This window comes from Kitasatospora sp. NPDC059160, assembly GCF_042755465.1.
GTDB lineage: Bacteria > Actinomycetota > Actinomycetes > Streptomycetales > Streptomycetaceae > Kitasatospora.
The window spans coordinates 1-42867 of the sequence record NZ_JBHZCN010000042.1; the positions used below are offsets into that span (position 1 = coordinate 1).

Here is a 42867-nt window from a genome sequence, read left to right on the forward strand (position 1 = left end):
AAGTACGTCCAGTACGAGGCCGACTCGGGCGCACGCCCAGCCGGGCGCCCAACGCCGCGCGCTGATCTGCCAAGATCCGCCGGACAGGCCCTAGGAGACCCCGAAGGGCAGTTCCAGCTCGGCCCAGACCACCTTGCCGTCCCGGGTCAGCCGGCTGCCCCAGCGCTGGGCGAGTTCGCTGACCAGGAACATCCCGCGCCCGCCCTCGTCCTGCTCCGCGAAGGGGCGCAGCTGCGGGGCCGCGCCGCCGGCGTCGGAGACCTCGACGGTGAGCACCCGGTCGCGGAACAGCCGCAGCCGGCGCGGCGCCTCGGCGTGCAGCAGGGCGTTCGTGACCAGTTCGCTGACCAGCAGTTCGGCGTAGTCGGAGAGCGCGTTCAGGCCCCAGGCGTCCAGGGCGGCCCGGGTGAAGCGGCGGGCCTTGCCGGGGAGCTTTCCGCCGCCGGTCAGCGGGAGGGTGGCGACCCGGTCGGCCGGCACCGGCAGCGCCCGGGCCATGATCATCGCGATGTCGTCCTCGGTGCCGTCGGTGACCAGGGCGCCGATCACCGCGTCGCAGCTCTCCTCCAGCGTCCGGCCGGGCCCGGACAGGGTGCGGGCCAGCCGGTCGATGCCGTGGTCCAGGTCCTGGCCGCGCCGCTCCACCAGTCCGTCGGTGTAGAGGGCGAGCAGGGCGCCCTCGGGGAGGGTGAAGCCGATGGACTCGAAGGCGACCCCGCCGACGCCGAGCGGGACGCCGGGCGGCACCTCGATCCTGCGGGCGGTGCCGTCGGTGCCGACCCAGACCGGCGGCAGGTGCCCGGCCGAGGCGACCTGGACGGTGCGCTCCAGCGGGTCGTAGACGGCGCAGATGCAGGTGGCGAACTGGCCCTCGCCGATCCCCGAGGCGGTCTCGTCCAGTCGGGTGAGCACCTGCTCGGGCGGCATGTCCAGGGTGGCCAGGGTGCGGGCGACGGTGCGCAGTTGTCCCATGGTGGCGGCGGCCCGGATGCCGTGGCCCATCACGTCGCCGACCACCAGGGCGACCCGCCCGCAGGACAGCGGCACCACGTCGAACCAGTCGCCGCCGACCTCGCTCACCACGCTGCTGGGCAGGTAGCGGTAGGCGATCTCCAGCCCGAGGGTGCGGTGGATCTCCTGCGGCAGCAGGCTGCGCTGGAGGGTGAGGGCGGTCTCCCGCTCCCGGCGGTAGAGCCGGGCGTTGTCCAGGGCCAGGGCGGTGCGGGCGACGAGTTCCTCGGCGAGCGCGACGTCGGCGTCGTTGAACGGCTCGGGGTTGCGCATCCGGATGAACTCGGAGCCGCCGAGGACCATGCCCCGGGCGGTGATCGGCACCATCAGGTACGAGTGGATGCCGGCGGCCATCCCGGGGGCGACCCGGTCCTCGCTGGACACCAGGCCGCGCAGCACCTCCTCGTCCACGTGGGCGCGCAGCAGCGGCCGCCCGCTGCGCAGGCACTGGGTGTAGCTGCGGTCGGGGGCGTACTCGGAGGTCTCGCCGACGACGTCCACGGCGTGCGCCAGGCCGGTGTCGTAGTTCTCGCCGACCGCGACGGCGCGCAGGGTGACGGAGCGGTCGGAGGGGATCGGGGTGGGCTCGGACCCGCGCAGCACCGGTTCCAGCAGGTCGACGGTGGCGAAGTCGGCGAACCGGGGGACGACGGCCTCGATGAGTTCCTCGGCGGTGCGCTGGAGGTCGAGGGTGGTGCCGATCCGGGCGGTGGCCTCGGCGATGGTGGCCAGCCGCTCCTGGGCCCGGGCGGCCCGGGCCTCGGCCTGGAAGCGTTCGGTGACGTCGATGATGGAGGAGCAGACGCCGAAGACCCGGCCGGTGGAGTCCTCCAGCCGGAAGTAGGAGGCGGACCACGCGCGGTCCCGCTTGGGGTCGCCCGGGACGCGGCCGTGCGAGCGGGCGTCCACCACGGGCTTGCCGGTCTTGAGGACCTGTCGCATGGTCTGTTCGATCTCGCCGCTGTTGATGCCGGGCAGGACGGCGGATATCCGGCGGCCGAGGTGGGCGGAGACCGGCACGCCGTTCATCCGGGCCAGCGCCTCGTTGATCCGGACGTAGCGCAGGTCGCTGTCGTAGACGGCCATGCCGATCGGGGAGCGGCCGAAGACGCCGTCCAGCACCGCGAGGTCGGCCTCGACGGCGTGCAGGGCCCGGGTGTCGGAGGCGGTGGCGAGCAGCAGCAGGGTGCCGGCCGGTCCGGCGATCGGGTAGGTGCGGAACTCCAGCTCGACCCGGTGGCCGTCGCGGTGACGGACCGGGAAGACGAAGGAGGCGCCGCTGCCGGACATGATCCGCTGGAACAGGCCGAGCACCGCGGGCCGGTCGGTCTCGTCGGTGAGCAGCCGGGCGGCGTAGCTGCCGACGGCCTCCTCGGCGGAGTAGCCGAGCAGCGCCTCGGCGTCCTCGCTCCAGTGCAGGATCAGACCGTCGCTCTGCAGCAGGGCCGTGGCGAGCGGGACGAGGCGGTGGCCGTCCGGACGTACGGGATCGCCGCTCGGCGCGGGGCCGGCGGCGGCGGTCGCGTCCCACTCGTGTCCGTGCATTCAGGCAGCACCCCGGTTCGGCTCGTGCCCGGCCGGGTGGGCCTCGCGGTCGGTGCCGGCCGGGGTTCTTCTCCAGACTGCACGGACATCGGCCGCCCGGCGACCCCTTGGTCAGGGGCCGTCCGGTCGCTCGGTTGTACGGGCGTCATGGGCGTACCGGCCGCAGCGTACTCTCCAGAACGCCCGCCCACTGCCGGATCACTCCGGAACGTCGAAGGCTGTCGTCGGTGAGCAGGTTGGCCAGGCCGAGTCCGCGGGCGAGGTCCAGGGTGGCCTGCACCGATTCGCGCACGCCCGGGCGGGTCTCGTCGGCGTCCAGGAACTCCACGGCGGCCCGGTGGGCCTCCCGGCCGACGTGGCCCTCCAGGGCGACGATCCGCTCGCGCAGGCCGTCCTCGGTGGCGGCGGCGGTCCACAGGTGCAGGGCGGCCCGGAACAGCGGGCCGGTGTAGAGGCGGACGATCATGTCGACCACGGCCCGGGTCCGGTCGGGGCCGGCGGCCGGCAGCTCGTCCGCGTGGGCGCGGACGGCTGCCAGCCGCTCGGCGGTGACGTGCTCGACGGCCGCGGTGAAGAGGTCCTCGCGGGTCGGGAAGTGGTGCTGGGCGGCGCCCCGGGAGACGCCGGCCCGTTCCGCGACCACGGTGACGGTGGAGCCCTGCCAGCCGAGCTCGGCCAGGCAGTCCACGGCGGCCGCGAGCAACCGGGCCCGGGTCGCTCGGCTGCGGTCCTGCTGGGGGGTGCGGACGGCGGGTTGGCTGGTCATGGCGGGTGGCGGTTCCTGTGTCGATGGGGTCTGCTCCGGTCGGGGCGCGGCGGGTCGGGGCGCCGCGGGTCGATCCTCACAGACGGGCCGCGTCCTCCGGCCGCCCGGGTCCCGGGCTGCGGGGTCCTGGGCGCCCTGGACCTGGCCGCCCTGGCGCCGGCCGACGGGGTCCCGGCCGACGGGTCTCAGCGGGCGGCCTCGCGGGCGCGCAGTTCGCGGCGGAGGATCTTGCCGGCCGCCGACTTGGGGACGGCGTCCACGAACTCCACCGCGCGCACCTTCTTGTAGGGGGCGACCTGCCCGGCGACGTACCCGGTGACCTCCTCCGCGGTGAGCCCGCTGCCGGGGGCGCGGACCACGAAGGCCTTGGGGCACTCCGTCCCGTCGGCGTCCCGGACGCCGATGACGGCGGCGTCGGCGATCTGCGGGTGGCCGAGCAGGACGGCCTCCAGTTCGGCGGGGGCGACCTGGTACCCCTTGTACTTGATCAGCTCCTTGACCCGGTCGACGACGAACAGGTAGCCGCGCCCGTCCACGTGGCCGATGTCGCCGGTGTGCAGCCAGCCCTCGGCGTCGACCATGGCGGCGGTGTCGGAGGGGCGGCCGAAGTAGCCCTTCATCACCTGGGGGCCGCGGATCAGCAGCTCGCCCGGCTCCCCCGGCCCGAGGTCCCGGCCGGAGCCGTCCAGGGCGATGACCCGCAGCTCGGTGGAGGGGACCATCCGGCCGACCGAGCCGGGCACCGGGTCGCTCTCCGTCGGGGAGACGACGTGGGTGACCGGGGACAGCTCGGTCATCCCGTAGCCCTGGAGCAGGTGCGGCAGGCCCAGCCGGCGGGCGCAGGCCTCGGCGAGCTCCTGGTCCAGCGGGGCGGCCGCGCACAGCAGGTACTCGACCGAGGAGAGGTCGAAGTCGGCCACGACCGGGTGCTTGGCCAGCGCGAGCACGATCGGCGGGGCGACCACCAGGCCCTGCACCCGGTGCCGCTCGACCGCACCGCAGAACTGCTCCAGGTCGAAGCGGGGCAGCACCACCACGGTGGCGCCGCACCGCAGCGGCTGGTTGAGCAGCGCCGTCAGGCCGTAGATGTGGAAGAAGGGGAGCACCGCGAGCACCCGTTCGCCGACGGAGGGGCGGTAGAGGGCGTCGGTCTGGGCCAGGTTGGTGGCGATCGAGCGATGGGTGAGCATCACCCCCTTGGGCAGTCCGGTGGTGCCGCTGGAGTACGGCAGCACGGCGACGTCCTCGCCCGGGTCGATCGCGGGCTCCGGGGCGGGGCCGGTGGCGGCCAGCAGGTCGGCGAGCGAGCGGTGGCCCTCGGCGCCGTCCAGCACGATCACCTCGACCGGCGGGCGGCCGTCGGCGGCCAGCAGCTCGGCGGCGGCGCGGGCGGTCGCCAGGAACGGGGAGACGGTGATCAGGCAGCGGGCGGCGCTGTCCGCGAGCTGGCCGGCCAGCTCGCGGGCGGTGCTGAGGGAGGACACCGTGGTCACGGTGGCACCGGCCCGGCTGGCACCGTAGTAGGCCATCGGATAGGTGACCGAGTTGGGGCTGAACAGGGCCACCACGTCGCCCTTGCCCACCCCGCTCTCCGCCAGTGCGGCGGCGACCCGCTCGACGGAGGCGGCCAGCCGCGCGTAGCTGACCTCCTCCCCGGTGAGGCCGTCGATCAGCGCCGGCCGCTCGCCGTACCCGGCGGCGGCGGCGAGCACCGCGTCATGGATCGGCAGGTCGATGACGGGGACGTCCGGGAACTCGCTACGGAACACCAAGGCATGCCTCCAGTAAGGAAGTTGACGCAGCAACCAAATCGGCGAGCGGATGGCACGGGGCGTGTTCAGGAGCATACGGACAGTCCGGGTGGGGCTGGGCCATTGTGGGAAACCGGGGGCGGGGCAGGCGTGGCGCAGCTGCTCCGAAGGGCGTTCGGACGACCCGACCGGCGTGCGGTGACGACCTGCGCGCTGCGGTGGCGGCCGCGCGCCCCTCGGTGCCGGGGGCTCAGTAGGACTTGGGCAGGCCCAGGGTGTGCTGGGCGACGAAGTTGAGGATCATCTCCCGGCTGACCGGGGCGACCCGGCCGACCCGGGTGGCGGCGAGCAGGGCGCCCAGGCCGTACTCCTGGGTGAGGCCGTTGCCGCCCAGGGTCTGCACCGCCTGGTCGACCGTCCGGGCGGCGGCCTCCCCGGCGGCGTACTTGGCCATGTTGGCGGCCTCCCCGGCCGCCATGTCCTCGCCCGCGTCGTAGAGCAGCCCGGCCTTCTGGGTCATCAGCCGGGCCAGCTCGACCTCCACCGCGCACTGGGCCAGCGGGTGCGCCAGGCCCTGGTGGGCGCCGATCGGGGTGGACCAGACCGTGCGGGTCTTCGCGTACTCCACGGCCTTGCCGAGCGCCTGCCGGGCCAGCCCGAGGGAGAAGGCGGCGGTCAGGATGCGCTCCGGGTTGAGGCCCGCGAACAGTTGGAGCAGGCCGGCGTTCTCGTCGCCCACCAGGGCGTCGGCGGGCAGCCGGACGTCATCCAGGAAGACCTGGAACTGCTTCTCGGGGGCGACCAGCTCCATCGGGATCGCCCGGTACTCGAAGCCGGGGGTGTCCCGGGGGACGACGAACAGGCAGGGCTTGAGCTTGCCGGTGCGGGCGTCCTCGGTGCGGGCCACGAACAGCACGGCGTCGGAGTGGTCGATGCCGGAGACGAAGACCTTGCGGCCGGTCAGCAGCCAGTCCTCGCCGTCCCGGCGGGCGACGGTGGAGATCCGGTGCGAGTTGCTGCCCGCGTCCGGCTCGGTGATGCCGAAGGCCATCCTGCGGCTGCCGTCGGCCAGTCCGGGCAGCCAGCGGCGCTTCTGCTCCTCGGTGCCGTACCGGGCTATCACCGTGCCGCAGATCGCCGGGGAGACGATCAGCAGCAGCAACGGGCAGCCCGCGGTGCCGAGTTCCTCCAGGACGATGGCGAGGTCGCTGATGCCGCCGCCCCCGCCGCCGTACTCGGCGGGCAGGTTGACGCCCAGGTAGCCGGCCTTGCCCGCGTCCGCCCACAGCTCCTCGGCGGGCTCGCCGGCCCGGGCCTTGGCCAGGTAGTAGGCGGAGCCGTAGCGGCGGCCGAGGTCGCCGACGGCCTGGCGCAGGGCGGTGCGTTCGGGGGTTTCGAGGAGCTGACTGCCGATGGACGACATGCGTGGTCCTTCCGCTGGGCGGGTGGTCGGGCGGTGCTCAGGACTCTTCGGGGGATCAGGACTCTTCGGGCGACTTGACGACGGCGAGCAGGGCGCCGAGCCGGACCTGCTGCCCCGGGGTCACGCGCAGGTCCACCAGGGTGCCGTCGGCCGGGGCGGTGACCCGGTGCTCCATCTTCATCGCCTCCAGCACCAGCAGCGGCTGCCCGGTGGTGACGGTGTCGCCGACGGCGGCGGTGGTGCGCAGGACGGTGCCGGGCATCGGGGCGAGCAGGGCGCCGGGGTCGCGCTGGGCGGTGGGGTCGGGGAAGCGCGGCAGCGCGGTGAGCGCGGTGCTGGCGGTCGGGGAGTCGACGTACACCCGGTCGCCGTAGCGGGCCACGTCGTAGCGCCGCTGCACCTCGCCCTCGCGCAGCAGGACGAACCCGGCCTCGGCCTCGACGAGTTCGACGTCCGGGTGGTCGACGGCCTCCAGGCCGCCCCTGGTCCGGCGGTAGCGGACCTCCCACTCGACGCCGTCGGGGGCCCCGTAGCGCTTGGACTGGGGCTGGGAGGGCAGGTTGCGCCAGCCGGACGGCAGCGCGGTGCCGCGCGCGGCCGCGTCGGCGAGGGCGGCGGCCAGGGCGGCCCGCCCGGTGCTCCTGGTGTCGGGGGCGAGCAGTTCGGCCGAATGCTCGGCCAGGAAGCCGGTGTGCAGCCGCCCGGCCAGGAAGGCCGGGTGCCGCAGTGCGCGGACCAGCAACTCCCGGTTGGTGGAGGGCCCGTGGATCCGGGCGCGGGCCAGCGCGTCGGCCAGCTTCCGGGCGGCGGCGGCGCGGGTCGGCGCCCGGACGATCACCTTGGCGAGCATCGCGTCGTAGTGCGGGCTGATCTCGCTGCCGGCCGCCACCCCGGAGTCCAGCCGCAGCCAGGAGTCCGTTCCCACCCCGGGCCCGCTGAACTCCTTGTGCTCCGAGGTCAGTTCGAGGCGGTGCAGGGTGCCGGTCGCGGGCTGCCAGTCCTTCGCCGGGTCCTCGGCGTACAGCCGGGCCTCGATCGCGTGGCCGGTGCTCGGCGGCGGCCCGCCCGCGGGCAGCTCCTCGCCCTCCGCGACGGCGAGTTGGAGCGCGACCAGGTCCAGGCCGGTGACCGCCTCGGTGACCGGGTGCTCGACCTGGAGCCGGGTGTTCATCTCCAGGAAGTAGAACCGGCCGTCCCCGGTGAGCAGGAACTCGGCGGTGCCGGCGCCGACGTAGCCGATCGCCCGGGCGGCGTCCGCGGCCGCGGCGTGCAACGCGGCCCGCACCTGCGGCGCCAGGCCGGGGGCCGGGGCCTCCTCGATCACCTTCTGGTGCCGCCGCTGCAAGGAGCAGTCGCGGTCGCCCACCGCCCACACCGTGCCGTGGGCGTCGGCCAGCAGCTGCACCTCCACGTGTCGGCCGCTGGGAAGGTAGCGCTCGCAGAACACCTCGTCGGAGCCGAAGGCCTTGGCCGCCTCGGCCCGGGCCGCCGCCAGTGCGCCGGGCAGGTCCGCCAGCCGTTCGACCACCCGCATGCCGCGGCCGCCGCCGCCCGCCGCGGCCTTCACCAGCACCGGCAGGTCGGCCTCGGTCGGCTCGGCGAGCGCGCCCAGCACCGGCACCCCGGCCTCGGCCATCAGCCGCTTGGCGGCCGTCTTGGAGCCCATCGCGGCGATCGCGGTCGGCGGCGGACCGACCCAGAGCAGGCCGGCGTCCAGCACGGCCCGGGCGAACTCCGCGTTCTCGGAGAGGAATCCGTACCCCGGGTGGACGGCGTCCGCCCCCGCCCGCAGAGCGGCCCGGACGATCAGCTCTCCGCGCAGGTAGGTGTCGGCGGGCGCGGCGCCGGGCAGCCGTACCGCCGCGTCGGCCTCCCGGACGTGCGGGGCGCCGGTGTCCGGGTCCGAGTGGACGGCGGTGGTCGCGATGCCGAGCTCCCGGCAGGTGCGGAACACCCGGCGGGCGATCTCGCCGCGGTTGGCGACCAGCAGGTTGGTGATCATCTGACCTCTCACATCCGGAAGACGCCGTAGCCACGCGCGCCCTCGACCGGCGCGTTGTGGATCGCGGACAGACACAGGCCCAGCACCGTACGGGTGTCACGCGGGTCGATCACGCCGTCGTCGTACAGCCGGCCGGACAGGAAGACCGGCAGCGACTCCGCCTCGATCTGCTGCTCGACCATCGCCCGGATCGCCGCGTCCGCGTCCTCGTCGTACGGCTGCCCCTTCGCCGCCGCCGACTGGCGGGCCACGATCGAGAGCACCCCGGCGAGCTGCTGCGGGCCCATCACCGCGGACTTGGCGCTCGGCCAGGAGAACAGGAAGCGCGGCTCGTACGCCCGGCCGCACATGCCGTAGTGGCCCGCCCCGTAGGAGGCGCCGAGCAGCACCGACAGGTGCGGGACCTTGGAGTTCGAGACGGCGTTGATCATCATCGCGCCGTGCTTGATGATGCCGCCCTGCTCGTAGTCCCGGCCGACCATGTAGCCGGTGGTGTTGTGCAGGAACAGCAGCGGGGTGTTCCGCTGGTTCGCCAACTGGATGAACTGGGCGGCCTTCTGGGACTCCGCGCTGAACAGCACGCCCTGGGCGTTGGCCAGGATGCCGACCGGGTAGCCGTGCAGCCGGGCCCAGCCGGTGGCCAGGCTGGCGCCGTACAGCGGCTTGAACTCGTCGAAGTCGGAGCCGTCGACGATCCGGGCGATCACCTCGCGCGGGTCGAAGGGCACCTTGAGGTCCCCCGGGACGATGCCCAGCAGCTCCTCCTCGTCGTACGCCGGAGGCGCGGCGCAGCGGTCCGGGCCGGGGCCCGGCTTGCGGTGCTCCAGCCGGGCGACGATCCGGCGGGCGATCCGCAGCGCGTCCGCCTCGTCCACCGCGAAGTGGTCGGCCAGGCCGGAGCTGCGGGCGTGCATCTCGGCGCCGCCCAGCGACTCGTCGTCGGCCTCCTCGCCGGTCGCCATCTTCACCAGCGGCGGGCCGCCGAGGAACACCTTGGCGCGCTCCTTGACCAGCACGGTGTGGTCCGACATCCCCGGCACGTAGGCACCGCCGGCCGTCGAATTGCCGACCACCACGGCCACGGTGGGGATCCCGGCCGCCGAGAGCCGGGTCAGGTCGCGGAACAGGGCGCCGCCCGGGATGAAGATCTCCTTCTGGCTGGGCAGATCCGCCCCGCCCGACTCGACCAGGTTCACCACCGGGAGCCGGTTCTGCAGCGCGATCTCGTTGGCCCGCAGGGCCTTGCGCAGCGTCCACGGGTTGCTGGCGCCGCCGCGCACCGTCGGGTCGTTGGCGGTGATCACGCACTCCACGCCCTCGACCACCCCGATGCCGGTGACCAGCGCGGCGCCCACCGGGTGGTCGCTGCCCCAGGCCGCCAGCGGGGACAGCTCCAGGAACGGCGAGTCCTGGTCCACCAGCAGCTCGATCCGCTCCCGGGCCAGCAGCTTGCCCCGCTTGCGGTGGCGCTCCACGTACTTGGGGCCGCCGCCGGCCAGCGCCTTGGCGTGCTCGGCGTCCAGCTCGGCCAACTTGGCGACCATCGCGGCACGGTGCTCCGCGTACTCGGGCCCGGCCGGGTCGACGCGGGTGGGCAGGACGGTCACAGCAGGGCCTCCGGGATGTCGAGGTGGCGCGAGCGCAGCCACTCGCCCAGGGCCTTCGCCTGCGGGTCGAAGCGGTGCTGGGCGGCGACGCCCTCGCCGAGCAGGCCGGTGAGGGTGAAGTTGACGGCCTTGAGGTTCGGCAGCAGGTGCCGGGTGACGGGCAGGTCGGCGGCCTCGGGGAGCAGTGCGCGCAGCCGGTCGACGGTGAGGGTGTGCGCCAGCCAGCGCCAGGCGTCCTCGGTGCGGGCCCAGACGCCCAGGTTGGCGTCGCCGCCCTTGTCGCCGCTGCGGGCGCCGAGCACCAGGCCGAGCGGGGCGCGACGGGTCGGGCCCGGCGGCAGGGGCTCGGGCAACTCGGCGTCGACGGAGGCGACGTGGCCGGTGACGGCGGCGGGCGGGACGGTGATCCGGCGGCCGTCCGGCAGCACCGCGGTGTGCTCGACCAGCTTCGCGTCCAGGTACGCGGCGGTGAACACCCCGTACGGGGCGCCCGGGCCGGGTGGGGCGGTGAGGTGGAAGCCCGGGTAGCCGGCGAGGCCCAACTCCACGGCGGCCTTGCCGAGTTCGCGACCGACCTTGGCCGGATCCCGGTCCCGGGCGGTCAGTCGGAGCAGGGCGGACGCGGCCTCCTCGGTGTCGGCGTCCGGGTGGTCGGTGCGGGCGAGGGTCCAGCGCAGCTCGGCCGGGCGGACCTCGGGCGGCAGGGCGGCGGCCAACTGGCGTTGCACCAGGGCGGCCTTGGCCTCGATGTCCAGACCGGTCAGGACGAAGACCACTTCGTTGCGGTGGCCGCCGAGCCGGTTCAGGCCGACCTTGAGGGTCGGCGGCGGGGCCTCGCCGCGCACGCCGTCGATCCGCACCCGGTCCGGGCCCTCCTCGGTGAGCCGCACGGAGTCCAGCCGGGCGGTCACGTCGGGGCCGAGGTAGTGCGCTCCGCCGGTCTCGTACAGGAGTTGGGCGGTGACCGTGCCGATCGTGACGGCCCCGCCCGTCCCGGGGTGCTTGGTGATCACGCTGGAGCCGTCGGCGTGCAGTTCTGCCAGCGGGAAGCCCGGGCGGTCCACGTCGTGCTCGCCGAAGAAGGCGTAGTTGCCGCCGGTCGCCTGCGCCCCGCACTCCAGCACGTGCCCGGCCAGCACCGCCCCGGCGAGGGCGTCCAGCTCGTCCGGGCCCCAGCCGAAGTGGGCGATCGCCGGCCCGGCCACCAGTGCGGCGTCCGTCACCCGCCCGGTCACCACCACGTCCGCCCCCTCCGTCAGGCAGGCGGCGACGCCGAACCCGCCCAGGTAGGCGTTGGCGGCCAACAGGCCCTCGGGCAGGCCGAGTTCCTCCCGGCGCGGGAGCAGGTCGTCCCCCTCGACGTGGGCGACGACGGTCGGCACTCCCAGGCGCTGCGCCAGCTCCCGCAACCGGTCCGCGAGCCGGGCCGGATTGAGGCCGCCCGCGTTCACCACGACCCGCACACCGCGGTCCCGGGCCAGGCCGAGGCACTCCTCCATCTGCCGCAGGAAGGTCCGGGCGTACCCGAGCGAGGGATCCCTCAGCCGGTCCCGCGCCAGGATCAGCATGGTCAACTCGGCGAGGTAGTCCCCGGTGAGCACGTCCAACGGCCCACCCGTGAGCATCTCCCGCACCGCCGCGAACCGGTCCCCGTAGAACCCCGAGGCATTGCCGACCCGCAGCACCGATCCTCCGCGCACCAAAGCGCCTCCCCTACCGGCCTGTTGGCGCCGCCCCGCACGAGCGGCGCCGCGCAGCAGCGTGGCACCGGCCGCAGAAAAAAGCAATCATGCCTGCTTGTTTTCCCGCCATCGGCATCACTCCGACCGGCCGGCGGGGCCCAGGGGTCAGTCCGCGGTGCCGAGGAGGTCCTGGGCCGCGTGGTGGAAGGCCTCCGTGGCGTGGGTGGCGCGGTCGCGGTGGTGGAGCAGGCCCCACCGGACCGGGGGTGCGCCGGTCAGCGGGCGGTAGGTGACGTCGGGGCGGGGGTGGTAGCGGCGGGCCTGGGCGCCGAGCGGGAAGGCGGCCCGGCCCGCGCCGACGAGGGTGAGGATCTCGTTCAGGGTGCCGCCCTCCGGGCCGGACGGGATCGGCCGCCCGGCCGGTGTCCGGGCCGGGGTGCGGTCGGCCCGGAAGGACTCCGGCACGGCGGCGGGCAGTCGGACGAGCGGGATCCCGGCCAGCTCCTCCGGTGTGACGGCGTCCTGCTGCGCGAGCGGGTGGCCGGCGGGCAGGGCGATCATCCGGGGCTCGCTCACCAGGACCGGGCCCGGCACCAGGTCGGGCTCGCGCAGCGGGTACTCCGCGAACACCAGGTCCACCTCGCCCGCCCGCAACAGGCGTATCCGGTCGACGAGTTCGGCCTCCCGGAGGGTCGCCTCCCAGCCCGGCAGCCGCTCCCGGAAGCGCTCCGCGACGCCGATGAGCAGCTGCCCCGCCGCGGGGCCCGCGAACGCCACCCGCAGCGTTCCGGTGCGGCCGTGCCCGGCGTCGGCGACCCGCCGGACGGCGGCGCCCACCGCCTCCCACGCGGGCCGCAGCTCCTGCGCCAGCTGGACGCCGAGCGCGGTCGGCTCCACCCGGCGGCTCGTCCGGGTGAACAGCGGTGCGCCGACGCGGCGTTCCAGCTTCCGTACGGTCTGGCTGATCCGTGCGGTGGAGACGTGCAGCCGTTCGGCCGTCCGCCCGAAGTGCAGTTCCTCGGAGAGCGCCAGGAACGCCTCGATCTCGTGCCGCTCCAGCACCCTTGCCGCCTCTCCCCCACCACTTCGTTAAGTCTCGGTTCACGATCGTTGCACAGTCACCCGTTGATCGTCCGGCCGTTCCGGCGGGAGGGTGGACCCGTCACCGAACAACAGCCACCCGACCGGGAGTTCCATCGTGTACATCACCACCGACCGCGCCCTCACCGCACCCGCCGACGACCCGGCCGCCGTCGCCACCGAGCTGCGCGACCGGACCGAGATCCTGGACGCCCTGCTCCGCTTCGGCCTCGGCCAGGACCTCCACGACCGCGAGCTCTTCGCCTCCTCCTTCACCCCGGACGCCGAACTGGACTTCCGCCCCGCGGCCGCCGCGTGGGGCGCCGAGCCGCCCCTGATGACCGGCCGGGACCACATCGTCACGACCATCCTCGGCATGTTCGCCGGGCGGGTGACCACCACCCACCAGATCACCAACCCCCGGATCACCGTGGACGGCGACCGCGCCCGGCTCACCGCCCTCGTCGAGGCCCAGCACCTGCTGACGGCCGCCCCGGCGACGCACGCGCTGTTGAAGAACCGCTACGACGTCGAGCTGCACCGGGACGGCGGGCGCTGGCTGATGCACCGGGTGCGGATCGACAACGTGTGGCTCACCGGTGAGCCCGAGGCGATCTTCGGCTGAACCGAGCGGCACCGGGCGCCCGGGCAGGCGGCTCTACGGCGGGGCAGGACATTCGGTGGCCCGGGATATTGGGTGGGGCTGCGGGGTGGCGGTGGATAGCCTCGGGGGTATGACCTGGCTTCCTGCTGATTTCGTCCATCCCGTCCACGTGCCGCTGCTCGACGGCGCGTACCACCTGCGGCCGATCCGGGAGGCGGACGCGCCGATGGACTATCCGGCGGTGATGGGCTCCCGGGAGCGGCTGTTCGGGATCTTCGGGCCGGCCTGGGGGTGGCCGGCGGCGACGATCACGGCCGAGGCGAACCGGATCGACCTCGCCCGGCACGAGCGGGAGATCGCCGCCCACCAGTCGTTCAACTACGTGCTGCTGGACGCCGCCGAGACGGCCGTGCACGGGTGCGTGTACATCGACCCGCCCGAGCGGGCCGGGGCGGACGGCGAGGTCTCCTGGTGGGTGGTGGACGGCCTGGTCGGCAGCGCGGTGGAGCGGGCCTTCGACGCGCTGGTGCCGCGGTGGATCGCCGCCGAGTGGCCGTTCCGGCAGCCGCGGTTCCTGGGGCGCGACCTCAGCTGGGAGGAGTGGCTGGCCCTGCCGGAGGCTCCGGGTGCCTGAGCGCGCGCTGAGCTTCGGAACGGTCGCGGAGTCCTACGAGCGGTACCGGCCCGGGTATCCGGTGGAGCTCTTCGACCTGGTCGCGGGATACGCCGCGGAGCACGCGGGCGGGCCGGTGCGGACGGCGCTGGAGATCGGGGCCGGGACGGGCAAGGCCACCCGGCTGTTCGCCGGGCACGGCGTCGCCGTGACCGCGACCGAGCCGGACGCCGCCATGCTCGCCGAGCTGCGCCGGCACACCCCGGACAGCGTCCGGACGGTGCGCGCCGCGTTCGAGGAGCTGCCGCCGGACGGGCCGTACGACCTGGTGTACGCGGCGGCGGCACTGCACTGGACCAGTCCGGCGGGCCGCTGGCAGCGGGTGGCCGAACTGCTGCGCCCGGGCGGCGTGTTCGCCTGTTTCGGCGGGCCCGTCCAGTTGGCCGACCCCGAACTGGCCGAAGCCGTAAGGGTGGTGCGGGCGCCGTTCCTGGCGAGCGATGACGTGCCCTCCCCGGACGGCACGCCGCCGGAGCAGGAGCTGCAGTGGCCGGGCACCGAGCTGGAGCGCTCCGAGCGGTTCGACCGGGTGCAACAGCTTTTGCTGCCAAGGCGGTTGACGATCGGGCCGGAGGAGTACCTCGGCCACCTGTCGACGGTCTCGGCCTATCTGCTGCTGCCGGAGGACGCCCGGGCGGAGGTGTTCCGCCGGATCCTGGCGGTGCTGCCGGAGCGCGTCGGACTGGACGCGGACATCACCGTCCACCTCGCTCGGCGCCGCTGATTCGTGGCTTCCGCCAGTACGACGACACGTCGGGCTGCGCCAGACTTCCCAGCACAGCACTGGGCTGCGCACACGGGAGGACGACACGATGAGCGTGCAGCAGTACGACGGGATCGGCGAGGCGTTCGAGGGCTTCAAGGCCCTGCCGCTGACGCGGTTCGGGGAGGTGCCGAGCTTCCTCGCGATGGTCGGGGACGTCCGCGGCAAGGCCGTCCTCGACCTGGCGTGCGGAACGGGCTTCTACAGTCGCGAGGTCCGTCGGCGCGGCGCCGCGGAGGTGCTCGGGATCGACATCTCCACCGAGATGATCGCCGCCGCCGAGTCGTTCGAGCAGCGCGACCCGCTGGGGGTGCGCTACGAGGTCGGCGATGTGGCCGAACTGCGCGAACTGGAGCGGCAGTTCGACGTGGTCCTGGCGGTGCAGTGCCTCAACTACGCGGAGGACCGCGCGTCGCTGGACCGGATGTGTCGCACCGTCCACCGCAGCCTGGTGCCGGGCGGGGAGCTCTTCGTCTTCGCCCAGAAGCCGGACTACGCCTTCGACTGTCTCACCCTGGAGCAGTACGGGTTCCGCTGCGAGCCGACCGGGGAGCACGTCGAGACCGGCCCGCGGGTACGGGTCACCGCGCTGCTCGACCCCCGGCCGATCAGCATCCTCGGGACCGTCCCGCGCCGGGAGGTCTACGAGGAGGCGCTGCGCGGGGCCGGGTTCTCCGATCTTGAGTGGGTGCCGCTGGGGATCTCCGAGGAGGGCCTGCGCGAGTACGGCGAGGAGTTCTGGGCGGACGTCCTCGCCCACCCGCCGCTGGAGATGCTGCGCTGCCGCGCCTGAGCGGCAAGCGCTGAGCACCGCACGCTGCGCGTGACCATCGACCCCGGGGGACGGCGACCACACCCGCCGCTCCCCGGGGTCGATCGGTTTCCCGGGGAGGCGATCAGTTTTCGAGAAGCGCCCGCCCGGGGGCCGCGCCTAGCGTTGCAGTCATGAACGACATCAGCATTCACTGGACCTTCCTCCCCCACACCGACCCCGAGGCCTCGCTCGCCTTCTACCGCGACCTGCTCGGCTTCGAGGTCCGCCAGGACGTCGGCGGCGGCCCGATGCGGTGGATCACCGTCGGGCCCGCCGGGCAGCCCGGCGTGTCGCTGGTGCTGGAGCCGCCGTTCGCGGACCCGGGCATCACCGAGGACGAGCGGCGTACCATCACCGAGATGATGGCCAAGGGGACGTACGCCCGGGTGGTGCTCGCCACCGCCGACCTGGACGGCGTGTTCGACCGGTTGAAGTCCGGCGGCGCGGAGCTCGTCCAGGAGCCGACCCTGCAGCCGTACGGCGTCCGCGACTGCGCCTTCCGCGACCCGGCGGGCAACATGGTCCGCTTCAACGAAGTGCGCTGACCCCTCCCGGGCCCGCCCCGGCCGGGACCGACCGGCCGGGGCGGGCCCGGGGCGCCGCACGACGCCCCACCGAAGAGCCGCCGAAGACCCACCGAAGTACCGCCGAGAAGCCACCGAGACACGGAGCGAAGACCACGATGGCCGAGCCGCACGCCGCCGACAGCCACGACCTGATCCGCGTGCACGGGGCACGCGAGAACAACCTCAAGGACGTCAGCGTCGACATCCCCAAGCGCCGCCTGACGGTGTTCACCGGGGTGTCCGGCTCCGGCAAGAGCTCGCTGGTCTTCGACACCATCGCCGCCGAGTCGCAGCGGCTGATCAACGAGACCTACAGCGCCTTCGTCCAAGGCTTCATGCCGACCCTGGCCCGCCCCGAGGTGGACGTCCTGGAGGGCCTGACCACGGCGATCCTGGTCGACCAGCAGCGGATGGGCGCCGACCCGCGCTCCACCGTCGGCACCGCGACCGACGCCAACGCGATGCTGCGGATCCTGTTCAGCCGGCTGGGCACCCCGCACATCGGCTCCCCCAAGGCCTTCTCCTTCAACGTCCCGTCGATCAGCGGCGCCGGCGCGGTGACGGTGGAGCGCGGCGGCAGGACGGTCAAGGAGCGGCGCAGTTTCAGCATCACCGGCGGCATGTGCCCGCGCTGCGAGGGCCGGGGCAGCGTCACCGACATCGACCTCACCCAGCTGTACGACGACACCAAGTCGCTCGCCGAGGGCGCGATCCTGATCCCCGGCTGGAAGCCGGACAGCTGGTGGACGGTCGGGGTGTACGCCAACTCGGGCTTCCTGGACGCGGACAAGCCGATCCGCAGGTACACCAAGAAGGAGCTCCAGGACTTCCTCCACCGGGAGCCCACCAAGGTCAAGGTCAACGGGGTCAACCTGACCTACGAGGGCCTGATCCCCAAGCTCCAGAAGTCCATGCTGTCCAAGGACAAGGAGGCGCTGCAGCCGCACATCCGGGCCTTCGTGGAGCGTGCCGTCACCTTCACCTCCTGCCCGGAGTGCGGGGGCACCCGGCTGAGCGAGACCGCCCGGTCCTCGAAGATCGGCGGTGTCAGCATCGCCGACGCCTGCGCGATGCAGATCAGCGACCTCGCGGACTGGGCCAGGGCACTGGACGAGCCCTCGGTGGCGCCCCTGCTCGACGCGCTGCGGCAGGCGCTGGACGCCTTCGTGGAGATCGGCCTCGGCTACCTCTCGCTGGACCGCCCCTCCGGCACCCTGTCGGGCGGCGAGGCGCAGCGGGTGAAAATGATCCGCCACCTGGGCTCCTCGCTCACCGACACCACGTACGTCTTCGACGAGCCCACCACCGGGCTGCACCCGCACGACATCAGCCGGATGAACGACCTGCTGCTGCGGCTGCGGGACAAGGGCAACACGGTGCTGGTGGTGGAGCACAAGCCGCAGACCATCGCGATCGCCGACCACGTGGTGGACCTCGGTCCCGGGGCGGGCGCGGCGGGCGGCTCGGTGTGCTTCGAGGGCAGCGTGGCCGGGCTGCGGAAGAGCGGCACCGTCACCGGCCGGCACCTGGCGGACCGAACGGCGCTGCGGGCGGAGGTGCGCAAGCCCACCGGCTCACTGGCGATCCGCGGCGCGGACAGCCACAACCTGCGGGACGTGGACGTGGACGTCCCGCTCGGGGTGCTGACCGTGGTCACCGGGGTGGCGGGCTCGGGGAAGAGTTCGCTGATCCACGGCTCGATCCCGCCGAGCGAGGGCGTGGTCTCGGTCGACCAGGGGGCGATCAAGGGCTCCCGGCGCAGCAACCCGGCGACGTACACCGGGCTGCTGGAGCCGATCCGCAAGGCCTTCGCCAAGGCGAACGGGGTGAAGCCGGCCCTGTTCAGCGCCAACTCGGAGGGCGCCTGCCCGACCTGCAACGGCGCCGGCGTGGTCTACACCGACCTGGCGATGATGGCCGGGGTGGCCACCACCTGCGAGGACTGCGAGGGCAAGCGCTACCAGGCCTCGGTGCTGGAGTACCGGCTGGGCGGCCGGGACATCAGCGAGGTGCTGGCGATGTCGGTGGGCGAGGCGGAGGCGTTCTTCGGCGACGGCGAGGCGAAGCTGCCGGCCGCGCACCGGATCCTGGAGCGGCTCGCCGACGTCGGCCTGGGCTACCTCAGCCTCGGGCAGCCGCTGACCACGCTGTCCGGCGGTGAGCGGCAGCGGTTGAAGCTGGCCACCCACATGGCGGACAAGGGCGGGGTCTACGTCCTGGACGAGCCGACCACCGGGCTGCACCTGGCGGACGTCGAGCAGCTCCTCGGCCTGCTGGACCGGTTGGTGGACTCCGGCAAGTCGGTGATCGTGATCGAGCACCACCTGGCGGTGATGGCGCACGCCGACTGGATCATCGACCTCGGGCCGGGCGCCGGGCACGACGGCGGCCGGGTGGTCTTCGAGGGCACCCCGGCCGAGCTGGTCGCGGCCCGCTCGACACTGACCGGCGAGCACCTCGCGGAGTACGTGAAGTGAGACGTCCGTGAAGCGAGGATCAGGGGAGGCGAACCGCCGGGGCGCCCGCTACCCGAGCGGGAGGACCATCTCCAGGATCCGGGCCCGCTCGTCCAGCACGTACGGCGTCTCGCCGCCCGTGCAGGTGAAGCCGCGCCGCCGGTAGAAGGCGGCGGCGCGGTCGTTCGCCTCGTGGACGCCGAGCAGCATCCACTCGGCGCCGCCCTCCCGCGCCCAGGCGATCACCGCGTCCAGCAGGGCGTCGGCGACGCCGCGCTCGCGGCCGCGGTGCGCCGGGTCGACCCAGACGCCGATCAGGTCGACGGTCGCGGTCTTGCGGCTGGGGATCGAGAGCATGGTGGCGACCCACTGGTCGTCGCCGTCCACGGCGACCAGGCCGATCCGGCCGGGCTCGTTCAGCCAGTCCGTACGGGCCCGCCAGTTGCCCTCGCCCTGGAGCTGCGCGTACGCGTGGGTCTCGCCGAACGCCAGCGGGGTGTCGAGGAGCTGGGCCAGCCGGATGGTGCGCAGCCGCTCCCAGTCGTCGCGGCCGATCCGTTCGATCCGGTACTGCACGTCGTCCCCTGTCGGCGAAAAGCCTCCGCCGTCGGCGGTCGCCGACGACGGAGGCAGGATAACCGCAGCTCAGGTCACGGCTTGAGGCGGACCACCTGCGGGTCGTGGTCGCTGGCCTGCTGGGCGAACTCGGCGTTGATGTGCACCACGTCGTACTTGGCGTAGCCGAGCTCGGGGCTGACCAGGACGTGGTCGAGCACCTGGGAGTTGCCCTGGTAGACGTAGGAGTACTGCTCGGTCTCCGGCAGCTCGTTCACCAGGTCGCGCAGCACGCCGCCCTTGGTGAGCGCGGCCAGCGCGGGCGAGAACTGGTAGTCGTTGAAGTCGCCGAGCGAGACGATCCTGGCCTGCTTGTCGGCGGCCAGCAGCCCGGCGACGAAGGCCTGCTCGACGGTGGCCTGCTTGACCCGCTGCACCTCGGAGCTGCGGGTCGGGGCCTGGAAGCGGCTGTCGATGCCCTGGTCGCCGCCCTTGCTGTTGAAGTGGTTGGCGATCACGAAGACCTTCTGGCCGCGGAACGCGAACTGGCCGACCAGCGGCTTGCGGCTGTTGGTCCAGGCGTCGTCGGTGGGCGCGATCCGGCCGGGCGAGGCGGTGAGCGCGGTGGCGGCGCCGCTGCCGGTGACGCCGACGGCGGCGGTGGCGCTGCCGCCGGGGATGTCGGTGAAGGAGACCCGCTGGGGGTTGAACAGGAAGACCTGGCGGATGTTGCCGCCGGGCTCGCCGCCGTCCTTGCCGTCCTGGGGGTCGACCGAGCGCCAGTCGTAGGCGGGGCCGCCGGCCGCCTTGATCGCGGCGAGGAACTTGGCGACGGTCTGGCTCGCGTCGACGGTGCCGTCGCTCTTGGCGCCGTTGTTGTCCTGGATCTCCTCCAGGGCGACGATGTCGGGCGAGCGCAGGTTGGTGACGATGCCCTGGGCCAGCTCGGCGAACTTGGCGTCCGGGTTGGTGGCGGCCAGGTTCTCCACGTTGTAGGTGGCGACGGTGAGTTCGCGCTCGCTCGCCTGCGGGGTGACCTCGCGCTGGAGGTGGTTGTCCTTGAGGGTGCCGAGGGTGCCGGCCACCAGGGTGTAGCCGCCGAAGGAGTTGTAGTCCAGCGGGCCGGTGGTGGTGCCGGTCAGCTCGTCGCCGACGTTGGCGACCGGGAAGGGCTGCTGGGTGACGGCGGCCTGCTGCTGCACCATCAGGCGGCCGACGTTGGGCTCGCGGTAGGACTCGTAGAGCACGCCGCCGCGCTTGCTGCGCTGGTCCTGGCGGTCGGCGGCGACCCAGAGCTCGTTGTACTTGTCGGTCGCCTGTATCACCCGGACGTCCTTGACCTGGACGAGCATGCCCTCCAGCGACTCGTAGAAGTCCAGGGCGTACTTCTCCGGGTCGAGCCGACCGGCGTCGATGCTGCCGTCGGGCCCGGCCGGCGGGGCGTAGGTGCCGGGGATGTTGCGGGTGTCCACCACCACGGGGGCGGGCAGCGGGTTGCCGGCCGAGAGCACCGTGACGGCGGGGCCGGTGAGCTCGGTGACGGACTGCGAGCCGCCCGAGGAGTTCGGGTAGTACTCGGTGACCTTTCCGCTGACCAGCACCGAGTCGCCGACCTTCACGGTCGGGTTTCCGCCGGTGAAGACGAAGATGCCCTCGCTGGTGGCCGGGTCGGCGTCCGGGTTCGGGTCCTGCAGCCAGAATCCCTTGGAACTGCCGTACGCGCGCACACCGGTGACGATTCCGGGCACGCCGGTGACCGGCTTTCCGGCCTGCGGGGAGACCCGGGTGGTGCCCTGGATGTCGTGGATCCGCAGCGGACCGGCCTCGGTGGGCGCGGGCGGGGCGGCGGCCGCACCGGCGGCGACGGCGGACGGCAGCGGGACGAGCACCAGCGAGACGGCGAGTGCGGCCGGGGCGACGGCGGCGCGCAACAGGGCGGCTCTGCGGGGGCGGGGGGCGGAGGCGGTGGTCACCGGGGCATGGCTCCTAGCTCGGGCAGCGGACGCTACTCGCGTAGAAGGAAGGTCGGGAGAGAGCGGGGGACGGCTCCCGTTCCCCCGCGGCGCCCTCAAGATACGCGCGTAGAAAATGCCCCGACAAGACCTCGTCAATGAACTGTCGGTTCCGGCCCGGTGACGTGCGGAAGCGTCGATTCGGCTCTTTCCCAGGCTCCTTCCAGCAGCCGCCCAGCAATTCCCCAGTTTGACCGTGCCTTTGCCCGGCTTTACCCGATCCGTTCCACGATCAGCTCGCACAACTCATGGGTGCGCAGCGCGTCGTGGGCGTCCAGGGTCTTCCCGGCCCGGACGGCGTCCAGGAAGCCCAGCACGCACTGCTCGATCCCGCGCTGACGGGCCACCGGCACCCAGTCGCCGCGCCGCCGGACGGTGGGCTGGCCCCGGTGGTCGATGACCTCGGCGAGGTTGCGCACCTCGCGCTTGGAGTCGCCGCCGGAGACCTCCAGCACCTCCTCGGTCGAGCCGGAGACCCGGTTCATGATGCCGAGTGCGGTGAAGCCCGCCCCGCCGAGCGTCAGCACCACGTGCTCCACCAGGCCCTCGCGGTCCTTGCGGGCCCGGACGTCCACCTGCTCGATCTCGCCGGGGACCAGGAACCGCAGGGTGTCCACCACGTGCACGAAGTCGTCGAAGACCAGCGTCCGGGCGGCCTCGGGCAGGCCCTCGCGGTTCTTCTGCAGCACGATCAGGTCGCGCGGGCGCTCCAACGCCTGGGCGTAGCCGGGGGCGTGGCGCCGGTTGAAGCCGACCATCAGCGAGCGGCCGGTGCGGTCGGCGAGGTCGACCAGCCGGCGGGCGCCGTCCACGGTGTAGTCGAGCGGCTTGTCCACGTACACGTCCACCCCGGCGCCGAGCAGCCGCTCGACGATCGGCACGTGCTGGTCGGTGGCCGCGTGCACGAAGGCGGCCCGGATGCCGCTGTCGATCAGCGCGCCCAGGTCGGTGAACCGGCTTGCGGCGTCGATCCGGTGGGTCTCCCCCAGCCGGTCCAGCTTGGCCCGGTCCCGGGTCATCAGGCGCAGGTCGAGCCCGGGCAGGGCGGTGAGCACCGGCAGGTACGCCTTCTGCGCGATGTCGCCGAGGCCGATCACCCCGACCGGCAGCGGGCCGGCGGGGACGACGGTCGAGGTCATGGGGGCTCCTGGGGTGCGGCCGGTCATGGTTCCGCCACCCTACGCGGTCCGTCGTACGGCGGTTCGGGCACGATCCCGGCCGGGGTCGGGTGGGGTGGGGCTCGGTGGGGCCGGTCGGGGGGCCGGGACGGTAGGGGAAACCCGACCACCGTTCCTCGACCTGGCTGTCATGACGTCACCCGCCCGCCGCGGCTGCAATGGTGAGGTGCTCACTCACCAGCCCCGCCGGGCTCCGGGAGCGGACGGGCGCAGGTGGTACTGGTGCGCCGGTTGGCTCGCCTGCGCCGCCTGGGCCGCCGTGTTCCCCCTCGTCTCGCCGCTCGGGCCGCACCGGACCTGGGGCGCCGTCGCCGCGGTCGGCTACCTCCTCGCGGCGGTCGCCGTCCTGCTGCCCGCGCGGCGGGACGCCCCGGCCCGCTCGACCGCGCTGGCCCTGGCCGGGGCGGTCGTCCTGCCGCTGCTGCTGCTGCTGGTGCTCTCCGGGGCCGGGCAGAGCGAGGTCGGGGTGATCGAACGGTCCGGCTCGCTGCTGCTGAACCAGGGCTCCCCGTACCTCGACGAGCCGCGCACGGTGGCCGAGGTGACGCCCTACCTGCCGGCGATGGCCCTGCTGGGCGTGCCGCGCGCGGTGCTCGGCGCCGACGGCCTGCCGGCCCGGCTGGCGGGCGATCCCCGGCTGTGGTGCGCCGCCGTGTTCCTCGGCGGCCTGTGGCTCGCCCACCGGGTGCTGCGCGCCGCCGCGCCGGAGGACGGAACGGGCACCGGACGGAACCGGGGCCCGGTACCGGCCGGGGCGGCCCTCCCGGCCCTCGCGGCCCTGGTCGCCTCGCCGGTCGTGGCGCTGCCGCTCGCGGTCAGCGGTGTCGACCTCCCGCTGACCGGCCTGCTCTGCCTGGCCCTCGCGCTGGCCTCGGCGGGCCGCCCGACCGCCACCGGGCTGGCGCTGGCCGCGGCCTGTGCGCTCAAGTGGACGGCCTGGCCCGCGGTGGCCGTCGCCGTCGCCCTGCTGGCCGCCACGGCCGGCCGGCGGGCCGCCGCCCGCGGCTGCGGCACGGCGCTGTTCGGCACCGCCGCCCTGGCTCTGCCCGCCGCCCTGCTCGCCCCCGGACCGATGGTCTCCCAGGTGCTGGCCTTCCCGCTCGGCCGCGGCGAGCTGCGCACCGAGGCCGCCAGCCCGCTGCCGGGCAGGCTGCTCGCCGACCTCGGCCCGGCCGGCTGGTGGGCGGCGCTCGCCCTGCTGCTGGCCGCCGGCCTGGCCGTCGCCGTCTCCCTGGTGCGCCGGCCGCCCCGCTCTCTGGTCGCCGCCGCCGACCGGCTGGCCCTGGGCCTGGGCGCCGCCTTCCTGCTGGCCCCGGCCGGCCGCTTCGGCTACCTGGCGCTGCCCGTCGTGCTGGCGCTCTGGGCCCGCGTCGTGCCCGGGGCTCGCCCGGTTCCCGCCTCCGCCCCGGCCCCGCGGACCGGCGCCGACCGCCCGAACCCCCTCTTCGTCTGACCGACCACCCCTCCCGGATACGAGGCACCGACACCCATGGGCACCACCCTGATCGTCACCAACGACTTCCCGCCCCGGCAGGGCGGCATCGAGACCTTCGTGCACGCGATGGCCGTCCGCGTGCCCGACCACGACGTGGTCGTCCACACCTCCGCCGAACCGGGCGCCGCCCGGTACGACGCCACCCTGCCCTTCCCGGTGGTCCGCGACCCGGCCCGCACCCTGCTGCCCACCGCCCGGGTCACCCGCCGGACGCTGGAGATCGCCCGCGCCCACGGCTGCGACCGGGTCTGGTTCGGCGCCGCCGCGCCGCTGGCCGCGATGGCGCCCGCGCTGCGCCGCGGCGGGATCGAACGGAGCGTCGCCACCACCCACGGCCACGAGATCTGGTGGGCCCGCGCCCCGCTGGCCCGCCGGCTGCTGCGCCGGATAGGCGACCACGTGGACGTGGTCACCTACCTCGGCGAGTACACCCGCCGCCGGATCGCCCCCGCGCTGGGGCCGCGGGCCCGGCTGGAACGGCTCGTCCCCGGTGTGGACGCGGGGACGTTCCGGCCCTCGGCGGAGCACCGCCGGGCGGTCCGCGCCGAGTACGGCCTCGGTGACGCCCCGGTGGTCCTCTGCGTGTCCCGGCTGGTGCCCCGCAAGGGCCAGGACGCCCTGATCCGGGCGCTGCCGCTGATCCGCCGGAGTGTCCCGGACGCCGTCCTGCTGCTGGTCGGGCAGGGCCCCGACGAGCGGCGGCTGCGCGGGCTGGCGGACCGGCTCGCGCCGGGCGCCGTGGTGTTCGCCGGCGGGCTGGAGCACGACGCGACCGCCCGGTACTACGCGGCGGCGGACGTCTTCGCCATGCCGTGCCGGACCAGGCGGGCCGGCCTGGAGGCGGAGGGCCTCGGCATCGTCCTGCTGGAGGCCGCGGCCGGCGGCCTGCCCGTGGTGGCCGGCCGCTCCGGCGGCGCGCCCGACGCCGTCCTGGACGGCCGGACCGGGAGCGTGGTGGACGGCCGGTCCGTGCCGGCCGTGGCCGACGCCGTCGCGGCGGCCCTGCTGGACCGGGACCGGGCCCGGGAGTTCGGGCGGCGGGGCCGCCGCTGGGTGGCCGACCAGTGGTCCTGGGAGGCCTCGGCCGAGCGGCTCACCCACCTGCTCACCCCCGGCGCGGAGCTGCGCCCCGTCACCGCCCCGCCGGCGGGATGACCGGCCGCCCCCGCAGGTACGCCAGCACCGCCAGCACCCGCCGGTTGCCCTCCACCGGGTCGACGTCCAGCTTCATGAAGATGTTGCCGGCGTGCTTGACCACCGAGGCCTCGGTGACGGTCAGCCGCTGGGCGATCGACTGGTTGTTGAGCCCCTCCGCCATCAGCCCCAGCACCTCCCGCTCGCGCGGGGTGAGCCGCTTCAACGGCTCGTCGGCGGTGCGCTGCCCGAGCAGCACCCGGACCACCTCCGGGTCCAGCACGGTCTGCCCGGCCGCCACCCGCTCCAGCGCGTCGATGAAGTCGGTGACCTCGCCGACCCGGTCCTTGAGCAGGTAGCCGAGGCCGCCCCCGGTGGCGGAGTCCTCGCCGAACAGCCGGGTCGCGTAGGCCGTCGCCACGTACTGGGAGAGCACCAGGACGGGCAACCCCCGGTGCCGGGCGCGCAGTTCGACGGCGGCCCGGAGCCCCTCGTCGCGGAAGTCCGGCGGCATCCGGACGTCGGTGATGACGACGTCGGGCCGTTCGGCGTCGACGGCCCGGGCCAGCTCCCCGGCCTCGCCGACGGCGGCGACCACCCGGTGCCCGACCCGGCCGAGCAGCTCCACCAGGCCGGCCCGCAGCAGTACGGCGTCCTCGGCGAGCACTACCCGGAGCACGGGACCTCCACGCGCAGTCGGGTCGGTCCGCCGACGGGGCTGGTCACGATGAGTCGTCCTCTCAGGATGGCCACCCGGTCGGCCAGCCCCTGGAGGCCGGCGCCGGCGGCGGGATCGGCCCCGCCACGGCCGTTGTCGGTGACGAGCAGCACGAGCTTCCCGTCCTCCAGGCGCGCCGCGACGTCGACCTCGCCGGCGCCGCTGTGCTTGGCGGCGTTGGTCAGCGCCTCGGTGACGGTGAAGTACGCGGCGGTCTCCACCGGGCCGGGCAGCCGGTGCGGCAGGTCGATGTCGACGGTGACCGGGACGGGGTGGCGCAGCGCCAACTCGGCGACGGCGGCGGGCAGTCCGTGGTCGGTCAGCACCTGGGGGTGGATCCCGCGCACCAGGGTGCGCAGCTGCTCCAGCGCCCGCCGGGCCTCGCCGCGGGCCCGGGTGACGAGTTCGGCGGCGGCCGGCTCCCGGCCGCGCAGCTCCAGTTCGGCCAGGCCCAGGGTCATGCTCAGGGCCACCAGCTGCTGCTGGGCGCCGTCGTGCAGGTCGCGCTCGATCCGGCGCCGCTCCGCCTCGAAGGCGTCCACCAACCGGGCTCGGGAGCGGGTGAGTTCGGTGACCCGGCCGCTCAGGTCCTCGTCCCGCGCCGCGAGCAGCAGCTGCGCCGTCCACACCTGCGCCCCGGCCAGCAGGGCCCCGGTGTAGGCGCAGAGCACCAGGCCGAGCAGCCCGGCGGCGGTGCCGGGCAGGGCCGCGAGCGGCTGCGAGATCGGCTGACCGGGGATCAGCATCACGGTGTCCGGGCTGACCGCCCACACGAACACCGGCGCCGCCGACAGCAGCAGCGAGAACCCGAACAGCGCGACGAAGCCGAGGCCGCTCGCCGTGAACAGCACGGCCTGGACCAGCAGGTACGCCAGTTCGCGCCAGGTGGCCCGCTCCCTGAGCCTGCTCCGCAGCCGGACGGCCGCCCCCGCGCCGGGCAGCGCACCGTGCGGGTCGGCCAGCGGCACCGGCTCGACCAGCAGCAGCCGCCGCCGCTCCAGCGCGCCGAGCGGCACCCCGAGCACGGCCGTCCCGGCCAGCACCAGCAGGCCGATCCCGACGACGGACAGCCCGAGGCCGACGAACAGCAGCACCGCGAGCAGCACCAGCACGGCGGCGCCCTGGAGGGTGCCGGTCAGCAGGAACGCCCAGACGCGCAGCGGCCACGCCGACCACAGGAAGCCCAGCGGCCGCCGTCGCAGCTCCGCCCAGACGGTGACTGTCCGGACGGTGACCGACCGGACGGTGACCGGCACGGCGCTCACGGCACTCCCCCTCCCCGGACGCGTACGAACCCTGCGGCCCGACCCTACCGGGCGACGGGCCGACGGCGGCTCGGGGGCGGTCCGGGGGCGGTTCGGGGGCCTCCGGGACGGGTGCGGCCGCGGTCCGCCCCTGCCGATCATGCCCGCGAGGGCATGGCGTGATAGCGGAATCGGTCTTGGAAGGGACAGGCCCGCAGGTCATAGCGTCGAGGGAGTTCACACCAGGGTTCTCGACGAAAGGGTCCACCATGGCCACCACCGCACGCAGCAGCAGGCACCTGACGGCCAGGAGGATCGCCGCCGCCTCCTTGGCCACCGCCGCGATCGGCCTCGCCGCCGTGGGCAGCGCGGACGCCGACGCCCCACGGCCGGGCCGCGTCGAGGTGCTCGAACTCAAGCTCCAGAACGACCAGTACGAGACCGTGGACGTCGGCCCGGCCGGGCCGAGCCTGGGCGACCAGGACGTCTACTCCGGCGGCACCGTCCAGGACGGCCGCACCGTCGGCCGCGGGGGCGGAAGCTGCCAGGTCGTCCAGGTCCACGGCGCGGAGGTCACCAAGCACTGCCTGCTCACCATCGAGGTCGAGGGCGGCTCGCTGACGATGCAGTCGCTCTGGACGAACGGCTCGGGCGCCCCGCTCGACATGGCCGTCACCGGCGGTACGGGCGCCTACGGCGGCGCGCGCGGCACGGTCCGCTTCTGGGACATCGGCACGCCGGACGAGCGGGCCCGGGTCGAGATCCAGCGCTGATCCGCCGGCTACCGGTCAGCGGCTGCCGGGCTCCGGGGGCAGTGGCAGGGGCCGCGTGCAGGTGGAGCGGCGGACGTAGGCGAGGCCGTCGTACTCCTCGGCCAGCACCGTCGGCGCCAGTTCGAAGCGGTAGCTGAAGCGGGGCACGCCCGCGCCGAAGCTGCGCAGGTAGTGGCGTTCGGCCAACCAGGCCTCGACGGCGGGCTCGCCGCGGGCGGCGCGCAGGTCGATCAGGTGGTCGTCGCGGTGGGCGGCGGCGAGCCGGCCCTCGACGGACTTCGGTCCGCCGCCGCCGATGCCGTGCCGGCGCGGCGGGCGGGCCCGGGTGGAGCCGGTGCGGGCCCGGAAGGCGCCCTTGCCGAGGAGCAGGCCGAGGGCGTAGTAGCCGTCGCCGTAGCGCTCCCGGAGGTGGCGGCCCATGGCGGGGACGCCGGCCGCGTAACGGCCGGTCATCACGTGGCTGTTGTGGGCCCACACGGCCGTCCGCAGCCCGGTGCCGTCGTGGAGTTCGGCGACGGCCTCGGCCATGTGGCGGTCCCGGGCGGCGAGCGATCCCTCCTCGGTCCTGCCGTCGGTGCCCAGCGGTGGGCGGCGGGCCAGGTCGGCGGCCCGGACCAGGTTGCGGGCGTGGGCGATCGCCCGGTCGGTGGCGGCGGCACCGGCCAGGGCCGCATGGTCCTCCCGGCGGTCCACCAGTTCGTCGAGCAACTGCCGGGCACCGGCGTGCAGTTCACCGCCGCCTTCGAGGTCCCCGGCCGGTGTGCTGTCGCCGATCGCCCGCAGGGTGCGGTGCACGGCGGCGGCCCGCTCGGGCGCCACCTGCCGGAGGAAGGCGTGGACCTCCTCGGCCGATCCGGCGCTGCGCTGCGGATCGACGCCGACGAAGCGCACCCGCCGGGCCTCGGGCAGCGCCCGGTTGTGCTCGCGCAACCATTCGACCAGGGCGAGCACTTCGTAGGTCTTCCAGGTCCAGAAGCCCAGCCGGTCCAGGGCGGTGACCGGGTCGCCGGTGCCGTACCGGACGTAGGCGTCCACCGCCCCGGCGGAGGCCGCGCTGGCCTCCATGGCCAGGGCCCCGAAGTCGAGTTCGCGGACCAGGAATTCGAGCAGCCGGTGCTTGAGCCGGAAGAACTCGGCCGTCCCGTGGGTGGATTCGCCGAGCCCGACGACCCGGGCCTCCCCCAGCACCCGGCGCAGCGGAGCCAGGTCGCCGGCCGGAGCCCCGGCATCCAGGCTGTCGAGCGGGACGGCGTTCGCCGCCAGCCAGTCCGTCACGTCATCGCCCATGTCCGCCCCTTCCGCGCCGCCCCGGCATCCGATCCTACGCGAACGAGTGGGCGGGTCCGACCACGGGAGCCCGGGATCTGACGCCTAATCAACAGTCTTTCCTCCGAACGGCGTCGAGGATCTCCCGGAGGTCCGCCAGCGCCGCCCCGGCCCCTTCGGCGACGGCCACGCCCGCGACGTTGACCACCACCTCGTCGACCCCGGCCCGGCCGTAGGCGGCCAGGCCGGCCGCCACCGCGTCGGCGTCGCCGTGGACGAAGGTGCCGGAGTCGACCAGGGCCCGGGCGCCCAGCGAGGGGCTGGACGGGTGCACCCGCAGCCCGGCCCGGCGGAGCATGTCGGTGTAGTGCGGCGAGGCCAGGTGCGCGTGGGCGGCGTCGTAGGCGAGCCGGTACGGGTTGCGCCCCGGGCGGTCCAGGGCCGCGTGGACGACGGTGACCAGCCTGGGCACCGGCCGGCCCGCCTCGGCCGCGCCCCGGGCCAGCGCCGGGGTGAGGACGTCCCGCAGGTACCCGGGCGGGGTCATCCAGGTGATGGCCGCGTCGGCCTCCCGCCCGGCCACCCGGGCCAGCGCCGGGCGGAGCACTCCGAGGCCCAGCTCCACACCGGGGTGGTCGAGTTCGTCCGGCAGTCCGCCGTGGGCGGCCCCGGCGAGCAGCGCCCGGACGGTGCGCAGGTACCCGGCGGCCGCCTCGCCGGGGCGCGGGTAGGGCGCGCCGCGCAGTTCGGCCACGAAGTCGGCGGCGCCCGGCCCGAGGCCGAGGACGGTCCGGTGGCCGGTCAGCCGGGCCAGCGAGCGGGCCTGGAGGGCGGCGTCGAGCTCGTGCCGCAGGGGCATCAGCGCGACGGCGGTGCCCACCGGCACCCGGTGGCCGAGCCCGGCCAGGTAGGCGAAGGCCTGGTGGGTCTCCAGGCGCAGTGACTGGCCCTGCCACAGCCGCGCCGCCCGGCCCTCCCGCACGAGTTCGGCGTACGGGACGAGCTGGGCCGGGTCGCTGGGCATGACCGGGAGGACGACGGAGATGGGCACGGGTCGGCTTTCGGTGCGGGGACGGTCGGAACCGGGACGGGCAGCACGGCGGCAGTCGGTGCGTCGCGGGCAGTACGGGGACGGTCAGTACGGGACGGTCAGTGCGGGGCACTGTCGGCGAGGTAGCCGGCCGCCTGGAGGCGGAAGAGCCGGGCGTAGACGCCCTCGGCCCGGAGCAGTTCGTCGTGGGTGCCCTCCTCCGCCAGCCGGCCGTTCGCGACGACGACGATCCGGTCGGCGATCCGGACGGTGGAGAAGCGGTGGGCGATGACCAGGGAGGTGGACTCGCCCGCGATCTCGCGCAGCCGTCCGAAGATCTCGGCCTCGGCCTCGGCGTCGATCGCGGCGGTCGGTTCGTCGAGGACGACGATCGGGGCCCGGCGCATGAACGCCCGGGACAGGGCGATCTTCTGCCACTGGCCGCCGGAGAGCTGGTGGCCCTCCTCGAAGTGCCGGCCGAGCATGGTGTCGTAGCCGCCGGGGAGGGCGTCCACGACGGGGGCCGCGCCGGCCGACCCGGCGGCCTGCCGGACCCGGTCGAGGTCGTCCAGCGACTCGACCCGGCCGAAGCCGATGTTGTGCCGCACGCTCATCTCGTAGCGGATGAAGTCCTGGAAGATCACGCCCATGTTCCGTTGCAGCCCGTCGATGTCGTACTCCTCGATCGGGACGCCGTCGATCAGGATCTGGCCGCCGGTCGGCTCGTACATCCGGGTCAGCAGCTTGACGACGGTGGTCTTGCCGGCGCCGTTCTGGCCCACCAGGGCGACGCAGGCGCCGGCCGGGATGCGGAAGCTCAGCCGGTCCAGGACGGGCCGGTCGGTGCCGGGGTAGCGGAAGCTGACGTCACGGAACTCGATGCCCTCGCGCAGGGTGGCCGGGAAGGGCCGGTCGCCGCCGGCGATCCGGCGTTCCGGGAGGTCGAGGAAGCCGAACAGGTTGCCGAGGAAGAGGGTGTCCTTGTAGAGCGCGGCGGCGCCGAGCAGCAGTCCGTGCGCGGCCACCTGCACCGTGCCGATGGCCTGGAGGTAGCCGGCCAGCTCGCCCACCCGGCTGCCGTCGGCGGCGTCCCGGATCGCCCACAGCAGGGCGCCGGAGGAGGCGAGCACGCTCAGCAGGCCGAAGCCGCCGACGGTGACGGACTGGCGGCGGGCCACGCCGCGGTCGATCCGGAAGAAGCGGTGGACCAGCTCCCGGTAGCGGTCCAGCAGGTAGGGGCCGAGCTGGAAGAGCCGGACCTCCTTGAAGGAGTGGTCGGTGGTGGTCAGGTACTGGTAGTAGTACAGCCGCCGACGGTCGGCCGTACGGGCGTACTCGATCTCGAAGACCTTGTGGCCGAACGCCATGTGGGCGATCACCGAGGGGACCGGGGCCGCCAGGATGACCAGCGCCACCCAGGGGCTCCAGGCGAACAGCACCGCGCTGACGGACAGCAGGGTGACCAGTTCGCGGGCGGCCTCCAGCATCTCGGCGAACAGCTGGTAGACGCGGCCGCCGTTGCTCTCCTGGAAGGCCCGCTGGAGCTTGTCGTACGCGTCGGCGTCCTCGTACTGCTGGAGGTCCAGGGTGATGCCCTTGCGCATCACCTGCTCACCGATGCTGGTGGTGAGCTCCAGGCGCAGCAGCGAGTCCAGGTACTGGACGGCGATGCCGAGCAGGTGGCCCGCCACGGCGAGGGCGAGCAGCTGGTAGCCGGCCCGCAGGGCGTCGTCGCGGGCCCCGGCCACGCCGCCGACGGCGTCCGCGACGCTCTGCACGACCTGCGCGGTGAGCGCGATCTGCAGGCCGGGGACGGCGGCGTTCAGCACGGTGCAGAGCGCGTAGCCGGTGACCTTGCCGGGGCTGAGCCGCCAGAACAGCGCGATGACGCGCAGCCAGGTCATCGTCCGCCCTCCCGTCCGGTGCCGCGGCCGCCGTTCCCGGCGGGGGGCTCGGCAGCGGCCTCGGCGGCGAGCCGGCCGCGGACGGCGCGCAGGGTGTGCCGCCACAGGCCGTAGGCGCGCTCCTCGCGGGCCAGGTCGATCGGCAGCAGCCGGTTGACCTGGAGGTGCGCGAGGCTGGCGAGCACCTGCCGCTCGCTGCCGACCAGCCGCCCGGCCCCGGCGGCCCGGCGGACCGCCGCCGCGGCCGCACCGGCGGCGGGCCGCTGGGCGGTGAAGGCCTCGGCGAGCAGCAGCCGGTGCCGGGCGCCCTCCTCGTGCGGCCGGCGCGGCCAGGGCCGCAGCAGCTCGCAGAGGTAGTCGCGGTCGGCGCGGAAGGACCGGCGGACGGCCTCGTCGTCGGCCCGGCCGCCGGAGGCGAGGTCCGCGCGGTCCGGCAGCGGGACGCCCCACTGGGCGTACAGCAGGTCGACGGCGGCGACCAGCAGCGGCTCGGGCCGCAGGTCGGGGCGGCCGGCGAGCAGCCCGACCGAGGCCTCGCTGCTGGCCTCGAAGAGCCGCTCGACGGCGTCGTAGCAGTCGGCGCCGCCGTAGCGGGCGACCTCGGGCGCGTAGGAGGCCACCGTGAGGTCCCGGGCGAGGCCCCGGCCCGCCAGGTCACGCCCCCAGGCGAGCAGCCGGGCCAGGGTGCGCGGCGCGTCGGCGCTGCGCACCCGCAGCCGCAGGTGCGGGTGGGGGTCGGCGTAGCGGAGGTAGAACCAGCGGTCCAGCAGGCCCTCGGCGCGCAGCTCGGCGAGCAGGTCGGGCAGCGGGCCGGTGAGGATCTCGTCCTGGCGCTCCGGGCCGGCGTACACCTGGAGGAACGACCACTCGCCGCCGGGCAGGTGCCGCGGCACCGGGGCGGTGGTCCGGCCGCCGGCCGGGTGGCGGGCGGCCGAGGCGGCGTCCCGGACGATCAGCGGGACGACGACCTCCTCGTGGTGGCGCCGCCCGTGCCCGTCCGTCAGCCAGAGCCGGTCGTGGACGGGCAGCAGCTCCTGGAAGGTCAGCGCCGCGCCCGGTCCGAGCGCCTCGCGCAGTTCGGGGAGGGTCTGCGGGTGGTCGAGGTCGAGCAGCAGCCGGTTGTCGTCCTCGACCAGGTAGACGTGCCGGGGGACGTTCCAGCGGGCCCGCCAGGCGGCGGGGTCGGCGAGGTCGGGCGCGGTGAGCCGCCACTGGGCGGGGCGGAGCACGACCCGGCCGCGGACCACCCGGGGGAGGAACGGCGCCCGGGCGAGCCGCCCCCAGCCGAAGGCGACCGGCAGCACGTACCCGTCGTAGGACACCTCCAGCAGGAACCGGGCCGTGTCGGGGGCGACCAGCGGGCTGAGCATGTGGTGCTGGGCGACGACCACCTCCCGGCCGAGCCGCCGGGACCACAGGTAGAGCCGGCCCTCGGTGGCGCCGAGCAGCAGGTCGTCGAGCGGGACGACCCGGTCCGGCGGCACCGACGGGGTGCTGTTGACCGGGATCTCGTACGGCCGGATCCGCGGCCGGACGGCGACGTTGGCGGCGCGGCCCCAGGTCGGCCGGAAGGCGAGTTCGGCGTGCACGGCGTCGGGGAACAGCGCCTCCTCGCGCCGGGCGTACGCGCGCAGCCGCTCGACGGCGCCGTCCCCGAGCAGGTCGAAGAAGCGGCCGAAGGTGCGCCCGCCCTGGGCCATCCCGTCGGAGCGCAGCACGGCCCGCCACTCGCCGCGGTCGATCGCCTCCCGGTCGGCGGCCTCGATGCTCAGGTAGGCGTCGACCACCGGCAGGACGGGTGCGGTGCCGGGCTTGCCGGGCGGGGCGAGCCGGTCCAGTCTGGCGTCGGTCAGCTCGACCTCGAACGCCCGCTCCCACCAGGCCTCCTGGGCGAGGTCGAGCAGGGCGGCGTCGAACCGGGCGGTGTCCGGCGGGGTGGTGGTGGGCGGCAGGTCGAAGGCGCGGCCGGGCTGGGTGTAGAGCGGCGGCGCGTCCAGGCCGGTGTCGGCGCCGAGCACCTCCAGGACGGGCACCCGGGCGCCGGCGCCGTAGCGTTCGACGAACTCCTCGCGGTAGCGCGCCAGGTGCTGGTGGTCGGTGCCGGAGGCGGCGGCCAGCCGCAGCAGTACGTCGACCGCGTCGGCGGCGGCTTCGCCGACGGCACGGTTCAGGGTGGGTGTGCGCAGGTCGAGGGCCGCGTCCAACTGGTAGGTGCGGCCGCGGTGTTCGGGGACCAGCGCGGTCTGGGCGGCGGCCAGCGCGCGCAGGCCCGCGACGTCGTGGGCGGTCCGGGTCAGGTCGACGACCGCGCGCAGGCCCTCGGCCACGTCCTCGGCCCCGGGCAGCCCGGCGACCTTCTTCAGCAGGTACTCGTCGGGCCGGGCCTCGGTCTGCGGCGGGCGCAGGTCGCTGCCGAGGAAGCCGAGCTCCCACAACTGGCGGACCAGACCCGTGACGGCGTCCTCACCGGCCTCCGGGAAGGCCTCGGCCAGTTCCGCGACCAGCCGCCGGTACGGGACGGGCGCCGCCGCGGTCCCCAGCGCGAGCCGGACCGGACCGGTGGCCCGGATCCGGACGGCCCGCTTGTCCTCCTCGCCGTGCACCTCGGTGAAGGGCAGCACCATCCGGTCCCCGGCGAGGTGCGCGGTGGAGTTGGCGACCACGTCGAGGTGGGGCAGCAGGGCCTGGTCGCCCTCCAGCCGGTGGACGAGCGCGAACAGCCACTCCAGGTCGCTGCGGACCCGGGTGGCGCGGACCGCCGGGCTGCCCAGCCGGGCGGTCGTGCGGTCGCCGAACTCACCCATCGCGACCCCGGCGAACGCCCCGAACGGGGTGGGGCGGGTGGACATCCGGGTGAGGTAGCGCAGCAGCGTGGAGTGCAGGCGCCGGGTGCGGCGCCCGTCCGCCCGGTCGGGCCGCTCCAGGGCGGCCACCAGGTCCTCGCTGGCCACCAGCAGCGCCCGGCGGACCTCCGGGTCCTCGGCGAGGGCGAGCAGTTCGGCCCGGGTGCGGGCCGGGTCGGCGGTGATCCGGTGGTAGGCGTCGACCGGCAGCGCGGGCGCGCGCAGCAGGAAGAAGTCGGCGGGGACGTACCGGGACACCCGGCTCACCGCCCCAGGAAGACGCGGAACCAGGCGGGCCGCTCGTCCGCGAGGGCGGCCAGCAGCGCCAGGGCGACGCCCGCGGCGCCGGAGAGCAGCCCCGGATCGTCGACGGTGTTGCCGGGCAGGTCCTCGTCGGCGAACACCACCGGGTGCCGGGGGTCGGCGTACGCCAGCAGCCGTTCCAGCAGTCCGGGCAGCGCCTGCGCGGCCGCCGCGCTGTGCGGGCCGAACTCCTCGGCCAGCATGACGAGTCCGGCCAGGCCGTGGCAGAGCGTGGGGGTGCGCGGCTCGGCGCCGGCGGCCCGGCGCAGCGCGGCCTCGAAGGCCTCGACGGCACTGACGCGCAGCCCGTCGTCCCCGGTGCAGTCGGCGACGGCGAGCAGGGCCGCGGCGATCCCGGCGGTGCCGTAGCACCAGGCGAGTTGGTCGTGGCAGTGGGCGACGGGCCGCTCGGCGCCGAGCTCGTCGACCGGGACGCCGTTGGCCCACAGCGGGCCCTGGTCGTCGGTCAGCCGGTGGCCCAGCAGCCAGCCGGTGAGCGCCGTGAGGGCCTCGCGCTGGCCGGGGCGGCGGTGGCCGGCGGCCCAGGCGGCGGCGAGGGCGACGGCCACCCCGGGCACGCCGTGGGAGACGCCGAGGTTGAGGTAGCCGTGCGGGTACTGCCGGTGGTGGTCGCCGACCGGCGGGTAGACCTCGGGACGGAGCAGCCAGCCCCGCGCGGTTCCGGCCGGCTCGGCGGGCCCGGCCTGCCGGATCAGCCGGTCGAGCAGCACGGCGGCGGCCTCCCGGACCCGCGGGCCCGGCTCGGGCAGGGCGCTGAGGCAGGTGAGCACGCCGGCCGCGCCGTTGACCAGGTCGTAGTCGGTGTCACTGATCGGCTGCCCGTCCTCCGGCCACGGGGTGGCGATCGCCTGCTCGGCGAGCTGGTCGTACAGGCGCAGCAGGCTGGGCCGGAACCGGGGTTCGTCCTCGGCGCAGTCGGCCAGGGCCAGGGCCAGGCCGGCGGTGCCGCCGAACAGGCCGGGGCCGGAGAGCGGTTCGACCTGGGTGGCGAGCACCGCCTCGCGGATGTGGCCGTGGGCGTGCTCGTGGTCGCCGAGGCCGGCCCGGGCGGCGTACAGGTGGAGCAGGGCGAGGCCGGCCTGGCCGTGGCTCAGGCTCGGCGGGTACCAGCCCATCGGCACGGCGGCCTGGTCGGCGGCGCGGAGCGCGAGTTCGGTCCACTGCTCGGTCGTCGCGGTCCGGGACACCACGAGGCGCACCGTGTCGCGGACCCGTTCGGCGAGCGGGGCGTCAGGGGTGCGGACGGACGGTTCGCCGGTTTCCCGGACGGTGTGCATGTGTTCTCCCTCGGAGGGTGGCGCCGGGGCGGTGGCGGCCCCGGCCTGGTGACGGTCCCGGAGTTCGCGGCGGGCCGGGGGTCCGCGGCGGCCCTGGAGTTCGCGGCGGCTGTGGAGTTCGCGGCGGCCCGGCGCGAGAATGGGCGGACGGGTGCTGCCGTGTCCTGTATCCACGGCAGCACCCGTCACCTCACCGGAGGTCAGTCCTGCTGCGGGTTCGAGCAGATGCCCGAGGTGCACAGGGTGGTGCAGACACAGGTCGAGGTCACCTTGCAGCCGATCCGGGTGCAGATGGTGCGGGTGGCGAGGGTGCTGATCGACGGCGTCGGCAGCTGGCCGCCGCCCTGGACCGGCGAGCTGATGCGGGCGTCCAGGTCGAATGCGTTGTCGGACATCGCGAATTCCCTTCGAATCGTCCCGTTCCGGTTTCCCGGGCGGGTTCGGGGGTGCCTCCCCCGTGATTCGATGATGTCCCGGCGGGCTTTCCGTGCCTATTGTCGCGGGCGACAGTCCGGCGACGGTCCGGCGGCTTTCCGTGATTCAGGCGGCGGGCGCCCTGGGGGTGCGGTCCGGCGCAATGAGGTGGGCGTAGGAGGCCAGGCAGCCGGAGAGCCGGGATTCGAGTTCGAGTTTCTCCAGGACGGCCGTGAGATGGGCCCGCACGGTGCGTTCGGTGACCTGTAGCCGGGCGGCCATCTGCTGGTTGGTCAGGCCTTCGGCGAGCATCACGAAAACCTCGCGCTCACGGGGTGTCAGTCGGCCGACACGGTCCAGTGCGTGGGTCCAGGCGGGTCCGCCTGAGGCGGCCGCCGTCGTGGTCGCGAAGTCATTCACGTCATCTCCCCGTTGTCCATCCGACGGATTCGGTGGGGCGGCTCCGTCCGGGCCGCACAGGACAGAACGTAGGCACTGTTCGAACCGGAAGCAACCGTGTTCCGCCGTTGGCTACGGAGCGTCAGGACGGCGCCGGACCGTGGCGTCCGGGCCTCCGGCGGCGGTGTCCGGTGGCACCGGGGGACTCCCCGCACAGGCGGAAGGCGGCGCTCCGGCGAAACCCCCGCCATTCGGCGGGGATGGTTCCATTGGCACCATTCTCACCGTCCGTGGAGGCCTTCGGCGGTGCCCGGTGCGGCGATCGGCGGAAACCGGCGCGGGGAATCCGGAATTCGACCCGCCGGTTACCGGGCGGACCCCCTTCCGGCGATCCTGACACAGCCGAAGCTTGACTCCCCGTTGACCAAGTCGGTTAACATTGCCGACATGAGCATTGCAATGCCGGGCTCACCATCGCCACTCCACGTCCGGATCGAGCGTCAGATCCAGTGGTCGATCGAGCGGGGGGAATATGCCGAAGGCGAGTCGCTGCCCCCGGCGAGCGACTTGTCCGCGAATTTCCGGGCCAACCGGAACACCGTTCTGCGCGCGCTGCGGAAATTGCGCGCCAAAGGACTCATCGATTTCGGCCGCGGTCGCGGAATCATCGTCGTGGCGCGTTCCGGGGCCGCGCAGGGCGACGTCGCGGGTCTGTCCGAACAACTGCGGCAGCTGGTCGCCGTGGCCGACGCCCACGGCGTGGCCCGCTCCTCGCTGATCTCCGCCATCGAGCGCATGCCCCGCCCGGCCGAGGGCGCGACGGCACCGCGCCGGGCGGGCCACCGCCCGCCGGGACGCCCCTGAGACAGGCCCTGAGACGGGCCCCGAGACGGGCCCTGTGGCGGCTTCCGTGAGCGGGCTTCCGTCGGCGGGTCAGGCGCCGGCTGCGGCGGCCTCGGCGAGGGAGTCGAGGACCGGGCGGAGCAGCGGGTGCCCGTCGGCGCCGGCCCGGACGGCGGCGAAGACCCGGCGGGTGGCGAGGTCGCTGTCGACCGGGCGGACCGCCACCCGGGCCAGGTCCACCCCGCGGAGCGCGGAGCGCGGCACCAGGGCGACACCGGCGCCCGCCGAGGCCAGGGCGACGACGGCGCGGAAGTCGTCGGAGGAGTGCAGCAGGCGCGGCTGGAAGCCGGCGTGCTCGCAGGCGAGCAGGACCACGTCGTGGCAGGGGTTGCCCGGGTAGGGGCCGATCCACGGCTCGTCCGCCAGCGCGGCCACCGCCAGCGGCCCGGCCTCGGCGGCCAGCGGGTGGGCCAGCGGCAGCACGGCCTCGAAGGGTTCGGCGTACAGCGGGACCCTGGTCAGCCGGGCGTCGTCGGCGCGCGGGGCGCCGCGGTACTCGACGGCCACCGCGAGGTCGGCGCGGCCGTCCAGCACCATCGGGAGGCTGGCGTCGCCCTCGGCGTCCAGCACCTTGAGCCGCAGGCCGGGGGCGCGACCGGCCAGCAGGCCGATCGCCGGGGCGAGCACGTGCGAGATGCCGGTCGCGAAGGAGGCGACGGTGACCTCGCCCGCGACGCCCGCGCTGTACGCGGCGAGGTCGGCCTCGGCCCGCTCCAGCTGGGCGAGCACCGCGTCGGCGTGGCCGAGCAGGATCTCCCCGGCGGCGGTCAGCCGCACGCCCCGGCCCTCCCGGGCCAGCAGGTGGTGGCCGGTCTCCTGTTCCAGGGCGGCCAGCTGCTGGGAGACCGCGGAGGGGGTCAGGTAGAGGGCGGCCGCCGCGGCGGTCACGGTGCGGTGGTCCGCCACGGCCCGGAGGGTCCGCAGCCGTCGTGCGTCGATCACACGTCAATTCTGCCAGCGCGGCGGAGCGGGCCGTCCGGGGTGCCGCTCCCGGGGCCGTCCGGGGCTTCCGGGACGCCGCCTGCGGGGCCTGCGGGGTGCCGCCGGCAGGGCCGCTCGCAGGGCGGTTTCCGGGGCAGTACCACCGGTGGCGTATTTCGGCCCGAGATCGTCTCGGCCCGTTGACCGCCCGGTCCGCACGGCGCTTGGCTCGGGAACGGACCGGGCCGGGGACTCCGGGGCCCGGTACTCGTCATCTGGGGAGGATGTCCATGATCACCGTCCGTTCCCGCCGCCGGCTCGCCCGCGCCGGCTGCGTCCTGGTGGCCGCCCTCGCGGTCGGCGCCGTGATGCCCGCCGCCGAGGCCCGGCCGCCGAAGGGCGACACCGCCCGGGTCAGCGAGGGCTTCAAGGGGGAGCAGCTGAACGGCGCCTCGACCGGGCTCGGGCTGAGCGCGGACGGCCGTTCGGCGCTGTTCTCGTCGGCCGCGACCGACCTGCTGCCGTCCACCGGCACCCCGAACTCCGGCGAGGTCTACGTCCGCGACCTGCGCAACGGCCACATCGAGCGGGTCAGCGTCGCCGACGACGGCTCGCAGCTGAACGCCCCCACCACGGACGCCTCGATCAGCGCGGACGGCCGGTTCGTGGCGTTCAGCACCGCCGCCACCAACGTCGTCCCGGGCCAGGCGAAGCACGAGAACGACGTGTTCGTCCGCGACCGCTGGACGGGGCGCACCGAGCTGATCACCGGCGGCCTGCTCGCCACCGCGGACGACGAGACGATCCGCAGCGCGGACAACCCCACGCTGAGCGCGGACGGCCGCTACGTCGCCTACGCCTCGAACCGCACCGACCTGACCACCGGCATCCGCCGCGGGAAGATCAACATCTACGTCACCGACCGCTGGACCCACACCACCCGGCTGGTCACCACCGGACCGGCGGGCGGCACCGGCGCGGACAACCACTCCTACCGTCCGACCATCAGCGCGGACGGGCGCACGGTCGGCTTCGTCTCCCGGGCCTACAACCTCACCGACCCCGCCCCGGGCACCCCCGCGGCCCCGGCGGCGGCGGACGCCGAGCTGGCCGGCCCGCGCTTCTACCCGTACTACGTCTGGTCCGCCGCCACCGGCCGGACGGTCGTCGCCGGTGTGGACACCACCGGCGCCGAGCGCGGCGTCGGCCTGATGGACGCCCGGATCAGCCCCGACGGCCGCTACGCGCTGTACGGCATGCCGACCTACGGCGTCGGCCCCCGCCCCGGCAACCACGGCCTCCGGATGGACCTGTACGTCCACGACCTGGTCACCGGCAAGGTCACCCTGGTCAACACCCCGCTGCCCGGCACCACGCCCACCGACGGCTCCTACGACCCGGCGATCACCGCCGACGGGCGCTGGGTCTACTTCGACTCCGCCGCGGACGACCTGGTGGCCGACGACACCAACCAGTCCTCCGACGTGTTCCGCCGCGACCTGTGGACCGGCCGGATCGAGCGGGTCAGCCTCGCCTCGGACGGCTCCCAGAGCACCGCCGCCGCGCAGAACCCGTACGTGGACGCCGAGGGCGGCACGGTGCTGTTCGACGCCGAGGACGGCAACCTGGTGCCGGGCGACACCAACACCGCCACGGACGTGTTCCGCCGCCGCCTCTGAACCGCGCCCGGCCTCTCCACCCTGCCCGCACGGCCCGCCGTCCGATTACGTCTGTTGACGTATTTTCCGTCCGGATTCATCTCAGCTGTTGACCCGGGGACCGTCCGGCGCTTGGCTCGTTCCCGGACCGACCGCCCGGGGGGGCCTGTCCGACCGGGCGCCGCCCCGCCCTCCGACTGCGGGAGGGCGGGGCGGCGCCGGCCTCAGCGGACGGGTAGCGAGACCTCCGCCGGACCGAAGGCCACCGTGCCGTCCGACGGCGTCTCGCCGCCGTACAGGCCGTCCCGGGTGCCGAGCACCAGCGCGAGCCGGTGGCCGGCCGGGAGGTCGTACGCGGTGGGGAACAGCGTGACGTCCAGCGGGAAGGACTGCCCCGCCGTACGGCCGGACCAGCTCTGCGGGGCGTGCGCGATCAGCCGCCCGACGCCGAGCGCGTCCACGTCGTAGAGGTACGCGACGGCGGTGCCCTGCGGGGCGGAGCCGGTCACGGTGGTGTGCACCCGGACGGCCCCGCGCACGGACAGGCCCCGCTCGTACGGCTCCGACTGCCGCACGGCGGCGGCCTCGCGGTCCAGCAGCGGGACCAGGACGGTCGGCGGCTGGTGCAGCCACTGGTCGACCAGGCCGGAGAGCAGCACGGTGCCGCCGCTCGCGCCGGAGGACCGGTCGCCGCGGACGGTGGCGGTGCCGGCCAGGTCCAGCCGCTCGGTGCGGGAGGCGACCGACTCCCAGTCCGGGTACGCCTCGTGGGTGCCGGTCGGGCGGACCTCCAGGCCGACGCCCGGCGGCAGGCCCGCGCCCGCCACGCCCTTGAGGTGCTGGTCGAGCCAGCCGCGGGCGTCGTCCCAGGTGGCGTTGGAGAAGCCGAGCAGGCCGGTGAACTCCTGGCTGGCGTGGTCGCCGGGCCGCAGTTCGAGGCGCTTGGGGACGGTCAGCCGCCGGTAGAAGTCGGTCATCTGGCCGGGGTTGAAGAAGCTGTCGCTCCAGCCGTTGGCGAGGTAGACGGCGGCGCCGTTGGCGTTGATCCGGTCCAGGTAGGCCGCGGGCGAGCGGAGCTTCGCCCAGGCGATCACGTCGGGGAGGTCGTGGTCGCCGAACAGGTCGTCCAGGGCGGCCGCGAACTCCGGGCTCTTGCGCCCGGTCAGGCCCTCGATCCGGGCCAGCCGGGTGGCCGCGGCGGTGTGCCGGGTCTGTCCGCTGTACAGCGCGTCGGTCAGGTCGGCCCAGCCGCTGAGCGAGGCGACGGCCTTGATCCGCGGGTCGAACGCGGCGCCGAGGAGGGTGAGGCCGCCGCCGAGCGACAGGCCGATCATGCCGACCCGGTCCGGGTCCGCCGGGGTCTGCGCCAGGGCCCAGTCGATCACCGTCGAGATGTCGGCGACGTCCTTGGGCCCGGCGACGTCCACCTCCCCGCCCGAACCCCAGAACCCGCGCACGGTGTACGTCACGACGACGTACCCGGCGGCGGCGAACCGGTGCCCCTGGGCGACGTACTCCAGGTCGTTCTGCCCCCAACTCGCGGGCTGCACCACCACCGGGTAGCGGCCGCGGGCGTCGGCGCCCGGGGTTCCGGCGGGCGGGGTGAAGACGTCGGCCTTGAGCACGACGCCGTCCCGGGCGGTGATGTCCGCCAGCCGGAAGCCGCCGAGCGCGGACGCGGCGGCGGACCCGAACGCTGGTGCGGCCGGCGCGGGTTGGACCATCGCGGGTTGGGCCACAGCACCGGCCCCGAGCCCGAGCGCCAGGGCCAGGGCCAGGGCCAGGGCGGTGCTCGCCGCCCGGTGTCCGCCGGTTCGGTGGGGTCGTGCCATCACGCGCTGCTCCCTCGGTCCACTTGATGTGATCACGACGAGCCTAGTGATCACAGCCGACCCCGGAGGAGGTGGTGATCAGCCAAATTACTGGCCGGTAACGTGACCTGGCGGCGGAACCGCGAACGGGGGTGGGACACCGGTGCGAGCCGGTGTCCCCCCCCCCAGGCGGGGGGGGGGGGCAGTTGGTCATCGGGGCGCGCGGGGGTGGGGAATAGATTAAACAACCCCCCCGCGCGGGGGT

At 74.6% G+C, this 42867-nt stretch carries 33 protein-coding genes; 11 read left to right on the forward strand and 22 right to left on the reverse strand.

Annotation, left to right across the window (positions count from 1 at the left end):
• Window positions 1-90: 90 nt before the first annotated feature.
• From ACFXOZ_RS19585 to ACFXOZ_RS19620, 8 genes are all read right to left on the reverse strand, one after another.
• Window positions 91-2556 carry a SpoIIE family protein phosphatase gene (locus ACFXOZ_RS19585; RefSeq protein WP_375886546.1) on the reverse strand — a complete coding sequence of 822 codons (2466 nt, stop codon included), beginning with the start codon at window positions 2554-2556 and terminating at the stop codon, window positions 91-93.
• A gap of 145 nt (window positions 2557-2701) precedes the next feature.
• On the reverse strand, window positions 2702-3322 hold the full coding sequence (locus ACFXOZ_RS19590; RefSeq protein ID WP_375886544.1) for a TetR/AcrR family transcriptional regulator: 621 nt from the start codon (window positions 3320-3322) through the stop codon (window positions 2702-2704).
• A gap of 185 nt (window positions 3323-3507) precedes the next feature.
• A complete protein-coding gene (locus ACFXOZ_RS19595) occupies window positions 3508-5094 on the reverse strand; it encodes a 4-coumarate--CoA ligase family protein (RefSeq protein WP_380524409.1) in 1587 nt (528 codons plus the stop codon).
• 229 nt (window positions 5095-5323) lie between these two features.
• Window positions 5324-6496, reverse strand: coding sequence for an acyl-CoA dehydrogenase family protein (locus ACFXOZ_RS19600; protein ID WP_380591667.1), 1173 nt, complete (start codon window positions 6494-6496; stop codon window positions 5324-5326).
• Between the two features lie 55 nt (window positions 6497-6551).
• Complete coding sequence (locus tag ACFXOZ_RS19605) at window positions 6552-8498, reverse strand: biotin carboxylase N-terminal domain-containing protein (protein ID WP_380591669.1); 1947 nt, start codon at window positions 8496-8498, stop codon at window positions 6552-6554.
• 8 nt (window positions 8499-8506) lie between these two features.
• The gene (locus ACFXOZ_RS19610; RefSeq protein ID WP_380591671.1) at window positions 8507-10105 is read right to left on the reverse strand and encodes an acyl-CoA carboxylase subunit beta; all 1599 of its coding nucleotides are present in this window, start codon (window positions 10103-10105) and stop codon (window positions 8507-8509) included.
• Entirely contained in the window at window positions 10102-11805 is a 1704-nt protein-coding gene (locus tag ACFXOZ_RS19615; RefSeq protein WP_380591673.1) for an acyclic terpene utilization AtuA family protein, read from the reverse strand. Before ACFXOZ_RS19615 ends, ACFXOZ_RS19610 begins: the two co-directional genes overlap by 4 nt.
• 147 nt (window positions 11806-11952) lie before the next feature.
• Entirely contained in the window at window positions 11953-12849 is an 897-nt protein-coding gene (locus ACFXOZ_RS19620; protein WP_380524414.1) for a LysR family transcriptional regulator, read from the reverse strand.
• A 136-nt stretch (window positions 12850-12985) separates the two neighbouring features.
• Here ACFXOZ_RS19620 and ACFXOZ_RS19625 point away from each other — a divergent pair, with 136 nt between their 5' ends.
• From ACFXOZ_RS19625 to ACFXOZ_RS19650, 6 genes are all read left to right on the forward strand, one after another.
• Window positions 12986-13492, forward strand: a complete 507-nt coding sequence (locus ACFXOZ_RS19625; RefSeq protein ID WP_380591675.1) for a nuclear transport factor 2 family protein — start codon at window positions 12986-12988, stop codon at window positions 13490-13492.
• Between the two features lie 109 nt (window positions 13493-13601).
• Window positions 13602-14105 (forward strand): N-acetyltransferase, encoded by a 504-nt coding sequence (locus tag ACFXOZ_RS19630; RefSeq protein WP_380524416.1) that lies wholly within the window; start codon window positions 13602-13604, stop codon window positions 14103-14105.
• Window positions 14098-14868: a class I SAM-dependent methyltransferase gene (locus ACFXOZ_RS19635; protein WP_380591677.1), complete on the forward strand. Its 771-nt coding sequence runs from the start codon at window positions 14098-14100 to the stop codon at window positions 14866-14868. Before ACFXOZ_RS19630 ends, ACFXOZ_RS19635 begins: the two co-directional genes overlap by 8 nt.
• An 88-nt stretch (window positions 14869-14956) precedes the next feature.
• The gene (locus ACFXOZ_RS19640; RefSeq protein ID WP_380591679.1) at window positions 14957-15700 is read left to right on the forward strand and encodes a class I SAM-dependent methyltransferase; all 744 of its coding nucleotides are present in this window, start codon (window positions 14957-14959) and stop codon (window positions 15698-15700) included.
• A gap of 152 nt (window positions 15701-15852) precedes the next feature.
• The gene (locus ACFXOZ_RS19645; protein ID WP_350503315.1) at window positions 15853-16266 is read left to right on the forward strand and encodes a VOC family protein; all 414 of its coding nucleotides are present in this window, start codon (window positions 15853-15855) and stop codon (window positions 16264-16266) included.
• Between the two features lie 137 nt (window positions 16267-16403).
• Window positions 16404-18764, forward strand: coding sequence for an ATP-binding cassette domain-containing protein (locus tag ACFXOZ_RS19650; protein ID WP_380591680.1), 2361 nt, complete (start codon window positions 16404-16406; stop codon window positions 18762-18764).
• Window positions 18765-18812: 48 nt separating this feature from the next.
• Here ACFXOZ_RS19650 and ACFXOZ_RS19655 read toward each other — a convergent pair whose 3' ends face one another.
• From ACFXOZ_RS19655 to ACFXOZ_RS19665, 3 genes are all read right to left on the reverse strand, one after another.
• Window positions 18813-19319 carry a GNAT family N-acetyltransferase gene (locus ACFXOZ_RS19655; protein WP_380591682.1) on the reverse strand — a complete coding sequence of 169 codons (507 nt, stop codon included), beginning with the start codon at window positions 19317-19319 and terminating at the stop codon, window positions 18813-18815.
• Window positions 19320-19393: 74 nt separating this feature from the next.
• Window positions 19394-21271: an endonuclease/exonuclease/phosphatase family protein gene (locus ACFXOZ_RS19660; RefSeq protein WP_380591684.1), complete on the reverse strand. Its 1878-nt coding sequence runs from the start codon at window positions 21269-21271 to the stop codon at window positions 19394-19396.
• A gap of 251 nt (window positions 21272-21522) precedes the next feature.
• Entirely contained in the window at window positions 21523-22419 is an 897-nt protein-coding gene (locus ACFXOZ_RS19665) for a Gfo/Idh/MocA family protein (protein WP_380591741.1), read from the reverse strand.
• 235 nt (window positions 22420-22654) lie between these two features.
• On the opposite strand from ACFXOZ_RS19665, the gene ACFXOZ_RS19670 reads away from it, so the two are divergent.
• Both ACFXOZ_RS19670 and ACFXOZ_RS19675 read left to right on the forward strand, forming a co-directional pair.
• Entirely contained in the window at window positions 22655-23941 is a 1287-nt protein-coding gene (locus ACFXOZ_RS19670; RefSeq protein ID WP_380591686.1) for a hypothetical protein, read from the forward strand.
• A gap of 36 nt (window positions 23942-23977) precedes the next feature.
• Window positions 23978-25138 (forward strand): glycosyltransferase family 4 protein, encoded by a 1161-nt coding sequence (locus ACFXOZ_RS19675; protein WP_380524426.1) that lies wholly within the window; start codon window positions 23978-23980, stop codon window positions 25136-25138.
• Here the strand turns inward: ACFXOZ_RS19675 and ACFXOZ_RS19680 are convergent.
• Window positions 25116-25796: a LuxR C-terminal-related transcriptional regulator gene (locus ACFXOZ_RS19680; protein ID WP_375886500.1), complete on the reverse strand. Its 681-nt coding sequence runs from the start codon at window positions 25794-25796 to the stop codon at window positions 25116-25118. The two genes, ACFXOZ_RS19675 and ACFXOZ_RS19680, sit on opposite strands and share 23 nt — an antisense overlap.
• Entirely contained in the window at window positions 25784-27100 is a 1317-nt protein-coding gene (locus ACFXOZ_RS19685; RefSeq protein WP_380591688.1) for a sensor histidine kinase, read from the reverse strand. The genes ACFXOZ_RS19680 and ACFXOZ_RS19685 overlap by 13 nt, the downstream gene beginning before the upstream one ends.
• Before the next feature lie 248 nt (window positions 27101-27348).
• Between ACFXOZ_RS19685 and ACFXOZ_RS19690 the strand changes: the two genes are divergently transcribed.
• Entirely contained in the window at window positions 27349-27852 is a 504-nt protein-coding gene (locus tag ACFXOZ_RS19690; protein ID WP_380524429.1) for a hypothetical protein, read from the forward strand.
• A 15-nt stretch (window positions 27853-27867) separates the two neighbouring features.
• Here the strand turns inward: ACFXOZ_RS19690 and ACFXOZ_RS19695 are convergent, their stop codons facing one another.
• The 7 genes from ACFXOZ_RS19695 to ACFXOZ_RS19725 all read right to left on the reverse strand — a co-directional run bounded on the left by ACFXOZ_RS19695 (window position 27868) and on the right by ACFXOZ_RS19725 (window position 37330).
• Window positions 27868-29139, reverse strand: coding sequence for an erythromycin esterase family protein (locus tag ACFXOZ_RS19695; RefSeq protein WP_380524430.1), 1272 nt, complete (start codon window positions 29137-29139; stop codon window positions 27868-27870).
• An 88-nt stretch (window positions 29140-29227) separates the two neighbouring features.
• On the reverse strand, window positions 29228-30169 hold the full coding sequence (locus ACFXOZ_RS19700; protein ID WP_380524431.1) for an LLM class flavin-dependent oxidoreductase: 942 nt from the start codon (window positions 30167-30169) through the stop codon (window positions 29228-29230).
• Window positions 30170-30267: 98 nt separating this feature from the next.
• Entirely contained in the window at window positions 30268-32052 is a 1785-nt protein-coding gene (locus tag ACFXOZ_RS19705; RefSeq protein ID WP_380524432.1) for an ABC transporter ATP-binding protein, read from the reverse strand.
• Window positions 32049-35153, reverse strand: a complete 3105-nt coding sequence (locus ACFXOZ_RS19710) for a lantibiotic dehydratase (RefSeq protein WP_380591690.1) — start codon at window positions 35151-35153, stop codon at window positions 32049-32051. The genes ACFXOZ_RS19705 and ACFXOZ_RS19710 overlap by 4 nt, the downstream gene beginning before the upstream one ends.
• Before the next feature lie 5 nt (window positions 35154-35158).
• Complete coding sequence (locus ACFXOZ_RS19715; protein ID WP_380591692.1) at window positions 35159-36496, reverse strand: lanthionine synthetase C family protein; 1338 nt, start codon at window positions 36494-36496, stop codon at window positions 35159-35161.
• A 200-nt stretch (window positions 36497-36696) separates the two neighbouring features.
• The gene (locus ACFXOZ_RS19720; protein WP_375886484.1) at window positions 36697-36891 is read right to left on the reverse strand and encodes an FDLD family class I lanthipeptide; all 195 of its coding nucleotides are present in this window, start codon (window positions 36889-36891) and stop codon (window positions 36697-36699) included.
• Window positions 36892-37036: 145 nt separating this feature from the next.
• Entirely contained in the window at window positions 37037-37330 is a 294-nt protein-coding gene (locus ACFXOZ_RS19725; protein WP_375886482.1) for a helix-turn-helix transcriptional regulator, read from the reverse strand.
• 426 nt (window positions 37331-37756) lie between these two features.
• Here ACFXOZ_RS19725 and ACFXOZ_RS19730 point away from each other — a divergent pair, with 426 nt between their 5' ends.
• Window positions 37757-38173 (forward strand): GntR family transcriptional regulator, encoded by a 417-nt coding sequence (locus tag ACFXOZ_RS19730; RefSeq protein ID WP_375886481.1) that lies wholly within the window; start codon window positions 37757-37759, stop codon window positions 38171-38173.
• A gap of 69 nt (window positions 38174-38242) precedes the next feature.
• On the opposite strand, the gene ACFXOZ_RS19735 is transcribed toward ACFXOZ_RS19730, so the two are convergent.
• The gene (locus ACFXOZ_RS19735) at window positions 38243-39154 is read right to left on the reverse strand and encodes a LysR family transcriptional regulator (protein WP_375886478.1); all 912 of its coding nucleotides are present in this window, start codon (window positions 39152-39154) and stop codon (window positions 38243-38245) included.
• A 269-nt stretch (window positions 39155-39423) separates the two neighbouring features.
• Between ACFXOZ_RS19735 and ACFXOZ_RS19740 the strand changes: the two genes are divergently transcribed.
• Complete coding sequence (locus ACFXOZ_RS19740; RefSeq protein WP_380591694.1) at window positions 39424-40812, forward strand: TolB family protein; 1389 nt, start codon at window positions 39424-39426, stop codon at window positions 40810-40812.
• A gap of 203 nt (window positions 40813-41015) precedes the next feature.
• Here the strand turns inward: ACFXOZ_RS19740 and ACFXOZ_RS19745 are convergent, their stop codons facing one another.
• Window positions 41016-42623, reverse strand: a complete 1608-nt coding sequence (locus ACFXOZ_RS19745; protein WP_380591696.1) for a CocE/NonD family hydrolase — start codon at window positions 42621-42623, stop codon at window positions 41016-41018.
• Window positions 42624-42867 lie beyond the last annotated feature (244 nt).

What these genes read in the sequence shown, in the direction of transcription:
- ACFXOZ_RS19585 (WP_375886546.1), bottom strand. Translation starts at nt 2,556, where the DNA reads ATGCACGGACACGAGTGGGACGCGACCGCCGCCGCCGGCCCCGCGCCG.
- ACFXOZ_RS19590 (WP_375886544.1), bottom strand. Translation starts at nt 3,322, where the DNA reads ATGACCAGCCAACCCGCCGTCCGCACCCCCCAGCAGGACCGCAGCCGA.
- ACFXOZ_RS19600 (WP_380591667.1), bottom strand. Translation starts at nt 6,496, where the DNA reads ATGTCGTCCATCGGCAGTCAGCTCCTCGAAACCCCCGAACGCACCGCC.
- ACFXOZ_RS19605 (WP_380591669.1), bottom strand. Translation starts at nt 8,498, where the DNA reads ATGATCACCAACCTGCTGGTCGCCAACCGCGGCGAGATCGCCCGCCGG.
- ACFXOZ_RS19630 (WP_380524416.1), top strand. Translation starts at nt 13,602, where the DNA reads ATGACCTGGCTTCCTGCTGATTTCGTCCATCCCGTCCACGTGCCGCTG.
- ACFXOZ_RS19640 (WP_380591679.1), top strand. Translation starts at nt 14,957, where the DNA reads ATGAGCGTGCAGCAGTACGACGGGATCGGCGAGGCGTTCGAGGGCTTC.
- ACFXOZ_RS19645 (WP_350503315.1), top strand. Translation starts at nt 15,853, where the DNA reads ATGAACGACATCAGCATTCACTGGACCTTCCTCCCCCACACCGACCCC.
- ACFXOZ_RS19650 (WP_380591680.1), top strand. Translation starts at nt 16,404, where the DNA reads ATGGCCGAGCCGCACGCCGCCGACAGCCACGACCTGATCCGCGTGCAC.
- ACFXOZ_RS19675 (WP_380524426.1), top strand. Translation starts at nt 23,978, where the DNA reads ATGGGCACCACCCTGATCGTCACCAACGACTTCCCGCCCCGGCAGGGC.
- ACFXOZ_RS19690 (WP_380524429.1), top strand. Translation starts at nt 27,349, where the DNA reads ATGGCCACCACCGCACGCAGCAGCAGGCACCTGACGGCCAGGAGGATC.
- ACFXOZ_RS19695 (WP_380524430.1), bottom strand. Translation starts at nt 29,139, where the DNA reads ATGGGCGATGACGTGACGGACTGGCTGGCGGCGAACGCCGTCCCGCTC.
- ACFXOZ_RS19705 (WP_380524432.1), bottom strand. Translation starts at nt 32,052, where the DNA reads ATGACCTGGCTGCGCGTCATCGCGCTGTTCTGGCGGCTCAGCCCCGGC.
- ACFXOZ_RS19715 (WP_380591692.1), bottom strand. Translation starts at nt 36,496, where the DNA reads ATGCACACCGTCCGGGAAACCGGCGAACCGTCCGTCCGCACCCCTGAC.
- ACFXOZ_RS19720 (WP_375886484.1), bottom strand. Translation starts at nt 36,891, where the DNA reads ATGTCCGACAACGCATTCGACCTGGACGCCCGCATCAGCTCGCCGGTC.
- ACFXOZ_RS19730 (WP_375886481.1), top strand. Translation starts at nt 37,757, where the DNA reads ATGAGCATTGCAATGCCGGGCTCACCATCGCCACTCCACGTCCGGATC.
- ACFXOZ_RS19740 (WP_380591694.1), top strand. Translation starts at nt 39,424, where the DNA reads ATGATCACCGTCCGTTCCCGCCGCCGGCTCGCCCGCGCCGGCTGCGTC.
- ACFXOZ_RS19745 (WP_380591696.1), bottom strand. Translation starts at nt 42,623, where the DNA reads ATGGCACGACCCCACCGAACCGGCGGACACCGGGCGGCGAGCACCGCC.